Below are 57,462 nucleotides of genomic sequence, written 5' to 3'. Positions count from 1 at the left end.
TTGTGACGCCGTCACGGCAGGCGCCACAGGGCGCGGCAACAGCAATTGCATTTGCAGCATGTCGCCCTGCGGCGCAGCGACCTCAAGCACAAAACCGCAGCTCAGATACAGCATCAGCGCCACCTGGTTGTCGTGCGCCACAGCCAGCCTCACTGTCGCCAGCTCGGCGATGGTGCAGGCATGCTTGATGGCCGCCTGCACCAGTTGCCGGCCCAGCCCCCGGCCGCGCGCCTGCGGCGCCACATACACGCCCCACAGGACCGCTTTGTCGTGCACGACGGCAATCGCTTCGCGGCGCAGGCCGGCCATGGCGATCAACTGCGTATCATCAAAAATGCCAAATATTATTTGGAATTGGGTGGGCTGCAGGCGCTGGCGCATCTGTGCCATCGGCAAGCCGCTTTCCAGCGCATGGGTGGTGCAAAAGGCGGCCGGCAGTTCGGCGATGCCGGCCAGGCGCAGCGCGCGGTAGGCGGGCGCGTCGTCGGGCGTGAGCGGGCGGACAAGGTGGAGGAAAGAAGCGGCGGGCATGGCGATGAGTATCGGATGTTGTGATCGGAAAGTAAACCTTGCGATATGGTGCGTGTTTGAATAAGATATATCTTGTTACGATATATCTTAAGGATAGCCATGTCTCCCCTGATGCGCACTACCGATCTCCAGCCACCAGCCGCCGGGCGCGGCCCTAAAATGTTTGACGCCGGCACCTTGCGCTACCTGGTGCTGCAGCTGATCGCCGACCAGCCGCGCCACGGCTACGATATCATCAAGGCGATTGCCCGGCGCGCCGGCAGCGGCTATGCACCGAGTCCGGGCGCCATCTATCCGCTGATGCATGGCCTGGTCGGGCATGGCTACGTGGCCGTCAGTTTGGACGGCAACAAGAAGCTGCACAGCATCACGCCCGCAGGGCTGGCTTTTCTGGACGCCAACCGCGCCTATGTCGACGCCATCGCCGCCCGCGTGGGGGCGACGGCCGACAAGGACGATGACTTGCGTCACCTGATGCATGAACTGAAAGCCGTGGTGATCGCGCAGTCGCGTGGCGACGAGCCAGGCCAGGCCCGGGTCGAAGCGATCCGCGCCATCCTGCGCCAGGCGCGCCACGCTATCGAGGCGCTGGCGTGAAGGCCGCCATCGATCCGGTGCCCCTGCTCGATCCCGTGCGCGAACGCTGGATGCTGTGGCTGCTGGCACTGACGCAATTTACCGTCATCATGGACTTCATGGTGATGATGCCGCTGGCGCCGCAACTGATGCAGGCTTTCCATATCGGCCCGGCCGCCGTGTCGGGCGCCGTGTCGGCTTATGCCTGGTGCGCGGGGCTGTCGGGCCTGCTCGCGGCCACCTATATTGACCGCTTCGACCGCAAAACCTTGCTGCTGACCATGTTCTGCCTGTTTACCGTGTCAAATCTGGCCTGTGCGCTGGCGCCGAATTTCCATGTGCTGCTGTGGTCGCGCGCCTTTGCCGGCCTGACTGGCGGCGTGCTGGGCGCCATCGTGATGGCCATTATCGGCGACGTGATTCCGGCCGAACGGCGCGGCGCGGCCACCGGTATCGTCATGACCTCGTTCGCCATGGCAGCGGTGGGCGGCGTGCCGATCGGCGTGGTGCTGGCCGCGCATTTCGGCTGGGCCTCGCCGTTCTTCCTGCTGGTGCTGCTGTCGCTGCTGGTCTGGCTGGCTGCGGCGCGGGTATTGCCTTCGCTCACGGCCCACCTTGCCGCCACGCCCGCGCCGCTGCGCGAGGTGCTGCCGAACCTGCTGGCGCTGTTTCGCGAACCGCGCCATGTGCAGGCGTTTGCCTTGTCCGTGGTGAACATGGCGGCCGGCATGCTGTTGATCCCCTTTATTTCACCGATGCTGGTGGGCAACCAGGGCCTGACGCCGCTGGACGTGACCTGGGTCTACCTGGCGGGCGGCTGCGCCACCCTGGTCACGGCGCGCATGGTGGGGCGCTGGGCCGACCGGGCCGGCAAGCGGACGGTCTACCGCGCGATGGCCTTGTTTTCCATCGTGCCGATGCTGCTGATCACGCATTTGCCGCAACTGCCGCTGCTGGCGCTGATGCTGGTGTTTCCGCTGTTTATGGTGTTTGTGTCGGGACGGACGATACCGCTGCAGGCGCTGCTGACGACGATCCCCGCGCCGCACCAGCGCGGCGCCTTTCTGAGCGCCAATTCGGCGCTGCAAAGCCTCGGCAATGGCCTCGGGGCCTGGCTGGGAGGATGGACCCTGCACACGGATGCGGCCGGCCATATCAGCGGCTACGGCCTCAATGGCTGGCTGGCGGCTGGCTTGTCGCTGCTGACGGTATGGTGGGCCTCGCGCGTCAGCGGCGCTGCCAGGCCGGTGGCGATGAAAAACGAATGACAGTGTGGTTACGGTTTTATTGCTACCTGATGGAGCCATGGTGATAAAGCGCGTATTTTTGATAGTTTTTTTGCAGATACACTCTGATTTGCTCAAAAACGGAAAAAGCATGCGCCCCCATCCTCTGTCGTTCTGTGTACTGATGTTCATTTCTTCCATTGCCATGGCCGCGCCGGGCACGCCCCTGGAGCGTGCCCATGACCAGCGTGCAACCATGCAGGGCAAGCGTAATGCAGTGCAACATAGCATCAATGAAACCTCAACGCCCGGGCAACTGCGCGAAGCTGCGGCGCGCTTTGAAGGCATTATCGTCGAACTGGACCAGCCTGCCATGCGCGACCTTGCCAACGGCTCCACCTACCTGCGCGCCGAGCGTCTCAATAATCTGATTCCGCTGGCCGAGGTCTACCTTCGTCTCGACATGAAGGACAAAGCCCTGGAGGCGCTGGAACAAAGCCAGCGCTCGAGCTGGATTCCGATCGAATTTGACAAAATACCAGCCTTCGAAGGCTTGCGCAACGAACCTCGTTTTGCGGCGATCAACGCCCGTGCCCGGCTCGGAACGAGAATTTTCGATACACCTGCCCTCGCTGCTGGCTACCAGGAAAAACTGAGTGTCGCAGAGCGGATCGCCGGTCTGTCACTGTTCTGGCACGAAGCGCGCCAGAATTTCGTGTATTTCGACCATGTATCGAACCTGGACTGGAATAAGGTCTACCTCGACTACTTGCCCAAGGTAATGGCGGCGCAAACGACGCGCGAATATTATGATGTCCTGATGCGGCTGGCTCCTTTGCTGCAGGACGGGCACACGAATATCTATCCTCCGGATGCGTTGAGCAGCACGTACTATTCCAGGCCGCCGCTTCGCACGGCCCTGATCGAAGACAAGGTCGTGGTAGTCGGGGTCAGCAGCCCGTCGCTTGAAAAAATCATCAAGGTTGGCGACGAGATCATCGAGATCGACGGCATGCCCGCCAAGGCCTACGCCCAGCAAAACGTCGCCCCGTTCGTGAGCAGCTCGACCCCGCAGGACAAAATCATGCGCATCTATACCAATCAGCTTCTCGCTGGTGATGGCGCCAAACCTGTCCATCTTTCACTGGTGGGTGCTGATGGCAAGCAGCGCGATACCAGCGTGCAGCGTAGCGGCTACCCGGATGTCGGCAAGCCGCCGGAGTTTGAGTTCAAGCTGCTCAAGGACAATGTTGCATATATTGCGCTGGACCATTTTCAAAGTGATGCCGGTGTCCGGGCATTTGAAAAAGCATGGCCTGTCATCGAGAAAGCAACGGCCTTGGTGATTGACGTGAGAAACAACGGCGGCGGGTCAACCGAGTTCGGCCACCAGATACTGCGCCATTTGACCAACCAGCCTGTCAGGGGCGCCGCCAGTTATGTTCGGCTGGGCGATCCTGTTATCCGGGCACAGCATGGCAATGCAGTGCATTGGTTGCGCCTTGATGGCGGTGCCGATGAGCGTCCCGGCAACGCACCAGTGTTTACCGGTCCCGTCGCCGTCCTGTCCGGACCGCGCAGCTTTTCTGCGGCCGAGGACTTCCTGGTCGCCTTTGACCAGCTCCAGCGTGGGCTCATTGTTGGCGAGGCATCTGGCGGTAGCAGTGGCCAGCCACTGAGCTTTGAACTGCCCGGTGGCGGCATGGCGCGCATCTGCGTCAAGCGTGACACCTACCAGGACGGCCGCGAGTTCGTGGGCAAGGGCGTCATGCCGCAAATCGAAGCGCGGCCCACCCTGCAAAGCGTGCGCACAGGCGAAGATCCGGTACTGGCCGCCGCATTGTTGGCCTTGGCGCGCTAGCAAAGTAAAAAGAATATCCGCGCAAACGAAGTCATAAGTCAGCCATCTTGCCCATTTGGCCTAATAGTTGCCTAGTTGGTGACGCGCTGCATCGGCGCGCTTTCCTTGCGCCAGCGCTCCAGGCTGATCAAATCGCCTTCGGCCGTGTCGTCGACCAGGATGCGCTTGCCGTCTGGCGTGACGAGAAAGCTTTCCCAGCGGTGCGCCGCATCGGGCGCGTTTTCAAAAAAGCTCAGTTGAAAATAGGCCTGGCCGTCGACCAGGCGCTGTTCGGGCGCCGTTTCCATCACGGCGCCATGGGAACGGCCGCCCGAGATTTTTTCGATATGCGCCGACCAAGCGCGGATTTCCGGCAGCGCCAGCAGCGCATTGACGGCCTTGTCGTCAGGCTGCGCGCCGGCTGCGCCCTGTGGCGCCGGCGAGCTTGCTGGCGGCTGGTACACATAATACGCGCCCAGTGCGGCGGCCAGCAGGCCGGCCAGGATGCCGGCGGTAATGGCGGTTTTGGAAGACGAGGCGCATGCTTGCATGGTGGCGTGCTGGAGGTGGATGATGGCGGCCATGCTAAAGCAAAATCGGGGCGCGGGCAATCGCCCGTTGACGGCAAAAAAATGGACGAAAAAAAGCCACCTTCCGTGGAAGATGGCTTTCGGGGTTGCCGCAGATAAAAGAGCAGCTTTTGGTCTGCCAGCTATCATGCGGCGAGTGCGGCCCGGCAGCGCCGTCGACTGCGCGCCTGGCCGCAGGACCTTACATCATGCCGTCCATGCCACCCATGCCGCCCATGCCACCCATGCCGCCGCCCATGCCGCCGCCTGCTTTGTCGTCAGCGATTTCGCAGACCATGCAGTCGGTTGTCAGCATCAGCGAAGCGATCGAAGCGGCGTTTTGCAGCGCCGAACGGGTCACTTTGGCTGGGTCCAGCACGCCCATTTCGACCATGTCGCCATAGGTGCCGTTGGCAGCGTTGTAGCCGTAGTTGCCGGTGCCAGCCAGAACGGCTGCCACCACGACCGACGCTTCTTCGCCAGCGTTTTGCACGATCATGCGCAGTGGCTCTTCCATGGCGCGCAGGACAATCTTGATACCTGCGTCCTGGTCAGGATTGTCGCCCTTGACCGTGATGTTGGCGCGTGCGCGCAGCAGGGCTACGCCGCCGCCTGGCACGATGCCTTCTTCCACGGCAGCGCGGGTCGCGTGCAGTGCATCTTCAACGCGGGCTTTTTTCTCTTTCATTTCGACTTCGGTGGCAGCGCCAACCTTGATCACGGCAACGCCGCCGGCCAGTTTGGCCACGCGCTCTTGCAGTTTTTCACGGTCGTAGTCCGAGGTCGCTTCTTCGATCTGCACGCGCACTTGCTTGACGCGCGCTTCGATAGCACCAGCTTCGCCGGCGCCATCGATGACGATGGTGTTTTCCTTGCCCACTTCGATGCGCTTGGCCTGGCCCAGCTCTTCGAGCGTTACTTTTTCCAGCGTCAGGCCGACTTCTTCAGCGATCACCTGGCCGCCGGTCAGGACAGCGATGTCTTCCAGCATGGCTTTGCGGCGGTCGCCGAAGCCTGGTGCTTTCACTGCGCAGGTTTTCAGGATGCCGCGGATGTTGTTGACCACCAGCGTCGCCAGTGCTTCGCCTTCGATGTCTTCGGCGATGATCAGCAGTGGACGGCCAGCTTTGGCCACTTGTTCCAGTACCGGCAGCAGGTCACGGATGTTCGAGATTTTCTTGTCGCACAGCAGGACGAATGGATTGTCCAGGATGGCAACTTGCTTTTCTTGATTGTTGACGAAGTACGGCGACAGGTAGCCGCGGTCGAACTGCATGCCTTCCACGATGTCGAGCTCGTCGTTCAGCGACTTGCCGTCTTCGACGGTGATGACGCCTTCCTTGCCGACTTTTTCCATCGCTTCAGCGATGCGCTCGCCGATCGAGTAGTCCGAGTTGGCCGAGATCGCGCCAACCTGGGCGATTTCCTTGGTGGTGGTGCAAGGACGGGCGATTTTCGCCAGTTCTTCCACGGTTGCGGCGACAGCCTTGTCGATGCCGCGCTTCAAGTCCATCGGGTTCATGCCGGCGGCAACGAACTTCATGCCTTCGCGCACGATGGCTTGTGCCAGCACGGTCGCGGTGGTGGTGCCGTCACCGGCGTTGTCGCTGGTGCGGGAAGCAACTTCCTTGACCATTTGCGCGCCCATGTTCATGAGCTTGTCTTTGAGTTCGACTTCTTTGGCGACCGAGACACCATCCTTGGTGACGGTCGGGGCGCCGAACGAGCGCTCCAGGACCACGTTGCGGCCTTTCGGGCCCAGGGTCACTTTGACTGCGTTGGCGAGAATGTTCACGCCTTCGACCATCTTGGCGCGCGCTGCGTCGCCGAATACTACTTCTTTAGCTGCCATGTTCAATTCTCCAGAAATTTCGGAATAGATCTATTTAAAACGTGGAAACAATTACAGAACGACGATCGCCATGATGTCTTCTTCGCGCATGACCATCAGTTCCTGGCCATCGACTTTGACGGTCTGGCCGGCATATTTGCCGAACAGCACGCGGTCGCCCACTTTGACATCCAGAGGACGGACTTTGCCGTCGTCGAGAATCTTGCCATTGCCTACGGCAAGGACTTCGCCTTGATCCGGTTTTTCAGCAGCTGCATCAGGAATGATGAGGCCGGACGCAGTCTTGGTTTCCTGGTCGAGGCGTTTGACGATGACGCGATCGTTCAATGGGCGCAGATTCATACAAAACTCCTTAAAGTTCAATGGATAAGTGTTGCTCGATCCTGGCCAGCCCGGCATCGCGCCAGGCCAACTGTCGACCGACCGCCGTATCACGACGGCATGCAACGAATCAAGCAAGCCTCGTTCGTCCCTGGCCTGTCCGCCTCTGGCGGGAGTGCGCCGCGGTGTCGCCCACCGCGCGTACTCCTTGCCAAAAGCAGGCAAGCACCGGTTTGTCATGAAGATTGCTACGAAAGAGTTTGTTAGCACTCTCTACTAACGAGTGCTAATTATAGGGACGGCAGGGGGCTTATTCAAGGGGAACATATTTATACACGATTCGTGCAGGCTGCATAGTGACTGGGGTTTGCGCTGCCGCAAGCCATCTTCCCGGGCGTCAGCGGCGCAAGCGACTCTGGCATGGCCTGCGCGACAGGGCTGCTTCTGTACACACGAGTAACACATCGCATGGCTAAAATTTTTCAGGATGACCAGTATTTGCCTCTGACGCCGCCCAAGGAACCGCGCAGGAGCATCCCTGGCACGCCAGAAACAGTGACATGATGATAAAAACCCTGTATTTGTCGGCAACTACGCGTATTGATGTAATTATGTGTGACAGTAACGTGATTCGGTTGACGCCCGCATGACCTGCGTCCTATAGTGGCGGGATGATTTCCGAATTCAACGAATTATCCGACAAAATCGGCTTGCTGGCCGAGATGACCCATGCGCTGCGTCGTGAAAACGCGCAACTGCGCAAGGACAATACCGCCCTTGCTGCGGAGAACGCGCTGTATGTGCAGCGCATGCGCGAGGCGCAGGAGCGAGTCGAGGCGCTGCTGGAAAAGATTCCGGAACTGGTACAGTCGGGCCTGGAGCAAGCCGCATCCGAAGCCATGGCCCATGCGGCTGACAACGGGAAGGAAGCGTGATGGCGCGTGTCGATGTCAATATCATGGGCCAGTCCTACAGCATGGTCTGCCGCGAAGGTGAAGAGCGCGCGCTGCGCGAGGCGGCCATCTACCTGGACAGCAAGATGAAAGCCATCCGCGATGCAGGCAAGGTCAAGGGCAACGACCGCATTGCCGTGCTGGCGGCGCTGGGCGTGGCGGCGGAGTTTTTGTCCGTCAAGTCGCCGCAGGGACCGCTGTCCGAACTGACCATCCTGGAAGTGAAGCAAAAAATTTCGGCCATGCACATGGTCCTCGACAGCGCGCTCACGCCTCAAGAGAATTTATTTTAAGCAGCTCTTAAGTGCCCGGGCCGCATGTTCGGTACGAATTTCCTTTGCGATGTGCGGACTAAGGAGTAAACTTCCGGCTACCCTGCAGTGTTCGCGATTGCCATATATTCCTTGAACCATTTATGCGCATCGGTTGCGAATTTTGTTTGATGGGAGTGAGCGTCGCTCGTTCGACGAACCCGAAATTGAACTAACGTGACCACCTTGAACCGTTTGGTTCGGGATGCCGGCATAGCGGCACAGGCGGGGCCTAATACAGAAAGAACGGTTGCAGCACTGTGTGCGCAACCGTTTTTTTACGTCCCGACGTTCTATTCAGGGTTGCTTATGAAACAGTACTGGTTGATGAAATCCGAGCCCACCGAAGTGAGCATCGATGACCTGATGGCGGCGCCCGGGCACACCATGCCCTGGTTTGGCGTGCGCAACTATCAGGCGCGCAACTTCATGCGCGACGGCATGCGCGAGGGTGACGGCGTGCTGTTCTACCATTCCAGCTGCGCGCAGCCGGGGGTGGCGGGGGTGGCCGAAGTGGCCAGCACGGCCTACCCTGACCACAGCCAGTTCGAGCGGGACAGCCATTATTTCGATCCGAAGGCGACCCAGGAACAGCCGCGCTGGGTCAGCGTCGACGTGCGCGGCCTGAAAAAGACGGCGCTGCTGCCGCTGCTTGAGTTGCGCCAGATGCCGGCACTGGAAGACATGCTCCTGCTGAAAAAGGGCAGCCGGCTGTCGATCACGCCGGTCACGCCGGCGCAGTGGCAAGCCATCCAGGCGCGGCTGAAGGATTAGTCCGGCGCCTGCGTGCCGACTTCCTCGATATCGATTTCCATGCGGTAGGCCAGCGCGATGAACAGCGCCTGGCACAGGCAGATGGTGCCGGTCAGCGAGCGGAAGGCAAACGCGCTGCCTTCGGTCACCGTCAGCAGGGCGTCGGCGCTGCGCGCCAGGGGCGCGAGCTTGCTGTCGGTAATGACCAGCGTCTTTGCGCCGTTGTCATGCGCCATGCGCGCGCATTCCAGGGTTTCCTTGCCATACGGCGCAAAGCTGATGGCAATGGCCACATCGCCTTCGCGCACGCTGCGCATCTGGTCGCGGTGGCCACCGCCCAGGCCCGTCACCAGGTGCACGCGCTTGCTGGTGTGCTGCAAGGCATAGGCAATATAGGACGCCACCGGAAACGCGCGCCGCACGCCCACCACATAGATATTGTCGGCCTGCTGCAGCAAGGTAACGGCCGCCTCGAGCTGCTCGTCATCAAGCCCGGCCGCCAGCTCATCGAGGCCGCTGCGGCTGGCGGCGATGAATTCGCGCGTCAGGTCGCCCGTGCGCACCTTGCTGTCGCGCGAGGAAATCAGCTTGCGGATGCGCTGGCGGTAATTCGGCGCGGCGCGCGCCTGCTCGGTATACGCCTGGCGGAACACGTCCTGCATTTCGCTGAAACCGGAAAAGCCGAAGCGCTGCGCGAAGCGCACGATGGCCGACGGCTGCACGTCGCAGGCGGCGGCGATGTCGCTGATGCGTTCGAGCATCAGGCTGGCGCGGTGCTGTTCGACATGCTTGGCGATCAGTTTCAACTGGCGCGACAGGCTGTCGTATTCATCGACGATTTGTTGCATTAACTGGTCAATCGCGGCGGGTTGTGCCATCTCTTGTGCTCTCTTGTATCGGCTGTGGGCAAGGCACGGCTGGCGCCATGCTGACGCCCTCTTTGCTGGATAAATTATAGAATCGAATTCCAGAAATAGAAAGAAATTTCGATTTTATTCCATTTGGAAAAAATAATTTCAGCCATGGCTGTCGCATTTGCGTGTGTCAGCTGTGCGTGTCGCCGGGACGCGACCACGCCGGCGCGCCGCGCCGGGTGGTGGCAAGCTTGGCAAGGGAAGAAGGACGCCGGCTCAGGCGCCGGTGAGGCGCGCCTTGGTCGGCGGCGTGGCCATGATGCGGCTTTTGTACGACCAGACCAGCAGGGCAATCGCGCCGACGATCATCGGCAGCGACAGCATCTGGCCCGAGGTGATCGGCACGCCGAACCACACGACTTCCCAGTCCGGCGTGCGGAAGTATTCGGTAAAGAAGCGCGCGCAGCCATACAGCAGGGTGAACATGGCGCCGACGGCGACGCGCGGATGCGGCTTGCGCGCAAACAGCCACAGGATGATGAACACCAGAATACCGTCGACCAGCATCTGGTAGATCGGCGACGGGTGCACGGGGTAGGGGATGCCCGGCCACTGCATGGCCCACGGCAGGCTTTCGGGCGCGATGCGGCCCGGCAGTTCGGCGTTGATGAAGTTGCCCAGGCGGCCGGCGGCGTAGCCGAGCGGCACCAGCGGCGCGATAAAGTCGAGTACGTCGAACAGATTGCGGCCCGCCTTGCGGCCCCACAGGTACATGGCCAGGATTACGCCCAGGAAGCCGCCGTGGAAGGACATGCCGCCATGCCAGACCATCAATATTTCCAGCGGATTGTGAAAGAAGTATTCGGGGCGGTAGAACAGCACTTCGCCCAGGCGCCCGCCGATCACCACGCCCAGCATGCCATAGAACAGCATGTCGTCGAGGTCCTCCTTTTTCCAGCCCAGCACGGCGATATGGGGCTGTTTGATGCGCACGCGGCCCAGCGCAATGAAGAGGGCAAAGGCCAGCACATACATCAGGCCATACCAGTGCACGGCGAGCGGGCCGATCTGGACGGCAATCGGATTGGGCATCGGGTGTATCAGCATCGGTGTCTTTCTAAAGATTGGGCAAGGTGCCGCGCAGCAGGGCCAGAAAACCCTGCAGCACGGGCGAGGTATTGTCGCGCCGCCAGGCAAGCCCCGTCTCGACCAGGGGCGTCGGGTCTTGCAGCGGCCTGTATTCTACGCCGGGGCGCATCAGATTCGATACCGATTGTGGCACAAGCGCGATGCCCATGCCAGCCGAGACCAGGCTGACGATGGTTTGCATCTGGATCGCCTGCTGGCCGATCAGGGGCGTCACGCCGGCGGCGCCGAACACGCCGAGGATGGCGTCGTGCAGGGCCGGCGAGATGGCGCGCGGGAAAATGATCAGGGGCAGCGCCGGCACGTCGCGCAGTCGCACCGGGCCCGGTGTGTTCAATATATCCAGGCCGGCCGGCGCGGCCAGCACCAAGGGTTCGGCCAGCACTGGCAGGTAAGCCAGCGCCAGCCTGGCTTTATCGGGCAGCGGCGGGATCAACAGGCCGGCGTCGACCCGCCCGGCCAGCAGTTCCTCGAGTTGCAGATCGGAGGTTGCTTCCTGCAGCGCGATCTGTACTTGCGGATAGGCCGCCTGATACGCGCGCAGCAGCGGCGGCAGCACGCTGTAGTCGGCCGACGAGACGAACGCCAGTGCCAGCCGGCCCGCTTCGCCCTGCGCCGCGCGCCGCACCAGCGCCGGCAGGTCCTGCGCCTGGGCCAGCATGCGGCGCGCTTCGGGCAGCAGGGCGGTGCCGGCCGGCGTCAGGCGCACTTCGCGCCGCGTGCGGATAAACAGCGGCGCGCCCAGCAGGTCTTCCAGCGCCATGATGGTTTGCGACAGCGGCGGCTGCGTCATGTGCAGGCGCAGCGCGGCGCGGCCGAAATGCAACTCTTCGGCAACGGTGACGAAATAGCGCAACTGGCGCAACTCAAGAGGCATCATTGATATGTATTTCCATGTTGAACAATTGCTGTGATATCTATTTCGACTCACAGCCATGTGCATCATATATTTGACAGGCAGGCGTGCGCAAGGCAATCTGGCGTACCCCCACTGCACGCAGGGTTGTGTTCTCCATCCCGGCAGTCAGGCAACTCTTTTGAAAGACCATCATGCCGCAATACCGCTCACGCACCACCACCCACGGCCGCAACATGGCCGGCGCCCGCGCCCTGTGGCGCGCCACCGGCATGAAGGACGGCGACTTCGACAAGCCGATCGTGGCGGTCGTCAACTCGTTTACCCAGTTCGTGCCCGGTCACGTGCACCTGAAGGACCTGGGCCAGATGGTGGCGCGCGAGATCGAAGCGGCCGGCGGCGTGGCCAAGGAGTTCAACACCATCGCCGTCGATGACGGCATCGCCATGGGCCACGGCGGCATGCTCTATTCCTTGCCGTCGCGCGACCTGATCGCCGACTCGGTCGAATACATGGTCAACGCCCACTGCGCCGACGCCATGGTCTGCATCTCGAACTGCGACAAGATCACGCCGGGCATGCTGATGGCCGCCATGCGCATCAATATTCCGGTGGTCTTCATTTCCGGCGGCCCGATGGAAGCGGGCAAGGTCGTCAAGGTGGTCAACGGCAGCCAGAAGATCATCAAGCTCGACCTGGTCGACGCCATGATCAAGGCCGGCGACAGCAGCGTGTCCGACGCCGACGTGGCCGAAATCGAACGCTCGGCCTGTCCCACCTGCGGTTCGTGCTCGGGCATGTTTACGGCCAACTCGATGAACTGCCTGACCGAAGCGCTGGGCCTGGCCCTGCCCGGCAACGGCACGATTCTGGCCACCCACTCGGACCGCCAGCAGCTGTTCCTGCGCGCCGGCCGCCTGATCGTCGAACTGGCCAAGCGCCACTACGAGCAGGACGATTATTCGGTGCTGCCGCGTTCGATCGCCACCAAGGCCGCGTTCGAGAACGCCATGGCGCTCGACGTCTCGATGGGCGGCTCGACCAACACCGTGCTGCACCTCCTGGCCGCCGCCCACGAGGCGGAAGTCGAATTCACGATGGCCGACATCGACCGCATTTCGCGCAAGGTGCCGTGCCTGTGCAAGGTTGCGCCGATGACCGACAAATACCATATCGAAGACGTGCACCGCGCCGGCGGCATCGTGGGGATTCTGGGCGAACTGGCGCGCGCCGGCCTGTTGAACACCACCTTGCCGACCATTCATGCGCCGACCATGGCCGACGCCATCGCGCAAAACGACATCAAGTGCACGGACGATCCGGCCGTGCATGAACTGTTCCGCGCCGCGCCGGGCGGCGTGCCGACGCAGACCGCCTTCTCGCAGTCCGAGCGTTTCGCGTCGGTCGACACCGACCGCGCCACCGGCTGCATCCGCGACAAGGCGCACGCCTATTCGCAGGATGGCGGGCTGGCCGTGTTGTACGGTAACCTGGCCGAGAAAGGCTGCATCGTCAAGACGGCCGGCGTCGACGAAAGCATCTTGAAATTCTCGGGCAAGGCGCGCGTGTTCGAAAGCCAGGATTCGGCCGTCGCAGCCATCCTGGAAGACACCGTGCATGAAGGCGACGTCGTCATCATTCGCTACGAAGGCCCGAAAGGCGGCCCCGGCATGCAGGAAATGCTGTACCCGACCTCGTATATCAAGTCGAAGGGCCTGGGCAAGGCCTGCGCGCTGTTCACCGATGGCCGTTTTTCGGGCGGCTCGTCGGGCCTGGTGATCGGCCACGCCTCGCCGGAAGCGGCCGAAGGCGGCGCCATCGGCCTGGTGGAAGAGGGCGACTTCATCGATATCGATATCCCCGAGCGCACCATCAACCTGCGCGTCACACCTGCCGAACTGGCCGCGCGCCGCGCCGCCATGGAAGACAAGGGCGAGGCCGCCTGGCTGCCCGTCAACCGCGACCGCTATGTGTCGCAGGCGCTGCAGGCCTACGCGGCCCTGACGACGTCGGCCGACCGTGGCGCCGTGCGCGACCTGTCGCAGCTGAAAAAGCGCTGATCGTTGTAAAAACGCCGCATTGTCACGCCGCTTTTCGAAGCGGCGTGGCATAGGGTTACATCGCCTTACAAACAACATGGGAATTGGCGCGCGCTTGGGGCAAAATGGGTTTGCCGCAAGTGTTTGTTGTTTTAGAACACTTGATCTGAGCTCGTGGTGAACCTGCCGAAACCCGGTAGAATGCCGGCAGGAAGTTACTCTGGAGAAAAGACAATGAAACGTTCCATGATGTTGGTAGGTGTACTGGCTGTGTCGGCATTGACCTCGCAAGTGGCGATGGCCAACCCTGACCTGGCGAAAGCAAAGAATTGCATGGCTTGCCACGCCATCGGCAGCAAGCTGGTCGGTCCTGCGTACAAAGACGTGGCCGCCAAATATGCCGGTCAAAAAGACGCGGAAAACAAGCTGGTGGCGAAAGTCATGAAGGGCGGCTCCGGCACCTGGGGCGCGATCCCGATGCCGGCCAACCCGCAGGTCAGCGAAGCGGAAGCCCGCACCCTGGTCAAATGGGTGTTGGCGCAGAAATAATCTGTGCCGAAACCGCAGTAGCACCGCAATTAACGCGCCGGCATTCCCGGCGCGTTTTTTTTAAAGATTGCCCATCCCTTTCAATGTCGCCCTGACCGCTGCCTCCAGCGGCGTATGCGGCTCGTGCCCCAGCACCGCCAGCAGTCTTGCATTGTCCATGCGTAACGGCGTCTGCCACAAGTAACGCATCTCGCGCAGCTCGCGCAAGGTTGTCACAAAGGGCGCCGCCACGGTCATCAACCACCACGGAAAGGCTTTGATGCGCGGCGTGCGGCCCGTGGCCTGCGCCACCACGCGCGCAATTGCTTCGCTCATCTGGCGTCCGTCGTGGTCCCAGTGCCCGGCCAGGTGAAAGCGCGCGAACGGCGGCAGGCTGCTGCGCAGCGCCAGCAGCTCGACCATGGTGAGCGCCACGTCGGGCAGGTAAGACCATTGATGGCCGACGCCCTGCGCGCCCGGCGTGTTGATCGCGCGCACCGGCTGGCCCGGCTTGATCAGGCCTTGCGCGAACCAGTTGTTGCCGGCGTGGGGACCGAAAAAATCGCCGGCGCGCACGATCAGCACGCGTGCTGTACCGGTGCTGGCGGCGCGTTCCAGCCGCGCTTCCAGCGCCACCCGGATCGCGCCCTTGCGCGTGGCCGGGTGCTGGGGGGAGTCCTCTTTCAGCATGGGAAAGGCATCGGCGCCATAGTTGTAGACGGTGCCTGGCAGCACGATGGTGGCGCCTTGTGCCTGCGCGGCGGCAATCGTGTTGTCCAGCATGGGCAGCACCAGTTTGTCCCAGTCGCGGTAGCCGGGCGGGTTGACGGCGTGCACGATTACCGCGCAGCCCCTGGCGGCCACCAGCACGTCGGCGCCCACCATGGCGTCGCCCCGAACCCAGGTGACGCCGTCGCTGCGTGGCGAGGGCGGTTCGCCACGCGCCATGGCGCGCACCTGCCAGCCCGCCGCCAGCAGCTGGCGCACCATTTCGCCGCCGATGCCGCCGGTGGCGCCCAGTACCAATGCCGTCTTGTTGTCCATGCTGTTCTCCCTGTGGTTGATGGGGTGTAGTATCGCCGCAGGCAGGCTAGTTGGGAATTGACGAACATCGCCCATCGGCTATACATTTATGCATGACCAAAAATATCGCCTGGGAGTACTACCGTTCGCTGCTGGCCGTGCTGACCCACGGCTCGCTGTCCGCCGCCGCGCGCGCGCTGGGCATCACGCAGCCCACCGTCGGTCGCCATGTCGCCGCGCTGGAACAGGAACTGGGCGTGGCGCTGTTTACGCGCTCGCAGCAGGGCTTGCTGCCGACCGAGGTCGCGCTGGCCCTGCGGCCCCATGCGCAGGCGATGGCGCACACGGCCAGCCTGATGGAACGCGCAGCCGGCAGTGCGGGCCAAGGCGTGGCCGGCGTGGTGCGCATCTCGGCCAGCGAAGTGGTGGGGGTGGAAGTGCTGCCGCCGATACTGGCGCGGCTGCGCGAGCGCCATCCGGCGCTGGTGGTGGAACTGGTGCTCAGCAACCAGGTGCAGGACTTGCTGCGGCGCGAAGCCGATATCGCCGTGCGCATGGTGCCGCCGCGCCAGGAACGGCTGGTGATGCGCAAGGTGGGGGTGATCGAGGTGGGCCTGTTTGCCCACCGCGACTATCTGGCGCGCCACGGCGAGCCGCAGCACACTGAAGACCTGGCAAGCCATGCATTGATCGGCTACGACCTGCCGAGCCCACTGGTGCGCGGCATCGCGGGCGCCTGGCAAGCGCTGTCGCGCGAGCGTTTTTCCCTGTGTTGTGACAGCGACCTGGCGCAGATGGCCTTGATATGCGCCGGCGCCGGCATCGGCGGCTGCCAGGTGCTGCTGGCGGCCAGGGAGCCCGCCCTGCAGCGGGTGCTGCCAGACGCTTTTACTCTGCCCCTGGAAACCTGGGTGACCATGCATGAAGACCTGCGCAGCAGCCTGGGCTGCCGCGCGGCCTTCGATGCGCTGGTGGAAGGATTACAAGACTACACAGCTTGATTACTTGACGACTTCCATCTTGGTCTTCTTGCCGTCACGGTAAGTAAATAAGGTCAGCGCGCCATCCTTGATGTCGCCATTGGCGTCAAATGCGATCGGTCCCGTCACGCCCTGGTATTTGACTTTCGCCAGGAAGGGCAGGTAGACGGAAGGCTTCGAGGACTTGGCGTCGGCCATGGCGGTGGCCATGGTCATCACGGCGTCGTACACATACGGCGCGTACAGCTGCACGTCCATATTGTATTTCTGCTTGTAGCGGGCGCGGAATTCGTCCATGCCTTTTTGCTGCGCGCCCGTCACGCCGCCCGCTTCCGCGCAGGTCACCAGGTTTTCGCCGATGGCGTCGCCGGCCAGCTGGCCCAGCGGCTCCGTGCACAGGCCGTCGCCGCCCATGAACTTGGCCTTGATGCCCAGCGCCTTCATCTGGCGCAGCATCGGGCCGCCCACCGAATCCATGCCGCCGAAGAAGACCAGGTCAGGATTTTTGGACTTGATGCTGGTGAGAATCGCGTTGAAGTCGGTCGCATTGGCATTGGTAAATTCCTTGCCGACGATTTGCACGCCCGGCATGGCTTTTTTCGCGCCCTTGACGAACTGTTCCGCTACACCCTGGCCATAGGCCGTGCGGTCGTCGATCACGGCGATCTTCTTGGCGCCCAGCTTGCCCACGGCGTAGGCGCCCAGAGTGCCACCGAGCTTGTTGTCATTGGCCACCACGCGGAAGGCCGTGTTGAACTTTTGCTGGGTGTAGGTCGGGTTGGTAGCGGCCGGCGAAATTTGCGGAATGCCGGCGTTGAAGTAGATGCGCGAAGCGGGAATGGTGGTACCGGAGTTCAAATGTCCGATCACGCCGTTGACCTTGGCGTCGACCAGCTTTTGCGCCACGGCTGTGCCCTGTTTCGGGTCGCCTGCGTCATCCTCGCCCACCAGCACGAATTTCACGACCTTGCCATCGATTTTGAAACCCTTGGCGTTCAGGTCCTCGATTGCCATCTTGGCGGCGTTTTCATTATCCTTGCCCAAGTGGGCGCTGGCGCCCGAGACCGGAGCGACGTGGCCTATCTTGATGATTTCCTGCGCCCCTGCATGGCCGGCAAAGGCGAATGCGATGGCGAGGGAAAGGGTTGTGGTCTTGAGCAGCATAAAGATTCTCCAGTGGATAATATACGACGAGATACGACGAGATACGGCGGGCGGCGTCTCTTGAAACCGCTATGTGCGGCGGTGCGTGTGGAGAAAGGTACAATAAAAAACAGCGCGCGCAAAGCCGCAAATGCGCCTTTTTGCATTTTATCGCCACAATCACCAAAGTGAGGCGCACTGCACCGATTTCTATGGTGTGAGTGCACCAAACAATGGCGTTTGGGGCAGTGTGAGGTGGCGGCGGCCGATTGAATGAATTGATCGCATTTGAAATGACATGATGCGAACGGTCGGCAAGAAATCCTTGTTCAGTAGCTATGGCAGCAAGATTGTAAGCAGTTGCGCACCATTTCATGCGGCGGGCACCGACAGGCCAGCCATTGAGCCGCCAGAACCCCAAGCTTGCCGATCGATATCAAAAACATTCCGGAAAACAACAAATTGAACGATTTATTTGTTGCGACCCTCCCCAGGAGTATTTTCAGATGTAAATTGAATGCTCTTGGGAAAGTACAATCTGTACCGTCCGCGCATCCCCCTATTGCCCATCTCGCTGGAGACAAAATGAATAACGCTGTCCGCACCACCTTGCGCACCGCCGCCATTGGCGGCTTCATCGCCTTGCAATCGATCGCCGGCCAGTGCGCCGAGCCGGCGACGCACCACCCGCACTGGAGCTACAGCGGTACCTCGGGGCCTGAAAAATGGAGCGAAGTCGACAGCAAATTCACGTCGTGCTCGCAGGGCAAGGTGCAATCGCCGATCGACATCCGCACCACCGACGCCAAGCACGGCGCGCTGTCGCCGCTGACGTTCGACTACCAGGCCAGCCCGCTCAAACTGATCGACAACGGCCACACGATCCAGGTCAACTACGCGCCAGGCAGCTTCATGACGGTCGACGGCAAGCGCTACGAACTGCTGCAATTCCACTTCCACAAGCCGAGCGAGGAACGCATCGACGGCAAGAGGTACGCGCTGGTCGCGCACCTGGTCCACAAAAACGCCGAGGGCGAACTGGCCGTGGTCGGCGTGTTGATGGAGCCCGGCGCCAAGCGCGCCATGATCAAGACCATCTTCGACAACCTGCCGCCTCAAAAGGAGAAGGAAGTCGAAGTGCCCGGCGTCAGCATCAACATCGCCTCCCTGCTGCCGGAGAACCGCGCCTACTACAGTTTCAGCGGTTCGCTGACGACGCCGCCATGCAGCGAAGGCGTGGCCTGGTATGTGATGAAGAACGCTGTGCCGGTGTCGTCCGCGCAGATCGCCCAGTTCGGCCACGTCTACAAGATGAACGCCCGTCCGGTGCAGTCGGCCAACGGCCGTGTGGTGCTGGTCAACGACTAGGCCGGCAAAACCTCGATGGTGCCGGTGTTGACTTGCACTAGCGCACTTCCCTGACCATCGGATTTCCATGCAAGCGCAACTCGAATCGTCGCATGCGGTCGGCATCAGCCGGCTCGCACACGCCGCTCAAGGAGCGCCTGTCGCGCGTCTGCGACAAGCGCGACGGTATCCAGGTCGACGCCAACCGTTTCGGCATGTGCTACGGCGGTGCGCATGAAGTAGACGCGGCAGCGCTGCAAGGTGCTCTGAGCACCTTGCCTGCTGACGCCTTCATATCGCACGTTACCTTCGAACCAGGATCCGCTGTTTTCACCGATCACCGATGATCTGCGCGTGGCGCGAATGACGAATCGCTACCGATCCTGCTGCGCGCAAAGCGCAGCCAATCTGGCCTGAAAACAAAAGCACGGCGCAATACCTTCCAAGCTTTCCACGCGGGTTCGATTCCCGCCACCCGCGCCAGATGAATTGAAAGACTGCCTCCTTGCTTGCGTGGGCTTTTCGATTGCAAGAAATCTTCCATTCCGATGTGACCACCAAATAAGCTTAACGACATCAGCCAGTCCGTGACCCAATCCACCCAAGTTAAGGCATTCAGCAATTTTTCTGAGTCATCGATTTGTGCGGCTTTTGACCTTTTTTGCGTGGTGTCGAGCGATTTTCACGATGGCGATAGGTCCGACCGGCAATCAAATCGAGCATTGTCCGCAGTAGTGCGCCGACCTTTCTGCCGGTCCTCGCGCCCAGCAGAAGAATGGGGAGCAGCGGTTTGAGCGCAGTGTTGGCATAGGCATGATTGACGCGTTTGCTGTCGGGCAGAGCTGCGTCGGCATGCGCGGTCAGGGCGACGAGGGCCTGCAGGTTGTCGCAGACGATTTTGGCGGCGACATCCTGTGCCACGGCTTGCTGGGTCAGTCCGGTCACATGCTCCAGATTGAGCCTGTGCTTGAGCCGTTTGAAGGCCTCTTCGATGCCCCAGCGTTCGTGGTAGAGCTCGCCAAAGCAGCCGGCCGGATAAAGCTTGTCGTCCAACAGGTTGGTCATCAGCACGCGCTGTTCGCCGCCCGGCGAGACGTTGCGCACAAGGCGCACGCGCTGCGCTTTGCGCGAACACTCGTAGTCGAGCGCGTCGCGCTTGTTCGGCGCAGGCAGCATGACGACTTGATCCGGCGCCTTCGAGCGCATGAACGCCCGCACGCAGGCGAAGCCGCTGGTATTGTCGACGCGCATGCAGAATTTGACGGCGCGGTCGTTGAGCACGGCGACTAGCCAGCGGCAGGGGTAGCCACGGTCGAGCAGCAGCAGGTCGTCCGGGGAAAGCCGGTCCAGGTGTTCGAACAGAAACTGGCGTTTGCCGCGTTCGTGGACGTCGTGCAGGGCGGCGGCGAGCATCAAGTCAGGCCCCGGCAGGAACAGGCCGAACAGGATTTGATCGGCCAGCGCGGCGCGCTTGACATGGCTGGCCCTCAGACCGAAAAGCACTGTCGAGGCGTCGGCGGCGACCAGCCGCAGCCCGCACCAGCGCGGCACAAACTGGTCCGTCTCGGCGCGCGCGACGAGCCAATCGTTGAGGCCGGGAATGGCGTTCAGGGACAGCTTGGCGCGTGCCTGGGCGAACGCCTGTTCGGATACCTCGTGGACCAGCTGGGCTTGCTGGCGAAGATGGGCGAAGAAGGTGTCCAGTTCGGCCTGGATGCTCATCCGCATGCCCTTCCGCATGATGGCGACCAGCGTCGCCAGCGGCAGCTTGCGACGGCGCGAAAACGCGGTCGGATGGTCGGTGTGGCGGGCATCGTGGATAAACTCTGTTGAACATAAGTGGGCGGCGAAATCTTGAAACAACGTGGTTAGAACGGACATGGCGGCGATTGGAAATAAAAATCCACACTGCACGCCGCGATTTTAATCCGGTGTCAAGTGTATTTGTATTAATATTGAAAATAAATTACTTAAACGCACACCAATTCCTTAACTTGGGTGGATTGACTGGCCGGCGGTCTGGACTTGTGTATAACGAAGTGCAGCAACGCTGGCTCTTGCTTGGATACATGTGGGAAAGTGTGAGTATCTCAGGAAAAATAGATGCTAGAATTTGTATATTTAAATTTATTTAATGTTGGCATTTTTTGAACATTTCATATGAAAATATTCATTAATTTTTGATAATTTATCATCTATTTAATTTTTGGGAAAAAGTAAATTTTTTCTTGACGGAAATAAATTTTTTCGCTACGTTGTAAACAAGTTGCAATTTCGCAACTATTACTATTTAAATATTGGAGTGAAGCATGCAAGAATTAAGCTTTAACGAAATAGAAGAAGTATCAGGTGGAATTGTTCCTTTTCTCATGGCAGCTGCAGGTGTCGCCGGTGGTGCAGTAGCCTTGATCGAAATTGGAAAAGCTATCGGCGCAGCATACTATTACGCTACGCATTAAATGCCGAATTAGCAATATTCAAAAATCGAATTGTAAATACCAACTATTTAATTATCAAAAGGCATATTATGCAAGAATTACATTGCGGTGAAGTCGATCAAGTCTCTGGTGGCGTCGTTCCGTTGGTTGCCTACGCTGCCTACGCTGCTGCCGGTGCAGCGGTAGCTGGTCTGGTCGCTCTGGGAGCTTATGTCGGATATAACGACGCTAAATCTGCAGCCAAATGATAAATTAATTAAAAATTAATTTTAAATAAAAATTCCGCCTCATGTATTTTATATATAGGCGGATATTTTAAATATTATATATATTGGTAAATTATATGAATGATTTATTTGGTCGCATTTTATCTTGCGTAAATTTAATTCCTGCATATCTGCAAGTATTATTTTTGATCAGTGGTACTTCATTTTTTTTGTTTTTGATTGGCAAAACAATTGGTAAAGCATTTTTTTTCATGACTCACTAAAATAATTAATGCGATTCTAAATTATTTTGCTATAATATGTTTTTCTGAAAATTATATATTATTTTAATTGTGAAAATATCGATTCGCCCGTATGGGCGACGAGCCACGCCTTGCTCCTCATCACAGTTTCCATTTTAAAAGTAAATTATCTTGCGTGACCAATCCGGTGTCTCCGCTTCAGAAGCAAGCATAGCTCTTTCGGTTCAACCACTGTTCCGCCAGCAAGCTATCGAGCACTTGAGCAGTAAACAATACGGTACAGTGATACTGGCCCGCCCCGTCAGCCACCTGTTCCTAACCTGGCTATTTCTGGTGATCGCTATCACCATCATCGTTTTTTTCATTTTCTTCAGCACCACCCGCAAGGCACAGTCGCAAGGCGTGCTGCTGCCGACGAGCGGCGTGATCCGTGTGATGCCGGGCCAAACGGGCGTCATTACCAGGACCAGCGTCAAGGAAGGGCAAACCGTGCGTGCTGGCGATGTGCTGTTCGTATTGTCGGGTGAGCGCAGCAGTGCCAATGCTGGCGCGCCGCAGCAAGTCGTCTCAACCTTGCTGAAAAGCCGGCGCGACAGTTATGACGCCGAGCTGAAACAATCGAGCCTGCAGTCGCGCCAGCGCATGGCGGCCGGGCAGCGCCGCGCCAACGACCTCACGGCCGAGATCGCGCGCATGGACGACCAGATCGTGCTGCAGCAGCGCCGCGTCAGCCTGGCCGAGCAGTCCTATAAACGCTACAGCGATCTGCACGCCACCAATTACATCTCGTCGGCTCAGCTGCAGGACAAGCAGGCCGAGTTGCTGGACCAGCACCAGCGGCTGGCCGAGCTGCAACGCATCAAGTCGGCCAGCGGGCGTGACCTGGCTACTGCCCAGGCCGACGTACGCGACCTTCAAGTGCAGGCGCAGCGCGATGCGGAAAACCTGCAGCGCAATGTATCGGCCATCGAGCAGGACCTGACGGAAAACGAGGCGCGCCGCGAAATCCTGGTGCGCGCGGCGCAGGACGGCAAGGTCACGGCAATTACCACCGAAATCGGCCAGACGGTGGCCGCCAACAGCGTGCTGGCCTCGGTACTGCCGGAGGGCGCCCAACTGGAAGCGGAAATCTATGCGCCATCGCGTTCGGTCGGTTTTATCAAGCCGGGCATGGACGTGCTGCTGCGCTACCAGGCGTATCCGTACCAGAAATTCGGCCAGTATCCGGCGCGCGTGCGCGAAGTGGCCAGCACCTCGCTGCGCCCGGAAGACCTGGCCGTGCCGGGCGCCGTCAGCGGCACCAATGGCGAACCGTTATATCGCATCCGCTTGACCTTGCAGCGCCAGAGCGTGCAGGCGTATGGCGAAACGCTGCCCTTGAAGTCCGGCATGCTGGTCGACGCCAGCGTGCTGCTGGAACAGCGTCGCCTGTATGAATGGGTGCTCGAACCATTGTTCAGTATTTCCGGTCGCCTGTAGGCCTTCTTATTTCCTCTTTTTGGCTGCGCCTGATGCATTTACCCTCTCTTGCCCATTTGTCTTTCTGGCGCAGCAATCGCCTGCCCGTGCTGCTGCAAACGGAAGCGGCCGAATGCGGCCTGGCCAGTTTGTCCATGGTGGCCAGTTACTGGGGCCACCAGATCGATATTTCCAGCATGCGCCGGCGCTTTTCGGTGTCGTTGAAAGGCGTGACCCTGAAAGGCCTGATGGCCATGGCGCAGGGCCTGGCGCTGCATACGCGGCCCTTGAAACTGGACATGCAGCACTTGCCCGAGCTGAAGCTGCCGGCGATTTTGCACTGGGACCTGAACCATTTCGTGGTGCTCAAATCGGTCTCCGGCAGCCATGCGGTAATCCACGATCCGGCCGTCGGCGAACGCCGCTTGCCGCTGGCGGAAGTGGCCAAGCATTTTACGGGCGTGGCGCTGGAGCTGACGCCGACCGCCGAATTCAAGAAGGTCGAGGAAAAGCAGCAGTTCTCCCTGCTGTCGCTGATGGGGCGTGTGGTGGGCCTCAAGCGCGGCTTGCTGCAACTGCTGGTACTGGGCCTGGCCTTGCAGGTGTGCGCGCTGGTGGCGCCGTTCTATATGCAATGGCTGGTCGATGAAGCGCTGCTGGCGGCCGACCGCGACCTGATCACTGTACTCGGTTGCGGCTTTCTGCTGCTGGTGCTGATACAGACGGCGATTGGCGCCGTGCGCTCGTGGATTACCACCGTGCTGGCCACCAATCTGAACCTGCAATGGCTGGGCAATGCCTTCGCTCACCTTTTAAAGTTGCCGCTGCCGTATTTCGAGAAGCGCCATACGGGCGACATCGTCTCGCGTTTCAATTCGATCCAGACCATGCAGCGCAGCCTGACGACGCAATTTGTCGAAGGCGCGATCGACGGCGTGCTGGTGCTGGCCACCCTGGGCATGATGCTCATTTACAGCCCGCTGCTGGCCGGCGTGGCCTGTATCGCGGTGCTGCTGTATGTGCTGCTGCGCTGGGCCATCTTCAAGGCCCTGCGCGAGGCGACCGCCGAGCAGATTATCCACGCCGCCAAGCAGCAGACGCATTTTCTCGAATCGGTGCGCGGCATCCAGAGCATCCGCCTGTTCGGCCGTAATGAGGAGCGCCGCGCCAGCTGGATGAATGCGCTGGCCGACCAGTTCAACGCCGACTTGCGCATCGCGCGCCTGTCGGTGTCGTACCAGACCGCCAATACCCTGCTGTTCAGCGCCGAGCGCGTGATCGTCATCTGGATGGGCGCGCTGGCGGTGCTTGACAACCGTTTTTCGGTCGGCATGCTGTTCGCCTTTATCAGCTACAAGGATCAGTTCAGCCAGCGCATGGCCAGCCTGGTCGACAAGCTGTTTGAATTGCGCATGTTGCGCCTGCATGGCGAGCGCGTCGCCGATATCGTATTGACGCGTGCGGAAGAAGACAGCAACGACGTGGAAATCGATGTCGAGCATATTTCACCGTCGATCGAGATTCGCAACCTGGCATTCCGCTATGCCGACAGTGAACCGTTTGTACTGAGTGGGCTGAACCTGACGATACCGGCCGGCCAGTGCATTGCCGTCACCGGCCCGTCCGGCTGCGGCAAGACGACCCTGATGAAACTGCTGCTGGGCTTGCTGGAGCCGACCGAAGGCGAGATCCTGATCGGCGGCGTGACGCTGGCCAACCTGGGCATGAAAAATTACCGGCAGCTGTTGGGCACCGTGATGCAGGAAGACAGCCTGTTTGCCGGCTCGATCGCCGACAATATCAGCTTTTTTGCGCCGTCGCCGAACCAGCAGCAAGTGCAGGCCTGCGCCCAGCTGGCAGCCGTGCACGGGGAAATTGCCGCCATGCCGATGGGCTTCAATACCCTGGTGGGCGATATCGGCAGCGGCCTGTCGGGCGGGCAGAAGCAGCGTATCCTGCTGGCGCGTGCGCTGTACTGCAACCCGAAACTGCTGGTGCTGGACGAAGCGACCAGTCACCTCGATGTGTGGAACGAGCAGGCCGTGAATGCGGCGATTCAGAAAATCCAGCTGACGCGCGTGATTGTGGCGCACCGGCCGGAAACCATCGCCATGGCGCAGCGGGTGGTGGTGCTGCACCAAGGCAAGGTGGTGCAGGATATGATGCAGGAAGTAAAAGAGGCTGCCTGATCAGTACTGCGGCGGATGCAAATGCCCCAGCTCATGACTGACCGCATGCGCCACGATCTGCTCGAGCGACTGCTGCAAGTCTTCGCGCAAAGCGCCCCGCATGCCGATCAGGGCGTTTTGCAGCGCCGTTTGCAGCACCTGGGCGATGCGCTCTTCGAGCAGGTGGTCGATCTTGCCTTGCACCTGGTGCAGGATGCGCCGGGTCAGGCGCGCTTCGATGGCGTCCCAGTCGGGCTGCAGGGCTGCGGGACCCAGTAAAGGCGCCGGTTCGGCGATCCTGGCGGGCGGCGCCTCCTGGGGCTCGGCCGTCGTTTCATGCAAGGCTTCCGGTCCCGACAGCACTTCCGTCAGCAACGGGATGCCCTGGTCGAATGGCGGCCCGTTCATGGCTGATTGACCAGATTGGCCGCGACAAAATGGGTCGGCTGCACATGCTGCTTGCGGTAGTGCAAAAAGCGCTGGCGGCCGGCTTGCGCGTCCTCTTCATCCATGGACACGATTTCGAACACGCGCTGGAACTGCGCATAGCTGGCCGGGGGAACTTGCGACAGGTTGACGAGGATATCGTGGTGCGGCAGTGCCACAGTCTCATCAATAGTGAGCACGATGGGCGTCTGCGCGGCCAGCGGGTCGCCGACCAGCACGTGCGGCAGGAAGTCGGTGGCGGAAAATGTCCACAGGGCGGCATTCAATGCGTCGAGCTGGGCAGCATCCGCTGCCAGCACCACGATCTGGTTGCCGGCCATATAGGCCTTGCGCGCCAGGCGGCAGGCGTAGGCCAGCTTGTCCGGCACATTGGTATGAAAGTCGACGCGCGTCATATTGCCTGGGCCGTCCTTCAGGCCGCCATGCCGCTGTGGCGCAGCAGGGCGTCGATCGAGGGCTCGCGGCCACGGAAGGCCGTAAACGATACCAGCGCCGGGCGCGAACCGCCAACCGACAGGATTTCTTCCAGGTAGCGCTTGCCCGTAGCCGTGGATGCCTCTGGTCCCAGCGCCCTGGCTTCCTCGAAGGCGGCATAGGCGTCGGCGGACAGCACCTCGGCCCATTTGTAGCTGTAGTAGCCGGCCGCGTAGCCACCCGCAAAGATATGGCCGAACGAATTCTGGAAGCGGTTGAACGCGGGCGGGATGATCAGCGCGAATGTGGCGCGCACGCTGTCGATCAGCTGCTGCACGCTCTGGCCAGACCTTGCATCGTAGTCATAGTGCAGATGCATGTCGAGCAAGGAAAATTCGACCTGGCGCAGGGTCTGCAGGCCGGACTGGAAGTTTTTCGCCGCCAGCATCTTGTCATACAGCGCGCGCGGCAGCGGCTCGCCCGTCACACAGTGCGCCGTCATATGTTCGAGCACTTCCCATTCCCAGCAGAAGTTCTCCATGAATTGCGACGGCAGTTCCACCGCATCCCATTCGACGCCGGAAATACCGGATACGCCCAGTTCGTCGACGGCGGTCAGCATATGGTGCAGGCCATGGCCGAATTCATGGAACAGGGTGATCACTTCATCGTGGGTGAACAGGGCTGGCTGGGCCTTGCCATCGATCACGGCCGGTTCAGTAAAGTTGCAGGTAAGGTAGGCGATCGGGGTTTGCACGTGATTCGCGTCGGCGCGGCGGCCGCGCGCGTCGTCCATCCAGGCGCCGCCGCTTTTGCCGGCGCGCGCATACAGGTCCAGGTAGAACTGGCCGATCAGCTTGCCGTCGCGTTCGATGCGGTAGAAACGCACATCCTGGTGCCAGACCGCAGCCGTATCCGGCTTGATCTCGACCGTAAACAGATTCTGGATCTGGCGGAACAGGCCGTCGATCACCTTGTGTTCAGGGAAGTATTGTTTGACTTCCTGGGCCGAAAACGCATAACGGCGCTCCTGCAGCTTTTCGGACGCATACGGCACGTCCCACGCCTGCAGGTCTTCAATACCCAGTTCTTCCCGGGAGAATTGTTTCAGCTCGGCCAGGTCTTTCTCGGCATAAGGGCGCGCGCGTTTGGCCAGGTCTTCCAGAAAAGCGATGACCTGGTCGGGCGAGGTCGCCATTTTCGGCACCAGCGACACTTCGGCGAAATTGGCGTAGCCCAGCAGCTTGGCTTCTTCATCGCGCAGCTTCAACAGGGTGACGATGTTTTGCGTATTGTCCCAGTCTTCTTTCTTGCTGAACACCTCGCCCTGGTCCGAGGCCTTGGTGGCGTTGGCGCGGTAGATGGTTTCGCGCAACTCTCGCTTGTCGGCGAACTGCAGGATCGGAAAATAGGACGGGAAGTGCAGCGAGAACTCAAAGCCCTGCTTGCCCGCTTTTTCAGCGGCGGCGCGCGCGGCAGCCTTCACGTCGTCAGGGAGACCGGCCAGATCCGCTTCGTTGTCGACCAGCAGTTTGTAGTCATTGGTGGCATCGAGCACATTTTCGGAAAAGCGCGTCGAGACGGCCGCGTGTTCTTCCTGGATGGCGCCAAAGCGCTCTTTCTTGTCGTCGGGCAGCTCGGCGCCGCCCAGGCGGAAGTTGCGCACGGCGTTATCGACGATACGCCGGCGCGCCGGCGACAGGCCGGCGAAGGCGGCGCTGGCCTGCAGCTGCTTGTATTTGCCGAACAGGATTTCATTCTGGCCCAGCTCGGTCCAGAATTCCGTCACCTTGGGCTGGTTCGCATTGTAGGCGGCGCGCAGCTCGGGCGTATCGATCACGCTGTTGAGGTGGTTGACGATGCTCCAGGCGCGGCCCAGGGTTTCGCCGATCTGGTCGAGCGGCGTGACGAAGTTATCCCAGCTCACTTCTTCCATGGGCGCTTCAAGCTGCGCCACGGTGGCGCGGGCCTGGGCCAGAAGGGTGTCGATGGCAGGCGTGACATGCTCGTGCGTAATCGCGTCGAAGCGTGGCAGGCCGGAAAAATCAAGCAGGGGATTGGTGGTCATCGTCATTTCATCCATTCTGTTTTGCAGGCGGCGGCGCCGCCTGCACTAAATAGAGCGCCTGAAAAACGTTCAGGGCAAGGCGCATTGCCGAAGACAGTACGAATAGTACGGCGAGGCAATGCAACGCAGCCATGGGCGTTTTCTCAGGTGCTCCTCTTAAACGCGCTCGGCCGCTTCCACGGTGTTCATCAATAACATCGTGATGGTCATCGGGCCCACACCACCTGGCACGGGCGTGATATGCGAAGCGATCTCTTGCACACCAGCAAAGTCCACGTCGCCGCACAGCTTGCCGTTGTCGTCGCGGTTCATGCCGACGTCGATCACGATGGCGCCCGGGCGCACCATGTCGGCCGTCAGCGTGTTGCGGCGGCCGACGGCGGCCACGATCACGTCGGCGTTGCGCGTGTGATGGCCCAGATCCGGTGTCGCACTATGGCAGATGGTGACGGTGGCGTTCGCTTGCAAGAGCAGCAGCGCCATCGGCTTGCCAACCGTGTTGCTGCGGCCGATGACGACCGCATGCTTGCCGCGCAGGTCGACGCCGGTGCTTTCGATCAGCTTCATGCAGCCGTATGGGGTGCAGGGGCGAAAGCCCGGCAGGCCCGTCATCAGTTCGCCGGCGCTCAGCACCGAGTAACCGTCGACATCTTTGGTGGTGGCGATCGCTTCGATTACCTTGTGCGGGTTGATATGTTTGGGCAGCGGCATTTGCACCAGGATGCCGTGGATGGCCGGGTCCGCGTTCAGGCTGGCGATGCGCGCCAGCAAATCTGCTTCCGGCAAGTGCGCTTCATACTTTTCCAGCACCGAATGAAAACCCACGTCGCCACAGGCCTTGACCTTGTTGCGCACATAAACCTGGCTGGCCGGGTCTTCGCCGACCAGGATCACGGCCAGGCCGGGCTGGGTGCCCTTGGCGGTCAGGGCGGCGGCGCGGGTGGCGATTTCGCTGCGCAGTTTGTGGGAGAGGGCAATTCCGTCGATCAGTTGTGCTGGCATGGTAGTGGCTGGAAGCTGTTGGCAGGGAAAACCAGATTATAAAGCCGCTGGCGGCTGGCTGGCGGTTTTGGCGCCATGTTTGGTGCTTTGATCATGCTAATTTCCGGTCAGAATTTGCCGCAGTGCAGCATAAACCACAGAGGAGTATTTCATAATGTGAAATCATATATCGTAATTTGAAAAATACAAAATACACTGTTAGAATCCCCACACTCATCGACGTTAATAGTAAATAATCAGCGAAATACCGTCCGACAGCGATCCGGAAAAATCGGCGTGGGGCGCTCACAAAAGGAGACTCAACAGATGTCAGATCAATTGAACCAGGTAACGACACAGATCGGCGCCGACCCGGACATGCAGGAAACCAAGGAGTGGCTGGACGCACTCGAAGCGGTACTGGAAAATGAAGGGCCTGAACGCGCCCATTACCTGATGGAACGCATGGTCGACCTGGCGCGCCGCCGCGGCGCCCAGATTCCTTTCTCCAGCACCACTGCCTACGTCAACACCATCCCCACCAAACAAGAAGCACACTGCCCCGGCAACCTCGAATACGAAGAGCGCCTGCGTTCGTGGATGCGCTGGAACGCCATGGCCATGGTGGTCAAGGCCAACCGCGCCGACGGCGACCTGGGCGGCCACCTGTCGTCCTTCGCTTCGCTGGCCAACATGCTGGGCATCGGCTTCAACCACTTCTGGCATGCGCCAACGGCCGACCACGGCGGCGACCTGCTGTACATCCAGGGTCACTCCTCGCCGGGCGTCTACGCGCGCGCCTTCCTCGAAGGCCGTTTGAGCGAAGAGCAGATGCTGAACTTCCGCAAGGAAGTCGACGGCAAGGGCCTGTCCTCGTACCCGCACCCGAAACTGATGCCTGACTTCTGGCAGTTCCCGACCGTGTCGATGGGCCTGGGCCCGCACATGGCGATCTACCAGGCGCGCTTCCTGAAATACCTGCATGCACGCGGCATCGCCAAGACCGACAACCGCAAGATCTGGGCCTTCTGTGGCGACGGCGAGATGGACGAGCCGGAATCGCTGGGCGCGATCGGCCTGGCCGCACGCGACATGCTCGACAACCTGGTCATCGTGGTCAACTGCAACCTGCAGCGCCTGGACGGCCCGGTGCGCGGCAACACCAAGATCATCCAGGAACTCGAAGGCGAATTCCGCGGCGCCGGCTGGAACGTCGTCAAGGTCATCTGGGGTCCGGGCTGGGACGCCCTGCTGGCGCAAGACAAAGACGGCATCCTGCAGCGCGTGATGATGGAAACCGTCGACGGCGAATACCAGAACTACAAGGCCAAGGACGGCGCCTATGTGCGCAAGCACTTCTTCGGCAAGCATCCGAAGCTGCTGGAAATGGTTGCCAACATGAGCGACGACGACATCTGGCGCCTGACCCGTGGCGGCCACGATCCGCACAAGATCTACGCCGCCTTCAAGATCGCCCAGGAACACAAGGGCCAGCCGACCGTCCTGCTGGTAAAAACCGTCAAGGGCTACGGCATGGGCAAGTCCGGCGAAGCGCGCAACACGGCGCACCAGACGAAAAAACTGGACGACGAGGCGATCCGCGAAATGCGCGACCGCTTCTCGCTGCCGATCCCCGACGACCAGCTGGCCGATATTCCGTTCTTCAAGCCAGCCGACGATGCGCCGGAAATGGTCTACCTGCACGAGCGCCGCAAGGCCCTGGGCGGTTACCTGCCGCAGCGCCGCCAGAAGTCCGAAGAAACCCTGCCGGTGCCAGGCCTGGACGCATTCAAGAACGTGCTCGACGCCACTCCTGAAGGCCGTGAAATCTCGACCACGCAAGCCTTCGTGCGTGTCATTTCCACCCTGCTGAAAGACCCGAACCTGGGCCAGCGCGTGGTGCCTATCCTGGTCGATGAATCGCGTACCTTCGGCATGGAAGGCCTGTTCCGCCAGATCGGCATCTACAATCCGAAAGGCCAGCTGTACGAGCCGGTCGACAAGGACCAGGTGATGTACTACCGCGAAGACAAGGCCGGCCAGATCCTGCAAGAGGGCATCAACGAAGCGGGCGGCATGAGCTCGTGGATCGCTGCGGCGACGTCGTACTCGACCAACGACCGCATCATGATCCCGTTCTACACCTTCTACTCGATGTTCGGCTTCCAGCGCATCGGCGACCAGGTGTGGGCATCGGCCGACATGCGCGCCCGTGGCTTCCTGATGGGCGGCACCGCCGGCCGTACCACCCTGAACGGCGAAGGCCTGCAGCACGAAGATGGCCACAGCCATATTTTTGCCGCCACCATCCCGACCTGCATGCCGTACGACCCGACCTTCAGCCATGAAGTCGCCGTCATCATCCAGGACGGCCTGCGCCGCATGATCGCCAACCAGGAAGATGTGTTCTACTACATCACGATCATGAACGAGAACTACGCCCAGCCAGGCATCAAGCCAGGCCAGGAAGAAGGCATCCTGAAAGGCATGTACAAGCTGCAGGAAGGCAGTGCGGACGCCAAGCTGCGCGTGCAGCTGATCGGTTGCGGCACCATCCTGCGCGAATCGATCTTCGCCGCCGAACTGTTGCAAAACGACTGGGGCGTGGCCGCAGACGTCTGGTCGGCGCCATCGCTGACCCTGGTGGCCCGCGATGGCCAGGATGCCGAGCGCTGGAACATGGTCAACCCGTCGAAAGAGCAGCGCGTGCCGTACGTGACGTCGCTGTTGCAGGACACCGACGGCCCGATCGTCGCCACCACCGACTACATGCGCGCGTTTGCAGAACAGATCCGCGCCTTCATGCCGAAGGGCCGCACCTACAAGGTGCTGGGCACCGATGGCTTTGGCCGCTCGGACAGCCGCGCCAAGCTGCGCGAGTTCTTCGAAGTGAACCGTTATTATGTCACCGTCGCCGCCCTCAAATCGCTGGCCGACGAAGGCAAGATCGACGTGTCGGTAGTTGAGCAGGCGATCGCCAAGTACGGCATCGACGCCAACAAACCGAATCCGGTGACCAAGTAATCGTTGCGGACCCGGTCAGCCAGGGCGGTGCGCAAGCGCCGCCCTGGCGTGTCTGCGGGTCCATCTGACACATAAAATAACGGAGCAAGCTATGAGCATTGTGGAAGTCAAAGTCCCGGATATCGGCGATTTCAAGGAAGTCGAGATTATCGAATTGATGGTCAAGCCAGGCGACACGGTCAAGGTCGACCAGTCCCTGATCACGGTCGAATCGGACAAGGCCAGCATGGAAATTCCATCGAGCCACGCCGGTGTCGTCAAGGAATTGAAGGTCAATGTCGGCGACAAGATCGCCGAAGGTTCGCTGGTGCTGCTGCTGGAAGTGGCGGACGATGCGTCAGCACCTGCACCTGCACCTGCTGCCGCTGCGCAGGCTGCCGCACCTGCACCCGCTGCCGCGCCAGCGGCGGCCGCCAGCGCTGTCGCGCCGGCTCTGGTCGAAGTGACCGTGCCCGATATCGGCGACTTCAAGGAAGTCGAAGTCATCGAGCTGATGGTCAAGGTCGGCGACACCATCGCCGTCGAACAATCCTTGCTGACGGTCGAATCGGACAAGGCCAGCATGGAAATTCCATCGAGCCATGCCGGTGTCGTCAAGGAACTGAAGGTCAAGGTTGGCGACAAGGTGGCCAAGGGTAGTCTGGTGCTGGTGGTGGAAACCACCGGTGGTGGCGCTGCGCCTGCCGCCGCTCCCGCACAAGCTGCCGCCGCTCCTGCCGCAGCCACCGCTTCGGCTCCTGCTCCAGCCGCCGCACCGGCGCCTGCCGCTGCGCCGGCCGCCGCACCCGCAGCCCCTGTGAGCGGCAAGCTGGCGCACGCCTCGCCATCGATCCGCAAGTTCGCCCGTGAACTGGGCGTGGAACTGGCCCGCGTCGGCGGTTCCGGTCCGAAAGGCCGCATTACGCAGGAAGACGTGCAGAACTTTGTCAAGGGCGTAATGTCGGGCGCGGTTGCCTCGCCAGGCGCTGCCAGTGCACCGGTCGCTGCCAAGGGCGGTTCGGGCGTCGGCCTCGATCTGCTGCCATGGCCGTCGCTGGACTTTGCCAAATTCGGCGCCACCGAATTGCTGCCGCTGTCGCGCATCAAGAAAATCTCGGGCCCGAACCTGCACCGCAACTGGGTCATGATCCCGCACGTCACGCAGTTCGACGAAGCCGACGTCACCGACCTGGAAGCGTTCCGCGTCGACACCAACGCCGCCAATGCGAAAAACAAGGATGCCGCCAAGCTGACCATGCTGGCCTTCGTCATCAAGGCCTGCGTCGCGGCGCTGAAGAAATTCCCGGCGTTTAACTCGTCGCTGGACGCCAAGGGCGAAAACCTGATCCTCAAGCAGTACTACAACATCGGCTTTGCGGCCGACACGCCAAATGGCCTGGTGGTACCGGTGATCAAGAACGCCGACCAGAAATCGGTCTCGCAGATCGCCAGGGAAATGACCGAACTGTCGCTGCAGGCGCGCGAAGGCAAGCTCAAACCGGCCGACATGCAGGGCGCCAGCTTCACCATTTCGTCGCTGGGCGGCATCGGTGGCACGCATTTCACGCCTATCGTCAATGCCCCTGAAGTGGCGATCCTGGGCCTGTCGAAAGCGTCGATCAAGCCGGTATGGGATGGCAAGGCCTTCCAGCCACGCCTGATGATGGGCACCTCGCTGTCGTACGACCACCGCGTGGTCGATGGCGCGATGGGCGCGCGATTCTCGGTGTACCTCGGCGAAGTACTGGCCGACATGCGCAAAATTCTGCTGTAAGGAGCAACCATGAGCACAGTAGAGGTAAAAGTACCGAATATCGGCGACTTCAAGGAAGTCGAAGTGATCGAGCTGATGGTCAAGGTCGGCGACACCATCAAGGTCGACCAGTCTTTGATTACCGTGGAATCGGACAAGGCCAGCATGGAAATTCCTTCGACCCACGCCGGCGTGGTCAAGGAAGTGAAGGTCAAGGTCGGCGACAAGATCGCCGAAGGCAGCGCGCTGCTGGTGGTGGAAGCGACCGCTGGCGCCGCAGAAGCGCCAGCGGTGGCCCCTGCGGCGGCCCCGGCCCCGGCTCCTGCAGCTGCAGCTGCACCTGCGCCAGCCGCTGCCGCACCTGCGGTCGCGACCATCCCGGCAGGCAGCTACACCGGCCAGGTCGACATCAGCGTCGACATGATGGTGCTGGGCGGCGGTCCTGGCGGCTATTCGGCGGCCTTCCGCGCGGCCGATATGGGTTTGACCACGGTCATCGTCGAGCGTTATGCGACCCTGGGCGGCGTGTGCCTGAACGTCGGCTGCATCCCGTCGAAGGCGCTGCTGCACGTCGCGTCCGTGATCGACGAGACGGCGCACATGTCCAACACGGGCGTGACGTTTGCCAAGCCGACCATCGACATCGACCAGGTCCGCGCGTACAAGGAAGGCGTGATCAAGAACATGACGGGCGGCCTGGCCGGCATGGCCAAGGCGCGCAAGACGCAAGTGGTCACCGGCGTGGGCCAGTTCCTGTCCGCCAATCACATTGAAGTGACGGGCGCCGACGGCAGCAAAAAAGTGGTGCAGTTCAAGCAGGCCATTATCGCCGCCGGTTCGTCCGTGGTGAAACTGCCGTTCGTGCCGGAAGATCCGCGCATCGTCGATTCGACCGGCGCCCTGGAACTGCGCCAGATCCCGAAACGCATGCTGGTCATCGGCGGCGGCATTATCGGCCTGGAAATGGCGACCGTCTATTCGACTTTCGGTGCGCGCATCGACGTGGTTGAAATGATGGATGGCCTGATGCAGGGCGCCGACCGCGACGCCGTCAAGGTGTGGCAGAAGTTCAACGAGAAGCGCTTCGACAACATCATGACCAAGACCAAAACGGTTGCGGTGGAAGCGCTGCCCGAAGGCATCAAGGTCACGTTCGAAGCGGCTGAAGCGGGCGCTACCGCGCCGGCGCCGCAACTCTACGACCTGGTGCTGGTAGCTGTCGGCCGCAGCCCGAACGGCAAGAAGATCGCCGCCGACAAGGCCGGCGTGACGGTGACAGACCGCGGCTTTATCGAAGTGGACAGCCAGATGCGCACCAATGTGCCGAACATCTTCGCCATCGGCGACCTGGTCGGCCAGCCGATGCTGGCGCACAAGGCTGTCCATGAAGCCCACGTGGCGGCGGAAGCCGCAGCGGGCCAGAAATCGCACTTCGACGTCAAGGTGATTCCATCGGTCGCCTATACGGATCCGGAAGTGGCATGGGCCGGCATCACCGAAGACGAAGCGAAAGCCAAGGGCATCAAGGTCGAGAAGGGCCATTTCCCGTGGGCTGCTTCGGGCCGCGCCGTGGCCAACGGCCGCGCCGAAGGTTTCACCAAGCTGCTGTTCGACGCCGAAACCCACCGCATTATCGGTGGCACCATCGTCGGCACGCATGCTGGCGACATGATCGGCGAGATCGCCCTGGCGATCGAAATGGGCTGCGACGGCACCGACATCGGCAAGACCATCCATCCTCACCCGACCCTGGGCGAATCGATCGGCATGGCAGCGGAAGTCTACGAAGGCGTCTGCACCGACTTGCCGCCACCGCGCAAGCGTTGATCTCCAGGCTGTGAAGGCAAAAAACCCGCAAGCGATTGCGGGTTTTTTTATGATGTGCACGTGGATATACCTCGTCGGCGGCACCATCGTCGTCACCCACGCCGGCGACAGGTGAACGATGAAGCGGCGAGATCGCCCTGGCGATCGAAATGGGCTGCGACGGCACCGACATCGGCAAGACCATCCATCCTCACCCGACCCTGGGCGAATCGATCGGCAAGTGGACAAAAACTCGCCGAAGTCTATGAAGGCGTCTGCACCGACTTGCCGCCACCGCGCAAGCGTTGATGGCAATTTGGTAAACGTCAAAACCCCGCAAGCGATTGCGGGGTTTTTTTATTGCCGTTCCTCGCTGTCACTGACCTCGCGCAGCGACGCCGAGGCCGAACCGAAAAACAGAATGAGATACGCGTTCATCTCCAGCAGCTCTTCCATGAAGCCGGAATCCTGCGCCGAGAGCGACTCGAATTTCTTCTTGTCGAAGGGCCAGCCGGACGCCATCAGCAGGGCCGCGCAGACGGTGGTGATGATGACGGGGGTGGCCAGCAGTTGCCGGCGCAGGGCCCAGATGCGCTTGACGCGCGAGGCGAAGGTGACCAGGTAGATCACCCAGCAGCTCCAGCCGATGCCGCGCAGGATGTGCTCGGTCCAAGGCCAGAATTGTTTGCCTGGTACGCCAAAGTCACGGATCACCAGTTCACGCAGCAGGCAGGAATACATCAGCAGCGACAGGCCGGCGTGCAGCAGGAAGCCCACGCTTTTTCTGTCGAGTTTGCTGGCGCGCCAGCCATGCACGAGGCAGGCCAGCAGCAGGGCCACCGACTGAATGTTTTCCATCAGGTGGTTTTCATCGGCCAGGTGCGGGTCTTGGCCATAGCCGACCCAGCAGGCGAGCGAGAGGGTGGCCAGGAAGCCGAGCAGGATGGCTACACGCGGTGCGCGGTGGCTGGCAGGAATGCCGAGTGTATTAATTAACATTATTTTATATTTACAACATTGAGTAGACGATAACTATACACGGGTTCGCGCGCCCACACTTTTGCTGGGTGAAAATTGGTGAGTATTGCTTCAAGGAAAAATGGGACAATAGGTTTCCGAAGCGATGTTTCGCTGTGCCTGGCCAGGACGGTGTGCATGCTCCTTGTGCGTCCGCAGTCAAGCCTGGCTGTGCCGAGAAAGTAGTGCAACGATGAAAAAATTTACCGCCCTCCATCTCGCCGACGTGCGCCTGCGCCGTAGCGACGAGCAAATCCATGCCCCCGTGCTGCATGCCCTGTACCAGGACCTGGTCGCCCTGCGCGATGCGGGCAAGCAGATCGATGCGATCTTCCTGACGGGTGAACTGGTGGCGCCCGACGCCTGCGCCGCCACCACGCCCGGCTATGTTTATGAATACCTGCTGCGGCCGCTGTTGCAGGCTGCCAGCGCACCGGGCGCGCGCTTTTACCTGCTGCCTGGCAGCCGTGGGCAGGGCGCCATGAACGTTGCCAAGGGGCATACTGGCGTGAGTTTTTTTTCTGCCGGTGACCCGGCGTCCAACGAACAGCGCGCGCTGTACAAGAATATCCACGCCGTCTTCCATGGCAACCGCCATACGGGCGACAGCAGTTCCCTGATGAAGTCGCTTGGCATCCTGTACCAGAGCTGCCCGGCCAGCCTGTATGGCGGCCCGGTGCAGCGCGCGGCCTATGCCCTGCTGGAATTCGACATGGATGCGCCCGCTGCGCAATGGACGGTGGCCCTGCGCGAATTTGACGAGGCCGACAAGGATTTCGCGCTGTCGGTGCTGTACACCCCGCCTGGCCGGGACCCGGCCGAACGCGATGCCGCCCAGGTGTTTGCCACCTTGCTGCCGCGCCTGGCATCTGACGGCGCTTACCTGAACGGCCTGCTGGGCAAGCCGACGCTGGCGCAACAGCCTGCGTCCGGCGACCCGCTGGCGGCGCGCGAGTTCCTGATCGAACTCGCTTTCGTGCTGTTCGAGGCCAGGGCATTGTTTCTGGCGCACGATGAAATGGAACGCTTCGCCGGCGACTATTGCGCCGTCAAGGGCTGGGACCTGTCGGCGCGGCAATGGCTGGCACCGTTGTATGAGCAGGGGTTGCTGCTGCGGGCCGACGGCCAGGTGGTGTTTGCCCACGACTATTTCCGCGCCTATTTTCTGGCGCAGCGCTTTGAAACGTCGTTCGGCCTGATGCCATATGGCCCCGAGCGGCGCGATGGCGCGGCCAATGCGCCACGGCTGGACGGTGTGTCGGCGGCCCGGCCTTTTCTCGACGCGCTCGGTCTCGATGGCGAACGCTGCCAGGCGCCCGCGCCGCATCAGGAAGCCTGCAGCCGTTCCTGATCAGCTTGGGGCATCCTGCAAGGTGCCGCGCAGGAACAGGTCCAGCCTTGCCGCCACCAGCTGGCGCAACTGCGCCGCCTCGGGCGGGGCCGGCGGCATGAACAGCAGGCGCGACAACTGGTCGCCCATCAGGCAGTTCAGCAGATGCATGGACAGCAGCTCCGGCGTCAGGCCTGGCCGGAACAGCGGCGCGATATCGGGCCGGCTGAAAAAACGGGTCAGCGTCTCGCGCGTCCGGCCCGGTCCCACCTTGTAGAACGTTTCCGCCAGTTCAGGATGGTTGGCCGCCTCGGCGATCACCATGCGGTTCAGGTGAATCGCCGCCGGCATGGTGATCAATTGCGTGAACAGCAGGCCGAACTCGGTCAGGATGGCCGGCAGCGCACGCATGTCGGTTTCCAGCGCCGGCATGGTGGAAAAGTAGGCCGCGCGCTTCTGTTCCACCACTGCATTGAACAGGCCCGATTTGCCGCCAAACTTCACATAGATGGTGCGCACTGCCACATGGGCCTGGCGCGCGATCATCTCCAGGCTGACCTTGCCATAGCCCTTTTCCAGAAACAGGCAGCCTGCCGTCTGCAGCAGGTTTTCCGCGCGCGCCTCCATGTCGGCGGCGCGTGGCCGGCCGGCGCTCTTGCCGCAGCCGCCGTGTTCCAGAGTGTCATGGTCGGCCATTTCGGCAGGGTCGATGGGGAATGTGTCGCGAAGGCCTGGCTCGGACATGGTCTGGGTCTCGTGGATGGTAAGTAATGGCTGACACTGTAAGGCAAATTAAAATGAAATGCAATCGTTTCATTTCTTGACAAGCGGATTTGTTTGTCCAATAATGAACCTATATCATTTCATTTTGGAGCGCAGCATGCCCACCCCGTCCCGTTCCGCCGAGCCATCCGGCACCGTCCCGCCAGCAGGTCCCGTGGCCGCCCGTATTGCTCCTGCACCCGCGCCAGTTGCCGCTCCCGACGCGCCGAATCACCGCGTCAAGATTATCGCCGGCCTGATCGTGCTGGTCGCCCTGGGCGCCGGCGCCCGCATGTGGTACCGCAGTCATTATTTCGTGGAAACGGAAAATGCCTATGTGGCCGGCCACGTGCACCCGGTGTCGTCGCGCATTTCAGGCGTGGTCACCAAGGTCTTCATCGATGACAATCAGATTGTCAAAGAGGGCGACGTGATCGCCGAACTCGATCCGTTTGACCAGCGCGTGAAGACCGAGCAGATCGCTGCCCAGATCGCCAGCGCCGAGCAGCAGGTGCTGCAGGCCGACGCGCAGATCGCGCAAGTCAAGGCGCAAGCGAGCGCGGCCCAGGCGCAGGTGGCCCAGGCCGACGCCCAGTTGCTGCGCACGAAACAAGACGCCGAGCGTTACGGCCAGCTGTACACCAGCCAGATGAAAGCCGTATCGAAAGCGGAACTGGACGCAGCCAACGCGGCCCGTTCGGGCGCCGTGGCCGACCTGGCCGCCCGCCGTGACAGCGTGGTGGCCGCCAAGGCGCAGATCGGTGCGGCGCAAGCTGCGCGCGACGTGGCCAAGGCGCAGGTCGATGTGTTGCGCGTGCAACTGAAAGACGCCGAACAGCAGTTGCAATACAACCGCATCCTGGCCCCCGTTGCCGGGCGCATCGGCAAGCGCAACGTGGAAACCGGCATGCGCGTGCAACCTGGCCAGCAACTGACGGCCATCGTGCAGGACAATGTTTGGGTGACCGCCAACTTCAAGGAAACCCAGCTGGCCAACCTGCGCCCTGGCCAGAGCGTGCAGGTGTCGGTTGACGCCATGCCGGGCAAGACACTGGTCGGCACCGTGGACAGTTTCGCGCCGGCCTCGGGCGCCCAGTTCGCACTGCTGCCGGCCGATAACGCCACCGGCAACTTCACCAAGATCGTGCAGCGCGTGCCGGTGAAGATCGTGTTCCAGCCGCAGGATATCAAGGCCATGAACGGCCGCCTGGTGCCGGGCATGTCGGTGGTGGCCGAAGTGGAAGTCAACCAGCCTGACGCGCAAGCTGCACAGCCTGCGAGCCACGCCGCCGCACCCGCGAACGCTGCCCGCTAACGTCCCATGAGCAGCCCCACCACCACGCTGGCGAAACCGCCAGCCTTTCCCGTGCTCGACGACAAGGTCTCCGGGCGTACCTGGCTGGCGGTCGCCGCCGGCATGCTGGGCGCCTTCATGGCGGTGCTCGACATCCAGATCACCAACTCTTCGCTCAAGGATATCCTGGGCTCGCTGTCGGCTACCCAGGAAGAAGGTTCGTGGATTTCCACCGCCTACCTGGTGGCCGAGATCATCGTCATTCCGCTCACGGCGCTGCTGGCGCGCGTGTTCGGCATCCGCAGCTACATGATCGGCACCACCGCGTTTTTCCTGCTGTTCTCCACCCTGTGCGGTGCGGCCTGGAACCTGGAAAGCATGATCGTGTTCCGCATGCTGCAAGGCTTTACGGGCGGCGCCCTGATCCCGATGGCGTTCACGCTGGTGATGCTCAAGCTGCCGGCCTCGAAGCGCGCCACCGGCATGGCCATCTTTGGCCTGACCGCCACGCTGGCGCCGGCGATGGGGCCGACCCTGGGCGGTTACCTGTCCGAGCTGTATGGCTGGCCGTCGATCTTCTATATCAACTGGGTACCGGGCGCGCTGCTGATCGTCGGCATGATCTATGGCCTGGACCGCGAGCCGAGCAACCTCAAATTGTTCTGGAAGGCCGACTGGCTGGGCATTTTCTTCATGGCCCTCGGTCTCGGTTGCCTGACGATTTTCCTGGAAGAGGGCAATTCCAAGGACTGGTTCGACTCCGGCTTCATCATCGCCTTTGCCGCGCTGGCCCTGACGGGCATCCTGGGCTGGGTGGTCACCAGCGCCACGCGCGCCGAACCGTTCGTCAACCTGGGGCTGTATGGCCAGCGCAACTTCCTGGTCGCCACTGTGCTGTCGGCCGTGACCGGCATGGGCCTGTACGGCTCGGCCTTTCTGCTGCCGCTGTTCCTGGGCCAGATCGCCGGCTACTCGCCGATGCAGATCGGTGAAGTCATCATGTGGGTGGGCTTGCCGCAGCTGTTCATCATGCCGTTTGTCGCCAAGCTGTCCTCCACCGTTGACAACCGCATCCTGTGCTCGATCGGCCTGCTGCTGTTTGGCGGCTCCTGCCTGATGAACGCCTATATGGACGCCAGCACCGGTTACGACCAGTTGCTGTGGTCGCAGGTGGTGCGCGCGCTGGGCCAGCCTTTCGTGATGCTGACCTTGTCGAACTTCGCCATGAAGGGCATCGGGCCGAAAGACATGGCGTCGGCCTCGAGCCTGTTCAACATGACGCGCAACCTCGGCGGCTCGGTCGGCATTGCGCTCTTGGCCACGGCGCTCAGCACCCGCGAGCACTTTCACTCGCAGCGCCTGGGCGAAGCGGTCAACGCGTTTTCCAGCGCCACGCAATTGCGCATCGACCAGCTGACGTCCTCGTTCATGGCCAAGGGTTTCGATCCGGTCACGGCCGGCAAGCAGGCCTTGCAGGCGATCGACGGCATCGTGCGGCGCGAAGCGTATGTGATGGCGTACAACGACGGCTTCTTTCTGGTCGGCGCGATTCTGATCGCCTGTATCGTGCCGCTATGGCTGGCCGACAAACTCAAAGCCCCCGGTGGCGGTGGCGGCGGACATTGATTGTCCATTGCGACGACCGCGCCCATTCAAGAACAAGAAGGTAGACATCATGAACACAGTTATGACCAAATTCGCCGCAGTCGCCTCGCTGGCCGTGCTGCTCTCGGCCTGCGGCACCGTGGGCCAGGACTTCAAGGCGCCCGCCAACGTGGCCGGCATCGATACCGCCACCTTCCGCCATGCTAACGGCAGCACTGACGCAGCGCAGTTGCCGGCCGACTGGTGGCGCGTGTTCGGCGACGACACGCTCAGCGGCCTGGAGCAAAGCGCGCTGCGCGACAACCCGGGCGTGAAAGCGGCCGGCGAACGCCTGCTGCAGGCGCTGGCGCAAAGCGGCACGGCGCGCGCCAACCAGGGTTTGAACGTCAACCTGAGCACCGGCATGTCGAATGCGCGCACCTCGGCCAATACCTCGCAGGGCCTGGCGCTGGGCCACCGTTCGATCAGCGGCAACAATTTCTCGGTCGGCGGCTCGCTGTCGTATGAGCTCGATTTGCTGGGCCGCGTAAAACGCCTGGTCGAAGCGGCCGACGCGCAGGTACTCGCATCGCAGGCGGACCGCGACGGCGTGCTGCAGATGCTGTCGGCGCAAGTGGCCAGCAACTACTGGCAGCTGCGCGGGCTGGACGCGGAAATGACGATCCTCAACGGCGCCTTGGGTACCCGCCGCGAATCGCTGCAACTGGTCGAGGCGCGCTTCAACGCGGGCCTGACCAATGAGCTGGACCTGGCGCGCGCCAGGGTCGAACTGCAAAACGCGCAGGCCGACCTGCACGAGGTGCAACGCCAGCGCAACGGGCTGGAAAACAGCCTGGCGACCCTGACCGGCAAGGCGCCGGCGGCGCTGCAACTGCCTTTGGCCGGCGACCCGGCCGCCTTGCCGCAGCCGCCCGCGATTCCCGTCGGCCTGCCGGCAACGTTGCTGTCGCACCGTCCGGACCTGGTGTCGAGCGTGGCGGGCCTGCGCGCGCTCAATGCGCAGGTGGGCGTGGCCGAAGGCGCGTTTTATCCGTCGCTGCAGTTGACGGGCAATTTCGGCTATGCCTCGGAAAAGCTGCGCGACCTGGCGCAGGGCGGTTCGCGCCAGTTCAGCGTGGGGCCATTGGCGCTGTCGCTGCCGATCTTCGACGGTGGCCGCAATCAGGCCAACCTCGACTTGTCGAAGGCGCGCTACAACGAAGCGCTGGCCAACCATGAAACGAAGCTGCTGACGGCCTTGCGCGAAGTGGAAGACGCCCTGTCGGACGTGGAGCAGCGTCAGTTGCAGGGCGACGCCCAGGCCCTGTCGCAGCAGGCGGCGGCGCGCGCCTACCTGGTGGCGCGCACGCGCTACGAGCGCGGCGTGTCGAACTACCTCGACGTGACCGACGCCCAGCGCAGCTCGCTGGCGGCCGACCGCGCCGCCGTGCAGATCAAGACCCAGCGCCTGCTGGCGACCGTGGCCGTGGCCCGCGCGCTGGGCGCGGGCTGGCAGCCGCAGGGCGACCTGGCCAAGTTCGCAGTGTCGCACTGAGGCTCCCAAGGTCCACTGTTTACGTGAGCGTGGCCGGCGGCGGTGGCGCCGCCGGCCCGTAGCGTTGGTAAAATTAATTTTCCATCATGCATTTTAAATTTCTATAATGCACTTTTTTAGATCGCCATGCGGCAGGGTAAAAATTGTGATAAATTAACTTTATTTCCAAAATTCAACATTAATTTAATGGTGAATTTAATAACTTTCGTGAATGGATGGATATGCAAAGCACTAAAATCAGCACCCGGCTTTATACGGGATTTGGCCTGGTCCTGCTGCTGCTGATCATCGTTACGGCGCTCGGCATCAACCGCGTGCAAAAGATCGACGCCATCCTGACCGGTATCAGCGACGTCAACAACGTCAAGCAGCGCCATGCGATCAATTTCCGCGGCAGCGTGCATGACCGCGCAATCGCCTTGCGCGACGTGGTGCTGGCGGCCGACGCCGCTGCGGCCAAACCGGAAATTGCCCGCATCGAAACGCTGGCCGCCAACTACGCACAGGCGGCCGCGCCGCTGGACCAGATCATCGGCGGCAAGGACGTGACGGAGGCTGAGCGTACGGCCCTGGCCACCATCAAGGCCAGCGAAGCGAAGGCCCAGCCGATTATCGCCAAGGTGATTCAATTGCGCCTGGCCGATGACGTGGCCGGCGCCACCGCCTTGCTGCAGCAGCAGGGCGCGGCGGCCTTTACGGGCTGGCTGGCGTCGGTCAACCAGTTGATCGACCTGGAAGAAAAGATGAGCCGCGAACAGGCAGACAGCGCCAGCCATGTGGCGCGCAGCTTCTTCTTCTTCATGGTGCTGCTGTGCCTGGGCGCGATCGCCATCGGCACGGCCGCCGCCTGGCGCATCAGCCATAGCCTGCTGCGCCAGCTCGGTGGCGAACCGGGCTATGCAGCCGCCATCGCCGGCGAAATTGCCGCCGGCAACCTGGCGGTCAATATCGCCACCGGGCCGAACGACCGCGCCAGCCTGCTATACGCCATGCGCGGCATGCGCGACAGCCTGGTGACCATCGTCAGCCAGGTGCGCGCCGGCACGCAGACCATCGCCACCAATTCGCGCGAGATCGCGGCCGGCAACCTGGACTTGTCGAACCGCACGGAACAGCAGGCCGGTTCGATCGAGGAAACCGCCACCTCGATGGAGCAGTTGACGGGCACCGTCAAGCAGAACGCCGAGCACGCGATCGAGGCGAATCAGTTGGCCGTGTCCGCTTCCGGCGTGGCCGTCAAGGGTGGCGCCGTGGTGGCGCAGGTGGTGCAGACCATGGCCGCCATCAACGAGTCGTCGAAAAAGATTGTCGATATTATCGGCGTGATCGACGGCATCGCCTTCCAGACCAATATCCTGGCCTTGAATGCCGCCGTGGAAGCGGCGCGTGCCGGCGAGCAGGGCCGCGGCTTTGCCGTGGTCGCCACCGAAGTGCGCAGCCTGGCCCAGCGTTCCAGCCAGGCCGCCAAGGAAATCAAGTCGCTGATCGATGACTCCGTCGAGCGCGTCGGCACCGGTGCGCGCCTCGTCGATGAAGCGGGCGCGACCATGCAGGACATCGTCGACAGCGTCAAGCGCGTGACCGACATCATGGGCGAAATCAGCGTTGCCACGCGCGAGCAGTCGTCGGGCATCGAACAGGTCAACCAGGCGATCGGCCTGATGGACCAGGTGGTGCAGCAGAATGCGGCGCTGGTGGAAGAGTCGGCCTCGGCCGCCGCCTCGCTGGAAGAGCAGGCGGGCAGCCTGTCGCAGGTGGTCAGCATCTTCAAGCTCGATCATGCGCAAGTGCAAGTGCAGGTGCAGGCGCCAGCGCCAGCGCCGGTACGCAAGGCGGCGATGGCGGTCAGCAAGCCGGCAGTCAAGGCGCCAATCAAGGCGCAACCCAAGCGAGCAGCCCAACCCGCGCCGAAAAAGCTGGCGCCCAAGGCGCCGGCCAATGATGAGTGGGAAGAGTTTTAAGCGGCGCTCGGCTCGCATACAACGGAGACCTCACCATAGTCTTGCCGGGGTCCCCATGAAACACTTTCTGTTCCCGCTGCTGATGGCCGCCGCCAGGGTCAAACAATAAACAGTTGAAACAGCCACTGTGATCACACTTGGAAGCCGGCCATTGCGCCGGTTTTTTTTTCGCAAAAGTTGCTACTTTTTCCTTGTGGAAACGTTTTTCCGGTTTACTCTGCAATATCGATGCTCTCCCCTGATGACTGTGTCTGCCATGCTGAAACTGTTGCCGCTGTTGAGTCTGGTTCTATTCTCCGTTCCCGCGATGGCCGCTTCCTCCTTGAACCCGCTGGAGATGCGCTGGCTGAAAGCGGCCGCGCCGGTGGTCAACTATGCGCGTGAGCAGGGCTTGCCGCTCGATATCGTGGTCCAGCCCCAGGACGCGCCCGGCAGCGTGCCGCTGGCGCTCGGTTTCGACGGCGGGCGCTGCAAGCTGGTGCTGTCAATGCGCGGCAATGCCCAGGCGGAAACGGCGCTGCAGGGCGTGCCGTCCGCAAGCCAGGACCTGATGATCGCCACCATGGCGGCGCATGAGATCGGCCACTGCCAGCGCCATGCGCAGGGCGACTGGCATGCCTTGCCACGCGGCTTTGTCGAGCGCGGCGCTATCGACGGCGATGTGCGGGAGCAAGGCCAGACGCGCCGCGAGGAGGGGTATGCCGACCTGGTGGCGCTGGCCTGGGTCCATGCGCGCCATATTGATGATTACCAGGACGTGCTGGCCTGGCTGGGTTCGCTGCGCCAGGCCGGCGGCTCGCACGACACCCGGGCCTGGCTGGCGCTGGCTGGCGACAGCGCGGTGTTTGACACGGCGCAAACACCGTTCAGGCAGGCCGAGCTGCTATGGCGCCAGGGGCTGGAAGGTCGATAGTTGCTGCTCCGGAAGACTGAACTGGGTGCGCTGTCGCACAGAGGTTTGCGCGCGACCGGGGTTTAATCGTGGCATCAACCAAACCGCGAGGACCCATCATGAACAAAATGCTCTCCTTCGTGCTGGCCGCCAGCGCCAGTGCCCTGCTTGCCGCTGCACCGGCCCATGCGCAAGATACGTCGTACAAGGCCCTGACCGACCAGGCGGCGGCGACTTACAAGCAAGCCAGGGCCGCCTGTGACGGCCAGGCCGGCAATGCCAAAAAAGTCTGCATGGAAGAAGCCAAGGTCGCCCGCGCCAAGGCCGAGTCCGATGCCGTGGCCCAGCACCGCAATACCCCGCGCGAGCTATCGAAGGCCCGCAAGGATATCGCCAATGCCGAATATGACCTGGCCAAGGCCCAGTGCGGCGAGCGCAGCGGCGCCGACAAGACCACCTGCATGACCGACGCCAAGGCCCGGCAGCGCGCCGCCCTGGCCGACGCCAGCACGGGCGCCGCCGCCGGCACCAACGTGGCGCAGAACCCGTCGCCTGCCAGGGGCGAAAATTGCGACGCCATGGATGCGGCCGACAAAGCCGCCTGCATGACGCGCAATGCCGCCGGCAGCACCAAAAATGTGGTGGCCGACACGGTCATTACCACCAAGATCAAGGCCGATCTGGTCAAGGATGACGACCTGAAAGCGATGGACGTACACGTGGAAACCGTCAACGGCGTCGTCATGCTGAGCGGCTTCGTGCCTTCGCAGGCGCAGGTGCAGAAAGCCGCCGACCTGGCGCGCAGCGTGGAAGGAGTGACCGATGTGAAGAATGGCTTGAAGGTGAAATAAGGCCATCGCTCCTGGCCTGCACGGCGGCAGCGTAAAAAACTGCCGCTTTAATTTGATTGTATTAAGTATGATCGTCATATATCATGAAATCCACGCGCCATCCGGCGTTCTGGTTTTCATGGGGTCCACATGCTTTCCCTTCCTGTATCGCAATGGCTGGCGCGGCGCGGCATCCATTTTGCGTGGGTCATCGTCGCCATCACTTTTCTGACCGCCCTGACCTCGTCGGCAGCGCTGGGCCTGCCCGGTGCGCTGCTGCAGCCTTTGAGCCGCGAGTTCGGCTGGGATGTGGAGCAGATCTCGTCGGCGCTGGCCGTGCGCTTCGTGCTGTTTGGCTTGATGGGGCCGTTTGCCGCCATTTTGATGGAGCGCTTTGGCCTGCGCAATATCATCTGCGTGGCGCTGGGCCTGATCGCTTGCGGCATGGTGCTGGCCACGCGCATGACGCAGTTCTGGCATCTGGTGGCGCTGTGGGGCATTCTGCTGGGGCTGGGTTCCGGCATGACGGCGCTGGTCCTGAGTGCGGTGGTGGCCAACCGCTGGTTCGATACGCACCGCGGCCTGGTGGTGGGCGTGCTGACGGCCAGCTCGGCCACCGGGCAGTTGCTGTTCCTGCCCGTCGGCGCCTGGCTGATCGAGCACGTGGGCTGGCGCATGGCCGTCATTCCCGTCTTCGTCAGCTGTGCCCTGGTCGCCGCGCTGGCGTTTTTCTGCATGCGCAACCGGCCGCAAGACGTGGGCTTGCGCGCCTATGGCGCTGACACCAGCACGCCGCTTGTCGTGACCCCTGCCGCCAAAATGACCTTTGCCACGCCCTTTTTGACACTGCGCAGCGTGGCCCGCCACCGTACTTTCTGGATACTGTTCGCCACCTTCTTTATCTGCGGCCTGAGCACCAACGGCCTGATCCAGACCCACTTCATTTCCCTGTGCGGCGACTCCGGCCTGTCGGCCGTGCCGGCCGCGTCGGTGCTGGCGATGATGGGCGCCTTCGACCTGTTCGGCACGATCCTGTCCGGCTGGCTGTCGGACCGTTATGACAACCGCAAGCTGCTGTTCTGGTACTACGGCTTGCGCGGGCTGTCGCTGTTCTGGCTGCCGTATTCGGAATTCACGCTGTACGGCCTGTCGCTGTTCGCCATGTTCTATGGCCTGGACTGGATCGCCACCGTGCCGCCAACCGTGAAACTGGTGGGCGCTACCTTTGGCAAGGAAAGGGCGGGCATGGTGTTTGGCTGGATCTTCGCCGGCCACCAGTTGGGCGCCGCCGTGGCCGCCTATGGCGCGGGCCGCATCCGCACCCTGATGCTGACCTACAATCCGGCCCTGTTCGCGGCCGGCGCCGCGTGCCTGGTGGCGGCGCTGATGGTGCTGGCGATTGCGCGCCAGCATGCCGCCGTGGCGCACGTCAAAAAAGCCAGCCCTGCTTGAACAGGGACTGGCTTTTGACGGCGCTGAAAGCGATTAATTCAGGTATTTTGCGAGCCAGCCTTGCACTTCGCTATAGAAGTAGCGGCTGTTCTCGCCCTTCATGATCCAGTGATTTTCGTCCGGGAACACCAGCAGCTTGGCCGGCACGTTCAGGCGCTGTTGCACGGCAAAGTTCATCAGCGCATTGTTGGCCGGCACTCGGTAGTCGAGTTCGCCAACGGTAATCAGGATCGGCGTGCTGAACCCCGTGCCTTTGTCGTGGTTGCCCGCTTGCATGAGCGGGCTTTGATCGCGCCACACGGGCAGGCCGGACCAGACCGGGCCGCCCGCATTGACTTCGCGGCCAAAGCCGCCGTCGCTGGTGCCCCACTGCATGATCAAGTCCATTTCGCCCGCATGCGAGACGATGGCCTTGTAGCGCGTGGTGGTCGCCTGCAGCCAGTTGGCCAGGTGGCCGCCATAGCTGGCGCCGCCAGCGGCCAGCTTTGTGCCGTCGATAAACGGGTATCTCTTGATCGCTTCATCGACGCCCTGGTTGATCTCGTCGGCCGGCCCCTTCAACGGATCGAACTGTATCGAACGGGCAAATTCTTCGCCATAGCCGGTGGAACCCTTGTAGTCGGTCAGCAGCACGATATAGCCGGGCTTGGCCAGCAGGTGATAGTTCCAGCGCAGCACGAACTGGTCGCGCCACATGCTGGCCGCGCCGCCGTGGATCACGGTAAACAGCGGGTATTTTTTGCTTGGGTCGAAGTTGGCCGGCTTGACGATCATATTGTGGATGGCGCGGCCGTCGGCCGTCTTGAACCAGAAATGTTCGGGCGCCTGCCAGGCTATCTTGCCGGCTTTTTCCGTATTGAAGTCCGTCAGGCGTTTCGGCTGCTTGCCATTGAAGGCATAGATTTCCGGTGGATTGATGCTGGACTCCCACACGCCGACCACGGCCTTGCCGCCGCTGCTGAGCGAACTGATGCTGCCGGTCGCCAGCGACGGTTCCTCGCGCACCTCGCCGCCTTTCGCATCGATCGAATACAGTTTTTCCAGCCCCGCGTGCTCATAGCTGAAGACGATGCGCTGGCCGCCGTCCGGCAGTACGAAGCGCGAGATCGAACGGTCCAGCTTGTCCGTCAGAATGGCCGGCGCGGGGTTCGTCAGCGGCCAGGCAAAGCTGGCCAGGCGTTTCACGTCATACACCTTGCCCGGCGTTTCGGCGTCGCTCAGGGCAAACAGGGTCTTGCCGTCGCCCGAGAATCTCAAAGCGTTATAGCTGCGCTGGTCCTGCGTCAGCCGCTGTGGCTCGCCACCGGCCACCGTCACCAGATACAGCTGGGCGTAGGTGGCGGCGCGCTGGGCCGCATCGTGGTTGGTGGCGGCGTTGAAGACGATGCCCTTGCCGTCCGGCGTCCAGATGGCGTCGAGCGACTGGCCTTCATCGCCCTGGCCGCCGCCAAAGCCGGGCAGGTCGGTCAGTTGCGTACCGGACAGAATATCGCGCGGCGTGGCATCCGCCTGAGCGTCCATGACGAACAGGCGCACCTGCTTGTCGGTCAGCCATTTGTCGAAGTAGCGCGGCGCCGTCGTTTCATACGAGCGCGCGCTGTACTTGCGTTCCTTGCGCTCCTTCGCGCCTTGCCTGACGTCCACTTCGCTCTTGTTGCCCGGATAGATATCGCTGATAAACAGCAGTTGCTTGCCGTCCGGACTCCATTTCGGCATGCGCGCGCCCATGGTCAAGCTGGTCAGGCGCTGCGCTTCGCCACCGGCCGCCACGTCGAGGCGGTAGACCTGGCCGGCCTCGTCGCCATCGCGTTTGGCGACAAATACCAGCTGGCGGCTGTCGGGCGACCAGGCGACGGCGCTTTCGCCGCCTCTGGAAAAGGTCAGGCGGCGCGGCGGGGTATCGTCGCTGTTGTCGGTCAACGACTTGAGCCACAGGTCCGACCATTGTTCCTTGCTGTCGTAGGCGGCATCGACCACGGCAAACACGGCCCAGCGCCCGTCTGGGCTGGCGACGGGTGCGCCGAGCCGTTTCATCAGCCACACGTCTTCGTGGGTGATGGCGTGTCTGGCGGATGGGGTCGCGGCAGCGGATGTGCTTGCATTGGATTCGGCAGCATGGGCAAGCGAAACGCACGACGCTGCGATCAGCAGCGAAGCGAGGGAACGGCGAAGACGGGGTGATGTCATGGGCGGGATCCTGGAGTGAATATAGACGACGAGCAACATTATTGCCCATCAGTTTGCCGTATGCCAAGCAGGGGGAGCGTTACTTGCCACGGCTGTGGTGCGCAAGCATGGCAGGCGATGGGCTAAACTTGCCACTTTCCCCATGCTTGCATTGCCAGCCCATGAAAATTGACCACACCCTGTTGAAAACGGTTTTTCTTGTTTCCTGTTCGCTGATGGGCAGCCTGGCGACGTCCGCCGAAGCCGCGCCGTACCCGAATACCAGCGCCATGGGCGTGGGCCAGGCGGAAACGACCGCCTGGTACGCCGCCTGCATGAAGGTGGCCAAGGCCGCGCCGCCGCCGGCCGACCTGCCCGCGCCCGCTGCCGCCAGCGCGTTGCAGCAATGCAAGGCGGCCGACCTGTATTACGATACCAGCAGTATGTCGGCGCCCAGGCCGGACGACTGGCGCCAGGTGCGCCATTGCGCCTTGGCCACCAGCAACAGCGAAGTGCTGATGATGTTGTACCAGAACGGGCAGGGGGTGACGAAAGCGCCGCCGCTGGCCATGAAATATGCGTGCAGCATTACTGCGGCGCCGGCCGAAATGGCGGGCAGGGTCGAGCATTTGCAAAAACTGGCCGCCAGTGGCGAGGGCAAGATCGACCTGTGCGACGACATCACCAGCGGCTACATGATGGGCGTGTGCAGCGCCATCGATGCACGCCAGAAAAACCGTGTGCGCAGCCAGGCCAGCGGCAAGGCCACGGCAGCCTGGCCGGCTGCCGCGCAAGCGTCCTGGCAGAAGCTTGAAGCGGCCACCGCCAAATTCGCCGACGCCCGCGCCGCAAAAGAAACCGACCTCGGCGGCACGGCGCGCGCCGCCATGAGCATCGCCGCACGCACGGCCGAGCTGGAATTGCTGGCCCAGGACGTCAAGCAATACGAGACAGGCAAGTTGCCCTCAGCCATGACGCAAGCCCAGGCGCAGGCGCTCGACAAGCAGCTGAACGTGATCTACGGCAAGCTGATGAAGCAGCCCAGGCCAGACGACGCGGGGGCCGTCGACAAGGACGGCATCCGCGACACCCAGCGTTTGTGGCTCAAGTATCGCGACGCCTGGATCGATTTTGGCGCCGTGCATTATCCGTCCGTCACCAGCCACACCTGGGCCGCCATGCTGACGGCGCGCCGCAATGCGCAGCTGGAAGCGCTGCAGCACTGATGCGCCAGCCGGTGGACCGGCCAGGCCCGGCGCGCACGGGATGTCTGGCCTTGAGCTTAAGCGCGGCGCGCCGTCAGCCATTGCGCCGGCGCCAGCGCGCTAGCGGCGACCCGCACCTCGCCGATATTGCCGAAGAAACCGTCCGCCCGCGCACCGTCCCACGAGCCGCCGCCCACCACCCAGGGTGAGGTGGCCGACAAGGTCGCCAGCCCGACGACATTGCTGCTGTTGCGCAGCACCGGCGCGCCTTCGACATACATCACGGTGTCGTGCGTGGCCGGGTCGTTGACGATGGAGATATGGACCCAGGTGCCGGCGATGATTTCGCCCGACCAGCTGGCCAGCGCATCGCGCTTGCCCGTCACGTCCGGCACTACTTCCCACTGCACTTCGCGCAGGCTGGAAATGGCGAACAGCAGCGGCGGCGATTCCGGGTCGCCGCCGATGAAACCGGCCAGGTCGCCACGCTTGCCGTCGCGCGTCATGATGTTCATCCACGCATGCTTCGTCTTGTCCCACGCCGGGTTGATCTTGACGAAGGCTTCGATCGTGTAGCCGGTGGTAGCGAAGGTTTGCGCGTTGATCGCTGCCGAGGGATCGGTGACAAAATAGCTCAGGCGCGGCGCATTTTTGTCGGTGTTGACGAAGCTGACCGAGCCCGGCGCCGATGACAGCCGGTGGCGGTCACTGCTCCAGACGATGTCGCCGGCCTGGGCGCCGACGATGCCGCCCTTGTTGAGGCCGTCGCGCGTGAGCGGATTGGCGCCGGTCACGTCGGCGATGCGCGCGCCCGGCGCCACCGCTGCACCGTCGGCACCACCGAAGAAGCGCCAGTGCGCCACGGTAGCGGCCACTTTAGGATAATCGTCGGCGTCCTTGGGCGCCACCGGCACCACCACGGCCGGCTCCGTGTAGCCCTTGAGCACCATCGCCCTGGCCTGCTCGATCAGCGAGGATGCAATCGTTGCCTTGCCGGTGCCGAAGGTGGTGTTGAAGCGCGCAAAACGCTTGGCGAAATTGATGTTGATGGTGAACGCCTCGTTGGCCTCGGTGAGCACGGCGCGGTCGAAGGCGTTGCGCGTGTCGGCCGGCTTCATCGGCACCCACGGCGAGAACGACAGCACCTTGATCTGGTTGTTGGTCAGGTCGAATTCGTACAGCCGCATCAGGCCGTTGCCGCCCTGGTAGTCCATCTGGTAGTCGACCACCATTTCCTCGACCGGATTGCCGAAGTTGTTGGTCTTGGTCAGGCGCGCCGCGCCGTGGTGGTGGCCGTTCAAGGTCATGAAGATCTGATCGTTGTCGCGTATCAGTTTTTCCCACAGCATCTTGCCGTAATCGGTTTCCAGCGGGCTGACGGCGTCCGCCGCGATATTGATCAGCTGGTGGTTGACCAGGATCACGGGCAGGGTCGGGTTGTCGGCCATCACCTTGCGCGCCCAGGCGATGCCGGCGTCGGAAATGCGCCACGACAGCGACAGCACCAGGAACTTCTGCTCCTGCGCCGTGAAGATATGGTATTCGTGAAAGCCGCTCGCGTCGCGCGCGCCGAAGGTCGCCTGGCGCTGCGCGCGGCGGGTGCTGAACCATTGCAGATAGGGCTCGTTGGCCAGCACGCGCTGGCTGTCGGTGCCCTTGCTCTGGTCGCCCTGATAGTCGAGATCGTTGACGACGTCGTGGTTGCCGGCCAGGATCGAATACGGCAGCTTGTTGACCTCCAGCACCTGCATCGCGCTGTCGGCCACCTTCCACTGTTCCGGTTTGCCGACCTGGTCGACCACGTCGCCCAGATGGATCAGGAAAGGAATGTTCAGCGCGGCCGCGTTGCGCGCCACCCAGTTGGTCTGCGCGGCGAACGGTTCATTGCCATAGTGGCGCTCGTATTGGTTGCTTTCCGACGAAGTTGCATAGCGCGAGTAGAACTGCGTATCGGGCAGCACCGCGAGGGCGAAGCTGGATATAAGCGTGCTCGGCGGCACCGCCACCGGTGTCGTAACGCCATTGGCGCTGCCGCTGTCACCGCCGCCGCAGCCGGCCAGCAGCCCGCCGAGCGATAGCCCGGACGCCGACGCCAGGCCCATTTTCAGCAAGGCGCGCCGCTGCGGGCGTTGCGCGTCAGCGCTTGCGACAGGAGTGAATGAAGATTGCTTTTCGTCGTGCTGGTTCATGGAATGGTGCTCACAAAAAGAAGAGCGGCCAGTCTATTGCGTGAGCGTGACGGGTTCATGACAGCGTTAACGAAAAAAGCCCCTCCGTGGGGAGTAATGCCGTTCAGTTAAGCTGTCCGACGCATGTAAATGCGTAAGGCGTAAAAACGTAAAAACGTAAAAATGGCGGGCCGGAGACGCAAGCCTGAGAAAATGCCGATGGCGGCGTTGCAGCTCCTCGCCGTACATGCGTACTGTCTTCGTCGCTGCGCCTTGCCCTCGACATTTTTCAGGCTCGCTTGGCCCGGTGGGCCTGTGCGGGCGACTGGGGTTTTAATCCGGTTTACGGTTTACTGGGAGCGTATGGACACAGTAACTTTGGAAAAGTCGCGAAGTCTGCTCACCTGGACGGAAGTCCCATCTGTTCACCGCCGAACACGTGCCGCCACATTCGGATCAAAGCGCCACCTCACCCAGCAACAGCGTGCTCAACTAGAACATCCGCCAGTTTTTTCTGTTGTTGGTTGGTCGCCGTGATGCGCGACTTAAGTCGGTCGCAAAATTCCATCAATTCATCCACTTTGGCAACGATGCGGTGTTGTTCCGCAAGCGGTGGCGTTCCTGCGACCAAATTTAATATTTGCTCTCGCGTTACATTTTTCATCGAGCTACTGGTTCCGCCGGCAGCTAGAGCGTAATAATTTCTTGAAAATGGCGATAAATTGACAAGGTTAATGAATTTGTTGCTGCACAACAAGGAAAGCCGAAGCCTAACAATCTTATCCGATAGCATTAGGTTTGGAGGGCAATTCTCGACAACAACACTTCGCGCCACTAGCTCATCAGTATTCGCACGTGTGATAAGAAAATCGCCAGATTCGACAACACAGTCGAGCCGAGGCTCCAATGTTTTCGGAAGTGCTTTGTTTTCATTCGGCAAAAATTTTCCCCACGATACTGCACTCACTTTTAGCACTCCCCATGAATCTCCTTCGCGCGCATGACCTTCACAGCTTGGACTCCAACCAGCACCGCTCTTTTCGACTAGCTTACCAAGTCGAACCCATTCCCAATTTGCTGGCAAATCAAAGGGTTTTTCATCCTCGGAAATCGTCGCCAACATTTTCTCTTTCTTGATTTTACCCTCAGAAATCAGCTTAGCTTTTTTAGCCTCAATCCGTTTGAGTAATTCGCTAGCTGGCTCGTCGTTCGCATCTTGTGCTACCAGTTTGCCCATGACGGCTAGTTGCAGCAAGGTTTGCTTGAGCGCCTCGATACTTGCTTCAGTGGTGAACAAGGTGTCGAAATGCGCGGCGATGCGTTGCCAGTTGGCGTTGAAGTCTGCTGCGCTTTGCGATTGCGTGAGCGTGTCTAGCAGGTGGCTGACGAGTTGTTCGTGGGCGTCGGCGGCGTCGCTGTGTTGGGCTTCCAGTTGGTCGCACAGGGCCATCAGCTCATCGACTTTGGCGACGATGCGGTGTTGTTCCGCGATGCTTGGAACTGGTACTAGCAATGAAGAAATGTGACCTTGATTTACTGTCTTCTGCCCTGCTGTTGTAATGAACAAATCATTTATTCTATTTCTGATTAAGCCTGAAGATCCAATTAATCCAAGAAAATTAGAATTCATTATATTTTGAGGGACTTTCATGCGAATGAAGTGGTCGCAATAAATTCCATTAAAGTTTCCTTCGCAAACAATAAATCCGCCAACTAAATCAGAACTTCCGTTCACACGTACAATCAAAATATCATTTTTTGATAAGTGGTATTTTCCGATTAGGCTTGGTGTTATCAAAAGCTCCCTCGGATCTTCAAGCACGATGCGTCGGTCTTTAATATCTGCCAGTCGCAATACGACGACCGCTTCGCCATCGACATCGCCACGGCTTGATGCGCCATTTTGGAATTGCGGCATTAAATCTTCTAGTCTTAACCATGTCCATTCCAGCGGTAACGGAAATGGTTGATCGTCATCAGAAATCGCAGAGAGTGGTTTGTTTTTTTTGACTCTACCTTCCGCGATCAGCTTGGTTTTCTCAGCCTCGATACGTGTGAATAATTCGCTGGCTGACTTATCGTTTGCATCTTGCGGCACCAACTTCCCGCGCACCGCGAGGTCCAGAATCAACTCGCGCAATTTCTTGATGCCGTACACGCTCGCGGCATTACCTGCTGCGCGGCCTCGTCCTGATTTCTTCTCGGTTTCTGCCGCCGTCCAGATGTCGATATGATCGGTCAGCAATTGCTGAACTGCGTTCATGCCTTGACCTCGCGTTGCAGCGCTTCGGTCAGTACGTCCTTGAGTTGTGCGCGCAGGGTGGCGATATCATCCTGCATGGCCTTGTATTGCGCCAGCAGCAGATCGGGGTCATGGATTTCCTGTTCGCCGATATGCGGGTTCTTGCAGTCGAGGTTGTAGTTGCGCGCCTTGATTTCTTCCAGGCTGACCTTCCATGCCTGTTCGTTCTCGACCCGGTGCTTGAAGCCGTCCGACTCCGTGCCCCACCATGCGGCCTCGGTATCGAATTCTTCGATCTTCATCGGCTTGGTCTTGTTGTAGGTTTTTACGCCGGGCGGGTAAGGGTGCTCGTAGAACCAGATATGCTCGGTTGGCGTGCCCTTGCTGAAGAACAGCAGGTTGGTCTTGATGCCGGTGTACGGAGCAAAGACGCCATTGGGCAGGCGGACGATGGTGTGCAGGTTGCATTCTTCCAGCAGCTTTTCCTTGATGCGGGTCTTGATGCCTTCGCCGAACAGGAAGCCGTCCGGCAAAACCAGTGCGGCGCGGCCACCGGCTTTGAGCATTTGCATGATCAGCACCAGGAACAGGTCGGCAGTTTCGCGGGTACGGAAAGCGGCGGGAAAGTTGGTCTCGATGCCGTCTTCTTCCATGCCGCCAAACGGCGGATTGGTGACGATGACATCGACGCGCTCCTTTGGTCCCCAGCTGATCAAAGGGTAGGACAGGGTATTGTCGTGGCGGATATTGATCGGTACGTCAATGCCATGCAGAATCATGTTGGTGGTGCAGAGCAGGTGCGGCATCGGCTTCTTTTCTATGCCATGAATGCCCGCTTGCAGCCGGCCTTCGTCTTCCACCGTCTTCACATCCTGCTTGCGGATGTGCTCAATCGAGCAGGTCAGGAAGCCGCCCGTGCCGCAGGCCGGGTCCATCACCTTTTCGCCCAGGCGCGGGTTCACCATGCGCACCATGAATTCGGTCACGGCGCGCGGTGTGTAGAACTCGCCCGCGTTGCCTGCGGCCTGCAAGTCGCGCAGCAATTGTTCGTACATGTCGCCGAACAGGTGGCGCTCCTGCGCTTTGTTGAAGTCCACGCCTTCCTCGATCTTGTTGACGACCTGCCGGATCAGCTGGCCGGACTTCATGTA

General features: G+C 61.4%; 46 protein-coding genes, 1 other RNA gene and 1 pseudogene (2 of these 48 cut by a window edge). 28 read left to right on the top strand and 20 right to left on the bottom strand.

All coding sequences use genetic code 11. The annotated features are described in order from the left end of the window. Window positions 1-531, bottom strand: partial view of a GNAT family N-acetyltransferase gene (locus tag CD932_RS05235; RefSeq protein WP_094441707.1) — the 5' portion only. 48 nt of this gene lie to the left of the window's left edge; 531 of the gene's 579 nt are visible here — the first part of the coding sequence; it begins with the start codon at window positions 529-531; the stop codon falls past the left edge of the window. Between the two features lie 99 nt (window positions 532-630). Between CD932_RS05235 and CD932_RS05230 the strand changes: the two genes are divergently transcribed. The 3 genes from CD932_RS05230 to CD932_RS05220 all read left to right on the top strand — a co-directional run bounded on the left by CD932_RS05230 (window position 631) and on the right by CD932_RS05220 (window position 4,194). Further along, a complete protein-coding gene (locus tag CD932_RS05230) occupies window positions 631-1,128 on the top strand; it encodes a PadR family transcriptional regulator (protein WP_254926468.1) in 498 nt (165 codons plus the stop codon). A gap of 50 nt (window positions 1,129-1,178) precedes the next feature. Continuing rightward, entirely contained in the window at window positions 1,179-2,375 is a 1,197-nt protein-coding gene (locus tag CD932_RS05225) for an MFS transporter (protein WP_094443467.1), read from the top strand. Between the two features lie 109 nt (window positions 2,376-2,484). Continuing rightward, window positions 2,485-4,194, top strand: coding sequence for a S41 family peptidase (locus CD932_RS05220; protein ID WP_176460884.1), 1,710 nt, complete (start codon window positions 2,485-2,487; stop codon window positions 4,192-4,194). 71 nt (window positions 4,195-4,265) lie between these two features. Here the strand turns inward: CD932_RS05220 and CD932_RS05215 are convergent, their stop codons facing one another. From CD932_RS05215 to groES, 3 genes are all read right to left on the bottom strand, one after another. Further along, window positions 4,266-4,757, bottom strand: coding sequence for a hypothetical protein (locus tag CD932_RS05215; RefSeq protein ID WP_254926467.1), 492 nt, complete (start codon window positions 4,755-4,757; stop codon window positions 4,266-4,268). Window positions 4,758-4,944: 187 nt separating this feature from the next. After that, on the bottom strand, window positions 4,945-6,594 hold the full coding sequence (gene groL, locus CD932_RS05210) for a chaperonin GroEL (protein ID WP_094441704.1): 1,650 nt from the start codon (window positions 6,592-6,594) through the stop codon (window positions 4,945-4,947). A gap of 51 nt (window positions 6,595-6,645) precedes the next feature. Continuing rightward, entirely contained in the window at window positions 6,646-6,936 is a 291-nt protein-coding gene (groES, locus tag CD932_RS05205) for a co-chaperone GroES (RefSeq protein ID WP_094441703.1), read from the bottom strand. Between the two features lie 650 nt (window positions 6,937-7,586). Between groES and CD932_RS05200 the strand changes: the two genes are divergently transcribed. The 4 genes from CD932_RS05200 (at window position 7,587) to CD932_RS05185 (ending at window position 8,953) form a co-directional block, all read left to right on the top strand. Continuing rightward, entirely contained in the window at window positions 7,587-7,850 is a 264-nt protein-coding gene (locus tag CD932_RS05200) for a DUF904 domain-containing protein (protein ID WP_094441702.1), read from the top strand. Beyond that, window positions 7,850-8,161, top strand: a complete 312-nt coding sequence (locus CD932_RS05195) for a cell division protein ZapA (RefSeq protein ID WP_094441701.1) — start codon at window positions 7,850-7,852, stop codon at window positions 8,159-8,161. The genes CD932_RS05200 and CD932_RS05195 overlap by 1 nt, the downstream gene beginning before the upstream one ends. A 76-nt stretch (window positions 8,162-8,237) precedes the next feature. Then, a non-coding RNA gene (gene ssrS / locus CD932_RS05190) (6S RNA) lies at window positions 8,238-8,415 on the top strand. Window positions 8,416-8,506: 91 nt separating this feature from the next. Then, on the top strand, window positions 8,507-8,953 hold the full coding sequence (locus CD932_RS05185; RefSeq protein ID WP_254926466.1) for an EVE domain-containing protein: 447 nt from the start codon (window positions 8,507-8,509) through the stop codon (window positions 8,951-8,953). On the opposite strand, the gene CD932_RS05180 is transcribed toward CD932_RS05185, so the two are convergent. The 3 genes from CD932_RS05180 to CD932_RS05170 all read right to left on the bottom strand — a co-directional run bounded on the left by CD932_RS05180 (window position 8,950) and on the right by CD932_RS05170 (window position 11,809). Next, a complete protein-coding gene (locus CD932_RS05180) occupies window positions 8,950-9,810 on the bottom strand; it encodes a MurR/RpiR family transcriptional regulator (protein WP_094441699.1) in 861 nt (286 codons plus the stop codon). The genes CD932_RS05185 and CD932_RS05180 overlap by 4 nt on opposite strands. Before the next feature lie 252 nt (window positions 9,811-10,062). Further along, window positions 10,063-10,893, bottom strand: a complete 831-nt coding sequence (gene lgt, locus CD932_RS05175; protein ID WP_094441698.1) for a prolipoprotein diacylglyceryl transferase — start codon at window positions 10,891-10,893, stop codon at window positions 10,063-10,065. Window positions 10,894-10,903: 10 nt separating this feature from the next. Further along, entirely contained in the window at window positions 10,904-11,809 is a 906-nt protein-coding gene (locus CD932_RS05170) for a LysR family transcriptional regulator (protein ID WP_094443465.1), read from the bottom strand. Window positions 11,810-11,982: 173 nt separating this feature from the next. On the opposite strand from CD932_RS05170, the gene ilvD reads away from it, so the two are divergent. Then, a complete protein-coding gene (ilvD, locus tag CD932_RS05165; protein ID WP_094441697.1) occupies window positions 11,983-13,848 on the top strand; it encodes a dihydroxy-acid dehydratase in 1,866 nt (621 codons plus the stop codon). Window positions 13,849-14,061: 213 nt separating this feature from the next. Continuing rightward, window positions 14,062-14,376: a c-type cytochrome gene (locus tag CD932_RS05160; protein WP_094441696.1), complete on the top strand. Its 315-nt coding sequence runs from the start codon at window positions 14,062-14,064 to the stop codon at window positions 14,374-14,376. Between the two features lie 60 nt (window positions 14,377-14,436). On the opposite strand, the gene CD932_RS05155 is transcribed toward CD932_RS05160, so the two are convergent. Continuing rightward, window positions 14,437-15,399 carry an NAD-dependent epimerase/dehydratase family protein gene (locus CD932_RS05155; protein ID WP_094441695.1) on the bottom strand — a complete coding sequence of 321 codons (963 nt, stop codon included), beginning with the start codon at window positions 15,397-15,399 and terminating at the stop codon, window positions 14,437-14,439. Between the two features lie 92 nt (window positions 15,400-15,491). Here CD932_RS05155 and CD932_RS05150 point away from each other — a divergent pair, with 92 nt between their 5' ends. Then, window positions 15,492-16,379: a LysR family transcriptional regulator gene (locus tag CD932_RS05150; RefSeq protein WP_094441694.1), complete on the top strand. Its 888-nt coding sequence runs from the start codon at window positions 15,492-15,494 to the stop codon at window positions 16,377-16,379. Here the strand turns inward: CD932_RS05150 and CD932_RS05145 are convergent, their stop codons facing one another. Then, the gene (locus CD932_RS05145) at window positions 16,380-17,522 is read right to left on the bottom strand and encodes a branched-chain amino acid ABC transporter substrate-binding protein (RefSeq protein ID WP_094441693.1); all 1,143 of its coding nucleotides are present in this window, start codon (window positions 17,520-17,522) and stop codon (window positions 16,380-16,382) included. It abuts the gene before it with no gap. 564 nt (window positions 17,523-18,086) lie between these two features. Between CD932_RS05145 and CD932_RS05140 the strand changes: the two genes are divergently transcribed. Both CD932_RS05140 and CD932_RS05135 read left to right on the top strand, forming a co-directional pair. Further along, window positions 18,087-18,869, top strand: a complete 783-nt coding sequence (locus tag CD932_RS05140; protein ID WP_094441692.1) for a carbonic anhydrase — start codon at window positions 18,087-18,089, stop codon at window positions 18,867-18,869. A 92-nt stretch (window positions 18,870-18,961) separates the two neighbouring features. Next, window positions 18,962-19,195 carry a hypothetical protein gene (locus tag CD932_RS05135; RefSeq protein ID WP_094441691.1) on the top strand — a complete coding sequence of 78 codons (234 nt, stop codon included), beginning with the start codon at window positions 18,962-18,964 and terminating at the stop codon, window positions 19,193-19,195. A 268-nt stretch (window positions 19,196-19,463) separates the two neighbouring features. Here CD932_RS05135 and CD932_RS05130 read toward each other — a convergent pair whose 3' ends face one another. Beyond that, window positions 19,464-20,729 carry an IS4 family transposase gene (locus tag CD932_RS05130; protein WP_094441690.1) on the bottom strand — a complete coding sequence of 422 codons (1,266 nt, stop codon included), beginning with the start codon at window positions 20,727-20,729 and terminating at the stop codon, window positions 19,464-19,466. A gap of 428 nt (window positions 20,730-21,157) precedes the next feature. Between CD932_RS05130 and CD932_RS05125 the strand changes: the two genes are divergently transcribed. The 3 genes from CD932_RS05125 to CD932_RS05115 all read left to right on the top strand — a co-directional run bounded on the left by CD932_RS05125 (window position 21,158) and on the right by CD932_RS05115 (window position 25,402). Further along, window positions 21,158-21,307 carry a class IIb bacteriocin, lactobin A/cerein 7B family gene (locus CD932_RS05125; RefSeq protein WP_094441689.1) on the top strand — a complete coding sequence of 50 codons (150 nt, stop codon included), beginning with the start codon at window positions 21,158-21,160 and terminating at the stop codon, window positions 21,305-21,307. A gap of 781 nt (window positions 21,308-22,088) precedes the next feature. Then, window positions 22,089-23,234: an HlyD family secretion protein gene (locus CD932_RS05120; RefSeq protein WP_254926465.1), complete on the top strand. Its 1,146-nt coding sequence runs from the start codon at window positions 22,089-22,091 to the stop codon at window positions 23,232-23,234. Between the two features lie 32 nt (window positions 23,235-23,266). Beyond that, complete coding sequence (locus tag CD932_RS05115) at window positions 23,267-25,402, top strand: peptidase domain-containing ABC transporter (RefSeq protein ID WP_094441687.1); 2,136 nt, start codon at window positions 23,267-23,269, stop codon at window positions 25,400-25,402. Here CD932_RS05115 and CD932_RS05110 read toward each other — a convergent pair whose 3' ends face one another. The 4 genes from CD932_RS05110 to folD form a co-directional block, all read right to left on the bottom strand. After that, on the bottom strand, window positions 25,403-25,789 hold the full coding sequence (locus CD932_RS05110; protein ID WP_094441686.1) for a hypothetical protein: 387 nt from the start codon (window positions 25,787-25,789) through the stop codon (window positions 25,403-25,405). It lies immediately after the preceding gene. Next, window positions 25,786-26,223, bottom strand: coding sequence for a DNA polymerase III subunit chi (locus tag CD932_RS05105; RefSeq protein WP_094441685.1), 438 nt, complete (start codon window positions 26,221-26,223; stop codon window positions 25,786-25,788). Before CD932_RS05105 ends, CD932_RS05110 begins: the two co-directional genes overlap by 4 nt. 17 nt (window positions 26,224-26,240) lie before the next feature. Beyond that, window positions 26,241-28,310 carry a M3 family metallopeptidase gene (locus CD932_RS05100; RefSeq protein WP_094443464.1) on the bottom strand — a complete coding sequence of 690 codons (2,070 nt, stop codon included), beginning with the start codon at window positions 28,308-28,310 and terminating at the stop codon, window positions 26,241-26,243. 156 nt (window positions 28,311-28,466) lie between these two features. Then, entirely contained in the window at window positions 28,467-29,312 is an 846-nt protein-coding gene (gene folD / locus CD932_RS05095; protein WP_094441684.1) for a bifunctional methylenetetrahydrofolate dehydrogenase/methenyltetrahydrofolate cyclohydrolase FolD, read from the bottom strand. 306 nt (window positions 29,313-29,618) lie between these two features. On the opposite strand from folD, the gene aceE reads away from it, so the two are divergent. The 4 genes and pseudogenes from aceE to CD932_RS29260 form a co-directional block, all read left to right on the top strand. After that, a complete protein-coding gene (gene aceE / locus CD932_RS05090; RefSeq protein ID WP_094441683.1) occupies window positions 29,619-32,315 on the top strand; it encodes a pyruvate dehydrogenase (acetyl-transferring), homodimeric type in 2,697 nt (898 codons plus the stop codon). 91 nt (window positions 32,316-32,406) lie between these two features. Further along, window positions 32,407-34,068 carry a dihydrolipoyllysine-residue acetyltransferase gene (gene aceF, locus CD932_RS05085; protein ID WP_094441682.1) on the top strand — a complete coding sequence of 554 codons (1,662 nt, stop codon included), beginning with the start codon at window positions 32,407-32,409 and terminating at the stop codon, window positions 34,066-34,068. 9 nt (window positions 34,069-34,077) lie between these two features. Continuing rightward, window positions 34,078-35,874, top strand: a complete 1,797-nt coding sequence (lpdA, locus tag CD932_RS05080; RefSeq protein ID WP_094441681.1) for a dihydrolipoyl dehydrogenase — start codon at window positions 34,078-34,080, stop codon at window positions 35,872-35,874. 70 nt (window positions 35,875-35,944) lie between these two features. Then, window positions 35,945-36,162, top strand: a pseudogene (locus tag CD932_RS29260) (dihydrolipoyl dehydrogenase); the annotation flags it as partial. 48 nt (window positions 36,163-36,210) lie between these two features. Here CD932_RS29260 and CD932_RS05075 read toward each other — a convergent pair. Then, a complete protein-coding gene (locus tag CD932_RS05075; RefSeq protein ID WP_094441680.1) occupies window positions 36,211-36,852 on the bottom strand; it encodes a hypothetical protein in 642 nt (213 codons plus the stop codon). Between the two features lie 211 nt (window positions 36,853-37,063). Here CD932_RS05075 and CD932_RS05070 point away from each other — a divergent pair, with 211 nt between their 5' ends. Beyond that, complete coding sequence (locus CD932_RS05070) at window positions 37,064-38,221, top strand: hypothetical protein (protein ID WP_094441679.1); 1,158 nt, start codon at window positions 37,064-37,066, stop codon at window positions 38,219-38,221. Here CD932_RS05070 and CD932_RS05065 read toward each other — a convergent pair whose 3' ends face one another. After that, the gene (locus CD932_RS05065) at window positions 38,222-38,944 is read right to left on the bottom strand and encodes a TetR/AcrR family transcriptional regulator (RefSeq protein WP_094441678.1); all 723 of its coding nucleotides are present in this window, start codon (window positions 38,942-38,944) and stop codon (window positions 38,222-38,224) included. It lies immediately after the preceding gene. A gap of 136 nt (window positions 38,945-39,080) precedes the next feature. On the opposite strand from CD932_RS05065, the gene CD932_RS05060 reads away from it, so the two are divergent. The 7 genes from CD932_RS05060 (at window position 39,081) to CD932_RS05030 (ending at window position 48,530) form a co-directional block, all read left to right on the top strand. After that, complete coding sequence (locus CD932_RS05060) at window positions 39,081-40,277, top strand: HlyD family secretion protein (protein ID WP_094443463.1); 1,197 nt, start codon at window positions 39,081-39,083, stop codon at window positions 40,275-40,277. A gap of 6 nt (window positions 40,278-40,283) precedes the next feature. After that, complete coding sequence (locus CD932_RS05055) at window positions 40,284-41,882, top strand: DHA2 family efflux MFS transporter permease subunit (RefSeq protein ID WP_094441677.1); 1,599 nt, start codon at window positions 40,284-40,286, stop codon at window positions 41,880-41,882. A 49-nt stretch (window positions 41,883-41,931) separates the two neighbouring features. Next, window positions 41,932-43,395 carry an efflux transporter outer membrane subunit gene (locus CD932_RS05050; protein ID WP_254926464.1) on the top strand — a complete coding sequence of 488 codons (1,464 nt, stop codon included), beginning with the start codon at window positions 41,932-41,934 and terminating at the stop codon, window positions 43,393-43,395. 221 nt (window positions 43,396-43,616) lie between these two features. Next, window positions 43,617-45,356 (top strand): methyl-accepting chemotaxis protein, encoded by a 1,740-nt coding sequence (locus CD932_RS05045; RefSeq protein ID WP_369679808.1) that lies wholly within the window; start codon window positions 43,617-43,619, stop codon window positions 45,354-45,356. Between the two features lie 256 nt (window positions 45,357-45,612). Beyond that, complete coding sequence (locus CD932_RS05040; protein WP_094441674.1) at window positions 45,613-46,269, top strand: hypothetical protein; 657 nt, start codon at window positions 45,613-45,615, stop codon at window positions 46,267-46,269. A gap of 98 nt (window positions 46,270-46,367) precedes the next feature. Further along, the gene (locus CD932_RS05035; protein ID WP_094441673.1) at window positions 46,368-47,099 is read left to right on the top strand and encodes a BON domain-containing protein; all 732 of its coding nucleotides are present in this window, start codon (window positions 46,368-46,370) and stop codon (window positions 47,097-47,099) included. 129 nt (window positions 47,100-47,228) lie between these two features. Beyond that, the gene (locus CD932_RS05030; RefSeq protein WP_094441672.1) at window positions 47,229-48,530 is read left to right on the top strand and encodes an MFS transporter; all 1,302 of its coding nucleotides are present in this window, start codon (window positions 47,229-47,231) and stop codon (window positions 48,528-48,530) included. Window positions 48,531-48,563: 33 nt separating this feature from the next. Here CD932_RS05030 and CD932_RS05025 read toward each other — a convergent pair whose 3' ends face one another. Beyond that, complete coding sequence (locus CD932_RS05025; RefSeq protein ID WP_094441671.1) at window positions 48,564-50,717, bottom strand: S9 family peptidase; 2,154 nt, start codon at window positions 50,715-50,717, stop codon at window positions 48,564-48,566. Window positions 50,718-50,878: 161 nt separating this feature from the next. Between CD932_RS05025 and CD932_RS05020 the strand changes: the two genes are divergently transcribed. Continuing rightward, window positions 50,879-51,922, top strand: a complete 1,044-nt coding sequence (locus CD932_RS05020) for a lysozyme inhibitor LprI family protein (RefSeq protein ID WP_176460883.1) — start codon at window positions 50,879-50,881, stop codon at window positions 51,920-51,922. A 56-nt stretch (window positions 51,923-51,978) separates the two neighbouring features. On the opposite strand, the gene CD932_RS05015 is transcribed toward CD932_RS05020, so the two are convergent. From CD932_RS05015 to CD932_RS05005, 3 genes are all read right to left on the bottom strand, one after another. Continuing rightward, complete coding sequence (locus CD932_RS05015; protein WP_094441670.1) at window positions 51,979-54,090, bottom strand: LamG-like jellyroll fold domain-containing protein; 2,112 nt, start codon at window positions 54,088-54,090, stop codon at window positions 51,979-51,981. Window positions 54,091-54,538: 448 nt separating this feature from the next. Continuing rightward, a complete protein-coding gene (locus CD932_RS05010; RefSeq protein WP_094441669.1) occupies window positions 54,539-56,332 on the bottom strand; it encodes a restriction endonuclease subunit S in 1,794 nt (597 codons plus the stop codon). After that, a protein-coding gene (locus CD932_RS05005) for a class I SAM-dependent DNA methyltransferase (RefSeq protein WP_094441668.1) crosses the window boundary here: on the bottom strand, window positions 56,329-57,462 show its 3' portion. It continues 342 nt past the right edge of the window; only the last 1,134 of its 1,476 coding nucleotides appear in the window; its start codon lies beyond the right edge, outside the window — the gene reads right to left on this strand; it ends in the stop codon at window positions 56,329-56,331. Before CD932_RS05005 ends, CD932_RS05010 begins: the two co-directional genes overlap by 4 nt.

The organism is Janthinobacterium sp. PC23-8 (genome assembly GCF_002250505.1).
In the GTDB taxonomy this organism is placed as follows: domain Bacteria; phylum Pseudomonadota; class Gammaproteobacteria; order Burkholderiales; family Burkholderiaceae_D; genus Janthinobacterium.
Note: the sequence above shows the minus strand (reverse complement) of the source record. Positions and strands in the feature narration are given on the sequence as shown.

Bases quoted from the DNA above. Each gene is read 5' to 3' on its own strand.
- CD932_RS05230 (WP_254926468.1), top strand. From the start codon at position 631: ATGTCTCCCCTGATGCGCACTACCGATCTCCAGCCACCAGCCGCCGGG.
- CD932_RS05225 (WP_094443467.1), top strand. From the start codon at position 1,179: ATGCTGTGGCTGCTGGCACTGACGCAATTTACCGTCATCATGGACTTC.
- CD932_RS05220 (WP_176460884.1), top strand. From the start codon at position 2,485: ATGCGCCCCCATCCTCTGTCGTTCTGTGTACTGATGTTCATTTCTTCC.
- CD932_RS05215 (WP_254926467.1), bottom strand. From the start codon at position 4,757: ATGGCCGCCATCATCCACCTCCAGCACGCCACCATGCAAGCATGCGCC.
- groL (WP_094441704.1), bottom strand. From the start codon at position 6,594: ATGGCAGCTAAAGAAGTAGTATTCGGCGACGCAGCGCGCGCCAAGATG.
- groES (WP_094441703.1), bottom strand. From the start codon at position 6,936: ATGAATCTGCGCCCATTGAACGATCGCGTCATCGTCAAACGCCTCGAC.
- CD932_RS05200 (WP_094441702.1), top strand. From the start codon at position 7,587: ATGATTTCCGAATTCAACGAATTATCCGACAAAATCGGCTTGCTGGCC.
- CD932_RS05195 (WP_094441701.1), top strand. From the start codon at position 7,850: ATGGCGCGTGTCGATGTCAATATCATGGGCCAGTCCTACAGCATGGTC.
- CD932_RS05185 (WP_254926466.1), top strand. From the start codon at position 8,507: ATGAAATCCGAGCCCACCGAAGTGAGCATCGATGACCTGATGGCGGCG.
- CD932_RS05180 (WP_094441699.1), bottom strand. From the start codon at position 9,810: ATGGCACAACCCGCCGCGATTGACCAGTTAATGCAACAAATCGTCGAT.
- lgt (WP_094441698.1), bottom strand. From the start codon at position 10,893: ATGCTGATACACCCGATGCCCAATCCGATTGCCGTCCAGATCGGCCCG.
- CD932_RS05170 (WP_094443465.1), bottom strand. From the start codon at position 11,809: ATGCCTCTTGAGTTGCGCCAGTTGCGCTATTTCGTCACCGTTGCCGAA.
- ilvD (WP_094441697.1), top strand. From the start codon at position 11,983: ATGCCGCAATACCGCTCACGCACCACCACCCACGGCCGCAACATGGCC.
- CD932_RS05160 (WP_094441696.1), top strand. From the start codon at position 14,062: ATGAAACGTTCCATGATGTTGGTAGGTGTACTGGCTGTGTCGGCATTG.
- CD932_RS05155 (WP_094441695.1), bottom strand. From the start codon at position 15,399: ATGGACAACAAGACGGCATTGGTACTGGGCGCCACCGGCGGCATCGGC.
- CD932_RS05150 (WP_094441694.1), top strand. From the start codon at position 15,492: ATGACCAAAAATATCGCCTGGGAGTACTACCGTTCGCTGCTGGCCGTG.
- CD932_RS05145 (WP_094441693.1), bottom strand. From the start codon at position 17,522: ATGCTGCTCAAGACCACAACCCTTTCCCTCGCCATCGCATTCGCCTTT.
- CD932_RS05140 (WP_094441692.1), top strand. From the start codon at position 18,087: ATGAATAACGCTGTCCGCACCACCTTGCGCACCGCCGCCATTGGCGGC.
- CD932_RS05135 (WP_094441691.1), top strand. From the start codon at position 18,962: ATGCGGTCGGCATCAGCCGGCTCGCACACGCCGCTCAAGGAGCGCCTG.
- CD932_RS05130 (WP_094441690.1), bottom strand. From the start codon at position 20,729: ATGTCCGTTCTAACCACGTTGTTTCAAGATTTCGCCGCCCACTTATGT.
- CD932_RS05125 (WP_094441689.1), top strand. From the start codon at position 21,158: ATGCAAGAATTAAGCTTTAACGAAATAGAAGAAGTATCAGGTGGAATT.
- CD932_RS05115 (WP_094441687.1), top strand. From the start codon at position 23,267: ATGCATTTACCCTCTCTTGCCCATTTGTCTTTCTGGCGCAGCAATCGC.
- CD932_RS05110 (WP_094441686.1), bottom strand. From the start codon at position 25,789: ATGAACGGGCCGCCATTCGACCAGGGCATCCCGTTGCTGACGGAAGTG.
- CD932_RS05105 (WP_094441685.1), bottom strand. From the start codon at position 26,223: ATGACGCGCGTCGACTTTCATACCAATGTGCCGGACAAGCTGGCCTAC.
- CD932_RS05100 (WP_094443464.1), bottom strand. From the start codon at position 28,310: ATGACCACCAATCCCCTGCTTGATTTTTCCGGCCTGCCACGCTTCGAC.
- folD (WP_094441684.1), bottom strand. From the start codon at position 29,312: ATGCCAGCACAACTGATCGACGGAATTGCCCTCTCCCACAAACTGCGC.
- aceE (WP_094441683.1), top strand. From the start codon at position 29,619: ATGTCAGATCAATTGAACCAGGTAACGACACAGATCGGCGCCGACCCG.
- aceF (WP_094441682.1), top strand. From the start codon at position 32,407: ATGAGCATTGTGGAAGTCAAAGTCCCGGATATCGGCGATTTCAAGGAA.
- lpdA (WP_094441681.1), top strand. From the start codon at position 34,078: ATGAGCACAGTAGAGGTAAAAGTACCGAATATCGGCGACTTCAAGGAA.
- CD932_RS05075 (WP_094441680.1), bottom strand. From the start codon at position 36,852: ATGTTAATTAATACACTCGGCATTCCTGCCAGCCACCGCGCACCGCGT.
- CD932_RS05070 (WP_094441679.1), top strand. From the start codon at position 37,064: ATGAAAAAATTTACCGCCCTCCATCTCGCCGACGTGCGCCTGCGCCGT.
- CD932_RS05065 (WP_094441678.1), bottom strand. From the start codon at position 38,944: ATGTCCGAGCCAGGCCTTCGCGACACATTCCCCATCGACCCTGCCGAA.
- CD932_RS05060 (WP_094443463.1), top strand. From the start codon at position 39,081: ATGCCCACCCCGTCCCGTTCCGCCGAGCCATCCGGCACCGTCCCGCCA.
- CD932_RS05055 (WP_094441677.1), top strand. From the start codon at position 40,284: ATGAGCAGCCCCACCACCACGCTGGCGAAACCGCCAGCCTTTCCCGTG.
- CD932_RS05050 (WP_254926464.1), top strand. From the start codon at position 41,932: ATGAACACAGTTATGACCAAATTCGCCGCAGTCGCCTCGCTGGCCGTG.
- CD932_RS05045 (WP_369679808.1), top strand. From the start codon at position 43,617: ATGCAAAGCACTAAAATCAGCACCCGGCTTTATACGGGATTTGGCCTG.
- CD932_RS05040 (WP_094441674.1), top strand. From the start codon at position 45,613: ATGCTGAAACTGTTGCCGCTGTTGAGTCTGGTTCTATTCTCCGTTCCC.
- CD932_RS05035 (WP_094441673.1), top strand. From the start codon at position 46,368: ATGAACAAAATGCTCTCCTTCGTGCTGGCCGCCAGCGCCAGTGCCCTG.
- CD932_RS05030 (WP_094441672.1), top strand. From the start codon at position 47,229: ATGCTTTCCCTTCCTGTATCGCAATGGCTGGCGCGGCGCGGCATCCAT.
- CD932_RS05025 (WP_094441671.1), bottom strand. From the start codon at position 50,717: ATGACATCACCCCGTCTTCGCCGTTCCCTCGCTTCGCTGCTGATCGCA.
- CD932_RS05020 (WP_176460883.1), top strand. From the start codon at position 50,879: ATGAAAATTGACCACACCCTGTTGAAAACGGTTTTTCTTGTTTCCTGT.
- CD932_RS05015 (WP_094441670.1), bottom strand. From the start codon at position 54,090: ATGAACCAGCACGACGAAAAGCAATCTTCATTCACTCCTGTCGCAAGC.
- CD932_RS05010 (WP_094441669.1), bottom strand. From the start codon at position 56,332: ATGAACGCAGTTCAGCAATTGCTGACCGATCATATCGACATCTGGACG.